We start from the raw sequence: 40,459 nt of genomic DNA on the forward strand, positions 1-40,459 counted from the left end.
CAATCTGAGCGGATACAATGCAATCATTGATCCAGAGCTTACAGAGAGAAGAATGCAGGAGCTGGGAGCACATTACAAGAAAGTAAAAGAAGAGAATCCGGAGTGTGTGATCTACTTTGAAAGTGCTCATTACCTCAGCCAGGAAGTAAAGAATATTGTATATAAAGAGATTTCTCATTATGTCGATATTATGGGAATGAATGAAGAAGAGTTGCTTGCACATACAAGAGAACTTGGAATCGAGATCGACAAGGATGATCTGAAGGATGTACTGCAGGGATTGGAACACCTGATAAAGAGATATAAAGTACAGGGAATTATCATGCATACCAAGGATTACTCCATGTATTATGGAAGCGAACTCTATGGTATCGACCTTGAAAAGGCACTTACCCTTGGAAATCTTCTTTCAGGAACCAGAGCCCGTGTAGGACATTATGGCAGTCTGGAAGAGTGCCGCGAGAGTCTGAAGCTTGGACTTAGTGAGACGGGATTGAGATTCTACAACGAACTGGAAGAGATGCATCTGGATAGAAAGGTATATCTTGTACCTTCCAGATATATGGAAAAACCAGTCTGCACGATTGGTTTGGGCGATACATTTGTTGCTGGAGTCCAATTTGCTTTTGCCAGGTAGAAGATGAAAAGGGAGGACAGATATTACAAAGCATAGAAGCTATATTGGGTGGTACGAAAAGATTTTTAAGAGAAGGAGAGAAAGGTATTGGGGAACAGCGAGTATATTCTTAATTGCGAAGGTATTTCAAAAGCCTTTGGTGGTACTCAGGCTTTGAAAGATGTCCAATTACATGTGAAACCGGGTGAAGTACATGCACTGCTGGGAGAAAACGGTGCAGGTAAATCCACACTGATGAAATGTGTGATCGGACTCATCAAACAGGATGCAGGAACGATGGAGTTTGAAGGAAAACCGTATCAGGCAAAAGGTCCGGTAGATGCTTTGAACAGTGGTATTTCCATGATCCATCAGGAGCTGAATCCGGAGCCGCATCTGACGGTAGCAGAAAGTATTTTCCTGAAACGTGAAAATACAAAAGGAATTTTTCTGGATAAGAAGGCACAAAACAAACGGTGTCAGGAGATTCTGGATCAGTTCAATGTTCCGTATACGGCTACTACTAAAATGAAAGAACTGACACTGGCACAGGTACAGATGGTTGAGATCATCAAAGCAGTATCCTGTGATTCCAGACTGATCATCATGGACGAGCCTACATCTTCTCTGGATTCCACAGAGACAGACAGACTGTTCAATGTAATCAGAGATCTGAAGAAGAAAGGCGTTGCAATCATCTACATCTCCCACCGTATGGAAGAGATTTTCGAGATCTGCGACAGCGTATCTGTATTCAGAAATGGTACCTATGTAAACACCAGAAGCCTTGATGGCGTTACTAGAGATGAACTGATCTCCATGATGGTAGGACGTGATGTTAAGAGCGTCTTCCCGAAAGTGGACTGTAAGATCGGTGATGTGGTGTTCAAGGTTGAGAATCTTTGCGGAAAGGGATTCCACGATATCAGCTTTGAAGTACATGCAGGTGAGATCCTTGGTATCTCCGGTCTGGTTGGATCCGGAAGAAGTGAGACCATGAGAGCAATCTTTGGTCTGGACCCGCTGGAATCTGGTAAGATGTACCTGGATGGAAAAGAAATCAAGAATAAGAACCCGAGAGATGCCATTAAAAAAGGTATCTGTATGGTAAATGAAGACAGAAAGAATTATGGTCTGTGTCTGCTGAGATCGATTCGAGAGAATATTTCTCTTCCGAACCTTCCAGAGAAACAGAAAGGTCTCCTGATCAATCAGAAGCGAGAGATCAAAGAATGTCAGGAGGCTGCTGACAAACTGACAGTCAAAGCAGCCAGCATCGAACACAATGGATTTTCACTGAGTGGTGGAAACCAGCAGAAAGTAGTTCTTGCTAAATGGATCATGGCGAATCCGAAGGTTCTGATCCTGGATGAGCCGACCAGAGGTGTAGACGTAGGTGCTAAATCTGATATTCATAGCCTGATGTGTGAATTTGCTGCAAAAGGAATGGCAGTCATCATGATTTCCTCTGAGCTTCCTGAAGTAATGGGTATGAGTGACAGAATCCTTGTATATCATGAAGGAACCATCAATGGTATTGTAGACAGAAGTGAAATTTTGGCTAATAACATTACGCAGAAAGAAATGCTTGAGATGGCATTTGCACAGAATAGATAGGAGGAGATAGAAGAATGTCTGAATCAACAAAGAAGAAATTTTATCAAACAGATGGATTCCGTATGTTCATGGGAAAATATGGAATCGGAGTTATCCTTATTTTTATGATCCTGGTGATCGGAGTTATGAAACCGAGATTCCTGTATCCCAGCAACATCCTGAACGTATTAACACAGATTTCCGTTAACTGTCTGATCGCTTATGGTATGTGTCTCTGTATCACCACCGGCGGTATCGACCTTTCAGTTGGACCGCAGCTGGCATTGGTATCTGTATTACTGGGACAGTTTATCGTAGTTCGCGGCATGAACATCGGACTTTCCGTAGTGCTTGCAGTACTTGCAGCTACTGTGTTTGGATTTGTAAATGGTTTTCTGGTTGCAAAATTTGACATGGCCGCATTCGTTGTAACGTTGGCGACACAGTTGGTTATCCGATCGATTGCACAGATCATCTCCGATGGACAGGGAATGTCTATGGCATCCCCGGCATTCAAGAATATCTACTCCGGTACACTGGCAGGTATTCCGTATCCGATCATCTACATGGTAGTTGCATCCATCATCATGTATATCGTAATGCACTGGACTAAATTTGGCCGTTATGTATTCGCAGTCGGCGGCAATGTAAATGCAGCGATCGCATCTGGAGTTAACGTATTCTGGACCAAGACTCTTTGCTACACCATCTCTGGTCTGCTGGCTGGTATTGCAGGTGTTATCTTCACAAGTAAGACCGGTTCTGCACAGTCCAATATCGGTGTTGCTTACGAGACTGACGCAGTTGCAGCCTGCGTACTTGGTGGTACTTCTTTCGCAGGTGGTATTGCAACCGCTCCTGGTGTACTCCTTGGTGCAGTTATCATCGGATGTATTTACAATGGTATGAACTTCCTGAACATCGGTTCCTACTATCAGTATATGACTAAAGGTATTATCATCATCCTGGCTGTACTGCTTGATATGGTAATCAACAAGAAGAACAGATAAGTAATACATAAAAATTTCATATTGGAATAAACTGGTTGATCCAGGTTATTTATAAAACAAATTTTTCTTATGGAGGGAAAGACATGAAAAAGAAAATTGTAGCAACACTCTTGGTATCTGCAATGGCAATGAGCCTGGTAGCATGCGGATCTAAAGACGCAGCAGCTGATACCACAACTGACGCAGCAACCGAAGATGCAGCAGCAACTGAGGATGCAGATGCAGCAGCAGATGCAGCAGTTGACACTGCAGTAGCTGGCGGAGATCTGAATGGGGATGGAAAGATCGTCGTTGGTTATATCTCTAAAAACACTGTAGATGTATTCCATGCAACCCTGAACGGAGCAGCTCAGGAAAGACTTGACGCTCTGGTAGCAGACGGAACCATCGACGAGTGGACCGGTATCCTTGATGGAAACACTGACGGAGCTAAACAGTGTGACCTTGCTCAGGACTGCATTAACTATCCGTGTGACTATGTAATCATCCTTCCGGCAGAGGCTACCGCATCTGACCCGGCTGTAACTGCTATGGCAGATGCTGGAATCGGTGTTGTAGTTGTTAACTCCGCTACTGACAGCACTGATACCGCAGCACTTGCATTTGCAGGATCTGATGATGTATATGCTGGTGAGCTGATGGGTAACTACGTAATGGAGAAAGCACCGGAAGGTGGCGTATTCGTTCATTGCCAGGGTATCATTGGTAACTCCGCACAGATCCAGCGTGGCGAAGGTATTGCTAATACCATCGAGAAAGATTCTAAATGGACCAAAGCAGCAGACGTTCCGTGTGACTGGGATGCTTCCAAAGCTGTAAATACTGTTGATGATTATCTTGCACAGTATGGCGATGACCTGAAAGCTGTTATCTGCGATAACGACGATATGTCTTCCGCAGCTCAGGCTGAGTGTAACGCAAAAGGCCGTTCCGATATCGTTTGTATCGGTGTTGATGGAAACCAGGGACCGCTGCAGATGATCAAAGATGGCGAGCTTGGCGCAACCGTACTTCAGGATGCACCTGGACAGGTTAACGCTGGTATCGATGCAATCGTAGCTGCTATCAAGGGCGAGACCGTTGAGAAAAACTACACTGTACCGTTCGTACTTGTTACCTCTGAGAACGTAGACGATTATCTTGCAAAATAATTCAATCGTAGATTGAATACAGATCGAGTACATAAAAAGCAGGTGTGTTCAGAATTCTGAACACACCTGCTTTTAAAGTTATATTAAAATAAATGAAGAATTTTTATCTGGCAGCTTCCCAGTCGGCCTGTTTGTCAAAGAATGTAACAGTGATCTTATTGTGGAAGGTTCCGCCGGTTTTCAAAGTGGTCATCATATGGTTCTCTTCCAGGTATTTACGACCTTCCAGATAATTATTAGCTGGTTCCAGACCAAGAACATAATCTTTCTCGCCCATCATCTTCCATTCACACATAACAGGAAGAAGACGCGGATCAAAGGAGATTGCCAGACCTTTCTGAACATCCGGGTTGTAGATCTTGGCGGTTGCCCGTTCACCTTCAAAGGTATGATAGAAGCAGCGTTCATCATAGTTGGCAACTGGCGGGATCATCTTGTTCCACTGATCAACTTCAGGCTCTGCTGCTTCATTTCGTGCAACTACTTTAGCGGAAGAAATATCTACCAGAGCGCTTTCGCTTAACAGTGGATATCCCATGTTCATGTGATAGAGCAGCAGGAACGGCTCATCCTTGCTTCCTTCATTCTTAAACGTATCTTCGATGGTCAGTTCGTTGCTGCCGTAAGCACAGTGATAAGTTCTGACCAGAGAGATCTTCTGATTGAAGATGCAAGCATCTGTCATCTTAGCAGTAACAGTAATATCGCCATTCTCTGAGATATCATAAGATACCTGATCAGCCGGAGTATGAGACATGGTTCCGTGAAGACCATATTCAGTTCCTTCATATTCGGAAGGAGATCCCATGGACTGTACACCACAGGTAGTCAGGAATCCACAGTTGAAGGATTTAAGAAAGTTCAGACCGGTCTTATCATAGTAGGTCGGTGCCGTGTATCCACACACGGAGAAATAAGACAGGTTAATTCCCTGGTAAGACAGCCGTGAGATATCGGCAGAACGGTCTGCACAGATCGTGAACTCCAGTCCGCTTCCATTGTTAACCTCAAACAGCCGCATGTTGTCTCCTTTTCCCCCAATGAGACGGTGTTCTTCCACACGGTAAAGCTGGCTTTCATGGCCAAAATAGTTACGATTCGGGTTTTTCATTTGAATACCTTCTTCCTTTATTTTTTATACGAAATATTATAATGGAAGTACCTTGAATGTGCAAGGAATATGAAAAATTATTTCGTGAAAAATAAAAATATTGGGAAAATGACTTGACATTCGTGAAAAAAAATTTTATCATATAGCCATAAAGAAAAGAACTTATAAATAGCAAAACTATATAAGTATTAGGAGGAAAAGAACTATGTTAATGAACATGAAAGAGTTATTGGCTGTAGCCAATGAGCACAACTTTGCTATCCCGGCATTCAATATTGGTACCGGTCAGATGCTGACAGGCATCATCGCAGAGTGCGAAGCTCAGAAGTCTCCGGTTATCCTGGCTATCCATCCGAGCGAGTTAAAATTCCAGGGTGATGCATTTATCCAGCAGGTAATCAAAGCAGCGAATGACACCAAGATCCCGTGTGTTATCCATCTGGATCATTCCGGACTGAAAGACATCGAGAGAGCTATCAGAGACGGATTTACTTCTGTTATGATCGATGCTTCTCACGAGAGCTTCGAGGACAACGTAGCTATCACCAAGAGAGTTGTTGAGCTGGCTCATCCGCTGGGAGTATCTGTAGAGGCAGAGCTTGGTACCATCGGAAGCACCGACAACGATACAGAAGTTGCAGGTGGTGCTACCAACATCATCTACACCAAACCGGAAGAGGCTGTTAAGTTCGTAGAGGAGACCAACTGCGACTGTCTTGCAATTGCAATCGGAACCGCTCATGGTCTGTATCCGAAGGGATTCAAACCGGAGCTGAAACTTGAACTTCTGAAAGAGATCAAGAAAGTTGTTAATGTTCCGCTGGTACTGCACGGTGGTTCTGGTAACCCGGATAAAGAGATCGGTGAGGCTGCTAAGCTTGGTATCAACAAGATCAACATTTCTTCCGATATCAAAGATGCTCTGTATCAGAAACTGAGAGTTGTTCTGGCTAATGACCCGAAGGTAAGAGAGCCGTTCGAGCTGTATCCGGAAGCTCTGGAAGCAATGAGAGAGGTTGCTCGTCATAAGATTAAACTGTTTGGTTCTGATGACAAAGTTAAATACTACACTCTGTAATTAACAGACTGACAGGAAAGGAGCGGTTCTTCCTATCCGGACAGAACCGCTCCTTTTTCAACATAGGGGGTAAATAAAAATGAAACGTTCTGTAATTAATGCAAACATTGAATGGGCAATGGACCTTTGCAAACGTATGAATTTCCAGATTCCGGATTTCTTCTACTGGACACCGGAAGAGTGGGAAGCAAAAAAAGATCTGACTGAGCGTATGACTTCTGTAGGTCTTGGATGGGACGTAACAGATTACGGCAGCGGAGATTTTGATAAGATCGGTGCTGTTCTTGGAACAATGAGAAACGGAGTTATGGGGGATATGACCCGTCCGTATTGTGAGAAACTCATCGCTATGAAAGATGGACAGATCCTTCCACGTCACTTCCATTATGAGAAAACTGAGGATATCATCAACAGATGTGGTGGAACCCTTTGTGTAGAGGTATGGAATTCCAAACCGGAATCTGAAGGATATGCAGTAGATTATGAGTCAGATGTAACTGTTTACTGCGACGGTATGAAAGTAACAGTACCAGCAGGCGGTGTTGTTAAAGTAACCAATGGTAACAGCATTACCTTAACACCTTATATTTATCATCGGTTCTATGCAGAAGGCGGAGAGCTGATCGTTGGTGAAGTATCCAAAGTAAATGATGATGCAAAAGATAATCATTTCTCTGAGGAGACTCATCATTCAATTGAAGAGGACGAGCCGGTTCGTCATCTGCTCTGCGGTGGTTATGTAATGGAATAATGTAGTAAAGATGATGCACCTCCAGACAGCAACCTGTATTTGGAGGTGCATTTTTTCACAGCAACGGTATTTAGGAGGATGGGTATTTGAAGAAGATTTTGAACAAGGATGTCTCCAATGTAGTAGATGAGATGCTCCTGGGGTATTTGACAGCATATAAGAGTTTTTACAAAAAAGTAGATGGTTTTAATGCTTTTTATTACAGAGGACACCGAGAAAAGAAGGTTGCACTGGTAGTCGGAGGGGGTTCCGGCCATGAGCCGATGTTCTCAGGATTCTGTGGTGCCGGACTTGCAGATGCAGTTGCATGTGGAAATGTATGTGCATCACCCAATCCGCAGTTGATCAAAGAAGCAGCAAAATCAGTAGATCAGGGAAAAGGCGTTCTGTTTGTATATGGATGTTATGCAGGTGATAATCTGAACTTTGATATGGCAGAGGAGCTTCTGCAGGCTGAGGGTATCAAGACGGCGCATGTGCGTGTGTGGGATGATCTGGCATCTGCACCGAAGGAGAGAATCCCGGACAGACGTGGAATCGCAGGAGATGTGTTCGTGATCAAAGTTGCAGGAGCTGCATGTGATGCTGGATTTGATCTGGACGAAGTGGTTCGTATTACAGAAAAGGCAAGAGATAATGTAAACAGTATCGGTATTGCCACACTTCCGTGTACATTGCCAGGCAATGAGAAACCGACCTTTGAGCTGGCAGATGATGAGATGGAATATGGCATGGGTATTCATGGTGAGCCGGGGATCGAACGTGCAAAGATGGCTCCGGCAGAAGAAATCGTGGATCGTATGTATGCTGAACTGAAAAAAGAGATGGATCTGAAGGAAGGGGACGAAGTTGCAGTTCTTGTAAATGGACTGGGTTCCACACCTCTTCTGGAACTGAACATTGTATATTATGATCTGTACAGACTTCTTCATAAGGATCAGATCAAAGTATATGACGCAGATATCAAATCCTATGTTACTTCTCAGGAAATGGGAGGATTCTCCATCTCCTTCATGAGAATGGATGATGAATTGAAGAAGTATTATGATGCTCCGTGTTATTCTCCATACTATGCAAAAGGCAGCGTGGGAACCGTCGTAAAAGCAGAAGGGGCTGACGAGGACGAGCTGATCGAAGAAGAGGAAGAGAACGTGGTAACGGAGATTACCAGAAGTAAGTCTGGTGTTCTGGAAGAACTGAACGGAGAAGATACTCGCAATATGCTGATCTATGTGGCAGATAAAGTAATGGGGAAAAAGGAATATCTGACGGAGATCGACAGTGCTATCGGTGATGGTGATCATGGAATCGGCATGTACGGCGGTATGAAGAAAGCGAAGAAACGGCTGCTTAAGATGGCTGGAGAGACAGATGTATATAAACTGTTTGAGGCAGCCGGAACCGAGATGCTGAACTCCATGGGTGGAGCAAGCGGCGTTATTTTCGGAAGTCTGTATCTGGCAGGAGCCAAAGACATGGAGCCGAAGGAAGCTATCAAAGCCAAAGAACTGGCTGCAATGGAACGGAAATCTTTGCATGCGATTCAGGAACGTGGAAAAGCGGAAGTTGGAGACAAGACCATGGTTGATGCACTTGTGCCTGCAGCAGATGCACTGGAAGCAAATGCAGATAATTCCTTGCTGGATGCATTGAAAGCAGCGGAAGTGGCTGCAAAGCAGGGAGTAGAAGACACGAAGAAGTATGTAGCAAAATTCGGACGTGCCAAATCCCTTCTTGAGCGTGCGATCGGACATCAGGATGCGGGAGCAACTTCTGTATGGCTGATCTTCCAGGGCATGAGAGAATATGTGGAAGATAAGATGGAATAAGCAGAAACGGAGTGAAAACAGATATCATGAAAAAACTTTATTTTGGAAGTAACCTGAAGATGTATAAAGGAATCCAGCAGACAGAGGATTACCTGAAAGAGCTGGTGAAGCTTACTTCAGACATCAGCAGAGACGAGATCGAGCTTTTCATCATCCCGTCTTACACATCATTGGAGCGCGTGGGTAAAACCATCGATCAGAAGTATGTAAAACTTGGTGCGCAGAACATGTGCTGGGAAGAGCAGGGACAGTTTACCGGAGAAATCTCTCCGTTGATGCTTGAGGAAGTTGGAATCAAGCTGGTCATGATCGGTCATTCTGAGAGAAGGCATGTGTTCAGAGAGACAGATGAGGATGAGAGTAAAAAGGTAAGATGTGGACTGGATCATGGATTTACCACTCTTCTGTGCATCGGTGAGACCGCAGAAGAGAAGAAATACGATCTGGGACCGGAAGTGCTGAGAACCCAGTTGAAGGTTGGACTTTCCGGAGTGAAAAAAGAAGATCTTGGACGTGTATGGGTTGCTTATGAACCGGTATGGTCTATCGGTGTCAATGGTACACCGGCTACTGCAGATTATGCAGAGAGAATGCATAAAGAGATTAAGAACTGCTTGGTTGAGCTGTTTGGTGAAGAGGGAAGAGAGATCCCGGCACTGTACGGTGGCAGCGTAAATCCAGGCAATGCAGAAGAGTTGATCGTTCAGCCGTCTATCGATGGTCTGTTCGTAGGACGTGCTGCATGGCAGGCTGATAAGTTCAATGACCTGATTCGTATGGCAAAGAAAAAGTACGAGTCTCAGTAAAACTGATCTAAGAGAAGACTGGAGGAAAATAAAATGAAAATCGCTATTGGATGTGACCCGAATGCACAGGCTGCAAAAGAGGAAGTAATCGCATATATCGCAAAAAAAGGATATGGAGAAGTAACTGATTTCGGAAGTGAAGATCCGATCTACGCTAACGTTGCAATCGCAGTAGGCGAGGCAGTAGCAGCTAAAAAATACGACAGAGGAATCCTGATCTGTGGAACTGGAATCGGTGTATCTATCGCAGCAAACAAAGTCCCGGGTGCTTATGCAGCGCTGGTATCCGATGTATATTCAGCTCAGAGGGCAAGACTCAGCAATGATGCAAATATCATGTGCATGGGTGCATTCACCACAGGAAACAAAGAGAGAGAACTGTTCGTAGATGCATTCCTTACCAATGAATTTGTGCCGGGATGCGCATCTCAGCCGAAGGTAGATGCTTTCCATAAATATGACGAAGAGCATAGCAAATAAGGACATATCATCAACGTAGTTCTATAGAGACAGGAATACTTTCGGGTATTCCTGTCTCTTATTTACAAAGACCAAAAATTCAGGTATTATTGAAATATCAATGAATAAATTTGCAAAGGAAAATGACCATGTTTAAGAAAAAAAGAGAGACAGATACACTGACACAGCAGCGAACGAGACAATATGTAAAAATGATGCTGGGAGCGTATTTGATCTACACGGCTTACAGTATGGGCAGGGATCTGCATCAGGGTATTCAGGCGGATAATCCTGCGCTGATCATTGCGATTGCGGCTGTATTTGCATTATTTGGTTTATTTTTATGCGTAGCGGGCTTTGCAAAAGCCATGAAGCTCAGCGCAGAAGAATTAAAAGAAAGAGAAAATCTGTCTGATAAGGGGGAAGAGGCGGAAGATGAGAGCGGCGGGAATTGATATCGGAACAACAACGATCAGTGGAGTTGTCCTTGATACAGAAGCAAAAAAGGTACTGAAAGCGAAGACGATTCAGAATGGCAGCTTTATCAAGGCTGAGCATGAGTGGGAGCAGATCCAGGATGTATCTGTGATCCGTACCAAGGCATGTGCGCTTCTGGACGAACTGCTGGAGGAATTTCCTGATGTAGAGGGTATCGGACTGACCGGACAGATGCATGGAATCGTGTATCTGGACAACGAGGGGGAGTGCGTCAGCCCATTATATACCTGGCAGGATGGAAGAGGTGCGCAGCCGGAATTTGACGGTAAGAGCATTGTTCAGGAAGTATACGAAAAAACAGGACTTACCGTGTCCACAGGCTTTGGATTGGTGACCCATCTGTATCACTGCAGAAAAGAGATCGTGCCAGAAGGAGCAGCGACCTTCTGTTCGATTGGAGATTACCTTGGCATGAAGCTGACCGGAAGAAAAACTCCGCTGGTGCATGCCAGCAATGCAGGAAGTTTTGGACTGAATCTGTTTGACAGTGAAAAAGGAGAGTTCCGCAAAGCAGTGCTGGAACAGCTGGGAATGGATACATCTATTCTCCCGGAAGTGACCGGTGATGTGGCAGTGCTTGGTAAGTATAAGGGAATCCCGGTAACTGCTGCACTGGGAGACAATCAGGCAAGCTTTCTTGGATCTGTGGGATTCAGAGAGAATACGATCCTTCTGAATATGGGAACTGGTGGACAGATCTCTGTGCTGTCTGATCAGCTGTTCTCAGGAGAAGGAATCGAGGCAAGACCATTTGTAAATGGAAAATATCTTCTGGTTGGTGCTTCTCTGTGCGGTGGAAGAGCGTATGCCACCCTTGAGAAATTTTTCCGTAGATTTATGAAGAGAGCTACTGGAAATGACGAGCCATTATATGGACTTCTGGAAGAGATGGCTCGTGAAGGAAAAGAGCAGAGTGATAAGATGGAAGTGTCCACACGGTTTAATGGAACCAGAATCAATCCGGATATCCGCGGTGGTATCACGAACTTAAGTGAAGAGAATTTTACTCCGGAAGGACTGACCTATGGGGTGCTTCATGGCATGATCAAAGAGCTGTATGATATGTATCAGATCATCTATAAGGCTACAGGCATTGAAGTCAACCATCTGGTTGCATCCGGTAATGGACTGAGAAAGAATCAAGTGCTTCAGGAGATCAGCAGTGAGATGTTCGGTGCAGAACTGTCATTGGCGATCTACCAGGAAGAGGCAGCCTGCGGTGCCGCCGTCAGCAGTGCCATGGGCGTTGTGTAGAACAATATTTGCACAATTTTCATCGAATATTCATAGTACATAAAAAAAGCTACTCATAAGTATACAACTCGTGAGTAGCTTTTATTATCTTAATCAACCACCGTAACAGCAGTGATTACCGGCTGGTCAGCTGCAGCAACGGTTCCATTATTGTCCTGCACCGGTACAGCCTCGCAGATGGCATCAACTACATCCATACCCTCGGTTACATGACCAAAGGCTGCATACTGGCCATCCAGGAAAGTACTGTCCTCATGGACGATGAAGAACTGGGAGGATCCGCTGTCCGGGTCATTGGCACGTGCCATGGAGATGACACCTCGCACATGAGAAATATCATTTTCTACACCGTTTGCAGAGAACTCGCCTTTAATAGTCTTCTCAGAACCGCCGGTTCCGTTTCCATTGGGATCGCCGCCCTGGATCATGAATCCGGAGATGATACGATGGAAAGTCAGACCATCGTAGAAGCCTTCATTTGCCAGATTGATAAAGTTGGTTACAGAAATCGGGGCAGTATCTGCATCCAGTTCCAGAGAAATCGTGCCATAATCTTGCACATCGATGGTCACATGATGAAGACCTGTGAGCAGCTCTTCGTTCTCAGAGGTGTCTGCTGTGTCAGCGGCTCCATCACTGGTCTCGTCAGCTGCAGAGGTCGCTTCAGTAGTCTCGGTAGTATCCGTAGTATCAGTTTTGCTTCCGCATCCGGCCAGCATTGTTGCAGCAAATGCCAGGGTCAGAAGCCATACAGTTATTTTTTTCATGATTTTCATTATTCCTTTCGCTATTCTACATATGTTTCATTCTAAGATTCGTCAGATCGAAAGTCAAATGTAGATTCTGTGAACATTACAAGATCTTTCCAAGAAAATAAGCAGCCTGTTTCTGCCACCAGCACCAGTCATGGCTTACATCATATCCCCAGTAATCTACAAATGCAGGGATGCCTTTTGCTTTCAGTACGCTGTCCAGCTTGCGGGTATCTACCAGCAGTTCATCCTCCCAGGCACCCTGGCCTACGCAGAAATACATGTGGCTTCTGCGGTACAGAGCCATATACGGGTGATCTTCCGGCATGTGCTGGAGACAATGGTATGGAGAGTTCAGGTACACCAGATCATCCATATAGCCGCCCAGAATGCTGGCAGCGTCATAGACACCGCTTAAACAGATGGTTGCATCAAACTGGTCAGGAAAACGGAAAAACAGATTAGCTGCATGAAATGCGCCCATGCTGCATCCCATGGTCATGGATAATTGTCCGGGAGTAGCCTGTTTCATAAAGGGAAGTACTTCGCAGAACAGATATTGCATCCATTTCTCATGCAGGAAGATCCGGTCTCTGGGATTTTTCCAGGTGCAGGACCAGGTCTCTGCATCAATAGTGTCCACGCAGAATAACTGAAGTCTTCCATTTTCGATAAAAGGTCTGCAGGCTTCTACCATGCCAAAGCTCTCAAAGTCATTATGTTTACCGTCCTGAGAAGGAATGACCAGACAGGGTTTTCCTTTGGTTCCATAACGTTTTACGGGCATCTCCCGCCCAAGCCGGTCACTGTACCAGCTTGTTTCCAGTATTTCTATCATGAATTTTCAGATCCTTTCTGCGAAATTTTAGAAGATCGTTTCGCACCTGCAGTTTTACGGACTCGAGTTGTCTTCTTTACCGGTATTTCCGGTAAAACTTCCGGCTCTTTGATCTCCAACGCATATTGACAGAAGGTGTCCATCTGCTCTTTGGATTCAAATCTTGCCAGATACATATAATTGCCCATGCCATGTGCAAGTACTTCCGGAAGTTCCTCGGAAACCTTCAGATATTTGTCCCAGTGTTCAAGAATCTCCTGGTGAGTATGTGCATAAGGATGCTCTTTCCAGCGGCCTACATAGACGCAGAAGGCAGGCGAAGTCTTGGTCTTATGGCGCAGTTTATCATAGATCATCATATCCGCATAGTACTGATAGCAGTTGATGTTATACGCAAAATTGATCATATCCGGGGTAGGTCCGCCGGAAGGACGCATATTGACTTCCAGACCTACAACCTGGCCTTTTTTGCCAAGGTACGGATGGTCTTCCAACAGACGGAAAAACTCCAGATGCACGAAGCGTCTGTGCACTTTAAAAGCCTTCAGGCAGGCACGTCCGCAGGTTTTCAGGTCTTCGGCCAGCTGATCTACAATATAGAATTTAATGGAGTTATGGTCGTTCACACAGTCCATAATGGAGATCGGTGTGATATTGCCGGTTTCAAAAAGGGGAGATCCCTTGCTGTTTACAATCGCATCATAAGAGCAGATCTCTCCGGGAACATATTCTTCCATAATATAAGGAATGGATGGAAGATGGCGGAAAAAGTCAAGAAGCTCCGCTTCGCAGGTGAGTTTCCAGGTGTCATTGGCACCGACACCGCAGTCTGGTTTTACGATCACAGGGTATCCAACTTCCCTGATGAAGTTCTGTGCCGATGTAAGGTCAGAGATCAGATGGTAACGTGCACAGGGAATGCCGGCTTTTTCGTAACCGGCTTTCATCTTTGATTTGTATTTGATCAGGTCCATATCTTTGGGCTGAAGACCGGTAGTAATATGAAAATCTTCCCGAAGTCTTGCATCCTGGGTCAGCCAGTATTCGTTGTTGCTCTCCAGGTAATCGATCTTTCCATGGTGGAAGGATAAAAATGCAACAGCACGGAACATCTCGTCATAGTTTTCCATATTTTCTACCCGGTAATATTCGGTCAACGCGCTCTTCAGGCGCGGAGACAGACAGTCATAAGGGGTGTCTCCGATGCCGAGGACATTGACACCGTTTGCCCTCAGGGCAACACAGAAATTTTCATAATTGCCGGGAAAGGCCGGGGAAATGAAGATAAAATTGGGCATATAATTCCTTTCACGACGCAAAAACAGTCGTTTTCTATATGATTCAAAAAAGACTGCCGCAAAATGCATCCTGCATTTGCGGCAGTCCCTTTATTATACCTGTCCGTTCTTGTACCGATCAAGGAAACGCTGGATTCTTTCGTAGGGATCAAGAAGATCACTGACAGATGCATCATGGTTCAGCGTATCAATCAGAAGAGCGATGTATTTGCTCATGTCGCAGCTGATGTAATATTCGCGGGACAGAAGCTCCGGGGTCTGATATACCAGGTTGGTAGTCAGTACGCGATAGAACAATCCTTCTTTATAAGCCTCATCGAATTTTTCCATACCATTGGTGAACAGACCAAAGGTGGAATACAGGAAGATTCGTTTCGCATGAAGGGCTTTCAGCTTTCTTGCTACATCAATCATGCTCTCACCGGAGGAGATCATGTCATCAATGACCAGAACATCTTTTCCTTCTACATTGCTGCCCAAAAACTCATGGGCAACGATCGGATTGCGTCCATTGACTACTTTCGTGTAATCACGGCGTTTGTAGAACATACCCATGTCTACACCCAGCACATTTGCCAGATAAACTGCACGGCTGGTACCACCCTCATCAGGGCTGATGACCATCAGATGCTCACTGTCTACCTGAATGTCATTTACGTTGGAGAGCAGTGCCTTGATAAACTGGTAAGCAGGCTGTACAGTCTCAAAACCAGACAGCGGGATTGCATTCTGTACACGCGGGTCATGCGCATCAAAGGTGATGATATTGTCCACACCCATAGATACCAGCTCCTGCAAAGCCAGTGCGCAGTCCAGTGACTCGCGGGCAGAACGTTTATGCTGACGGCTTTCATAGAGAAATGGCATGATAACAGTAATACGTCTTGCTTTTCCTCCACAGGCAGCGATAATACGTTTCAGATCCTGATAATGGTCATCAGGTGACATGTGATTGGTATGGCCTGCAAGGCTGTAAGTCAGACTGTGGTTACATACATCTACCATCAGATAAAGATCACGTCCGCGGACAGATTCCTGAACAATTCCTTTTGCTTCACCGGAACCAAAACGGGGAATCTTTGCTCCTACCAGGAAAGATTCCTGCTCATAGCCCTGGAATGCAATGTTATCCTTGTGCTCGTTGGCGCTTTCTTTCCGCCACTGCACCAGATAATCATTGACCTTATCACCCAGCTCTTTACAACTGGGAAGAGGAATGATGCCAAGGGATCCTACCGGGATCGTCTCAAGAACACGTTCACTGCGTTGCTGAATCATAATATGCCCTCCAAAATGTATAAAAATAATCGTATATTCAGAGCCTGCCTCATGAATAGCTCCGAATATGTAAATACCTATATAGATCTACTTCAATGGTTATAACATTTCCTATGATACAGAGTCAAGGAATTTCACAAAGTTCGGTTGATTTTCCGGCGAATCCGGATATCACTGCCGGTCAGTTTAAGCAAAGTGTACGAACTGGTGATCCTGGAAAAAATACGTTCACTGTACACATCACGGAATTCCCGGATGGACAGGTTCGTGGAGATGATCGTTGACTTTCTCAACAGTGCCCGTTCATTTAGAAGCTGGAACAGTCTGGACACAGTAAACGTATTGGAAACTTCCGTTCCGCAATCATCCAGGATCAGCAGATCGCTGTCCAGCAGAGCTTCATATTGCTGGTGCAGATTCCACTTATCTGCCGGTGCTCCGATGGACAGAAGCTCAAAGAGCTGAAAGGATGTAAAATAGATTACGGAATGTCCCGTATCCAGAAGCTCTTTGGCGATACAGTTGGATAAAAAGGTCTTTCCGGTTCCTACGGAACCATAGAACAGAATATTCTTAAATTCCTGATCAAATCCATTAACAAACTGATGACAGGTATGGATGATCTCCGGCATGATCTGCTTCTGCTCCTCATCATAGACATCATAAGACAGATGGGAAAAGTTCTCTTCTGCCAGAATCTGATCCAGATGGGAAGAAGAATAGAGCAGACGGATCTCCTGCTGTAAAAAGCAATGGCACTTTTTGCGGCCGATATAACCGGTGTCTTTGCACTCCGGACAGGTATAATGCATCTTAAGATAGTCAGCAGGATAACCGGCGGATAGAAGAAGTCCTTCCTTCTCAGCTTTGAGCAGTGTCAGCTCGTCCTTTAAGGACTTCATGGCCCCTGGTTCCTGGTCGATCATCCGCTCCGCCTGACGAAGACTGCAGGCAGAGATCTCTGAGTCGATCTCACGGATCCTGGGGATCTGTTCGTAGATCTGATCGATCCGGGTACATTGAAGCCGGTAATCCTGATATTGGCGGCGGTCATATTCCCGCATGATCGTATCGTACTGTTTATTGGTAAGCGGCATGTGATCCTCCTGTTATTTCTGGCTTTGAAGCAGCATCTCTTCCAGCTTGTCAAAATCATAGTCACGCTGCTGGAAATTGGTGAATCCGGTTGCCCTGGCAGCGGATGGCTTTTTCCGGGTGCTGTTCTTTTTCTGGTGTTCCTGATCCAGTCGTTCCACATCTGCCAGCGTATGTACTTTCTTTTCGGACCAGCTCTGTAAGATCTTGTCTGCATAGTCAAAATTCGGTTTGTGCAGACGATCCATGGTCCGGCGGCAGGCTTCCAGAACCAGATCCAGGGTGAAATCATAAGTTCCCAGCCATTTTTCGATATAGTCAAGCTCCGGCTGGACCGGATTACGGTCGTTGATGCCGAAGGCCTTCATAATAGCGAAAGTATTGCGCCGGTAAGTGGTAGTCCGTTCCTTTGCCTGAGAGACGGTGGTGATTCCTGCCTCTGCCCAGGCAAGACCTACCTTTTCGATATAATGAATGCTGCTGCTTCCCTTGCAGACACAATACTCTACCAGATACTCCACCAGATCCACAGAAAAATGGAGCTGGTCGTAGAAGTAGAGCAATGTCTCAATCTCGGATGGCGTCAGCGTCTTTTTCATATACTGTTCGCAGACAAATAAAAGCTGTCTGCAGTCAGACTGAGAAGTGAACTCGCGTAACTGATCCCGGCTGTATGCCTTACGTTCCGGTACGGCAGATGCAGAAGCAACAGAAGGAACGACAGGAGAAGAACCGGGGGTGGTGACAGAGGCATGTCTGTCGGGCTGACCAGTAGTTCGTAAGTGGGACGGCTCACAAAGATAGATGCCAAGAAGCACATTGGAGGCATTGCACTCCAGCTTCAACAGTCCCTGCTTTTCCCAGTATTTAAACGCGCGGAGAATGTCACTTTCCGTACAGTCCAGTACATCTGCCAGACCGATCACAGACAGCTCTCTGGTGCTGTCACCAAGCGAACGAAGCAGGTACAGATAGACCTTCACATATTCACCATTAGCTCCCGGCATATATTCATCCAGGAAAATATTGGAAATAGAAGTAGTACCGACAGAAGTGCCGGTTGTTAACGTAAAATGACTCATAAATCAGTATCCTCCACCTATTACGGAGTATAGCACAGCTTATCCAAAAAAGAAATAGCCCACACTTTCCTCTGTGGATACTTTTGAGGGAATGTGGATAATGTGGATAACTTGGTGGATAGTTACATTTATGGGAAACCTGTTTCGACAAAAAATGACCAGAAATACAAGGATTTTCAAGAATTTGTCGAATGGTGTCGAAATGTATTATGTAAATCTGTTTTCCATGAAAAAATCCACATGTTTATGCAGCATATTATGTTGATAAACATGTGGATAATGTGGATAACTTTATCTCTGAAGTAGATTTTCCCCGATTCTCAGCACATCTCCGGCACCCATAGTTATCAACAGATCACCGTGCATACAATTTTTTAATAAAAATTCTTCAATCTCTTCGAATGTGGAAAAGTAATCGCAGTCTTTTCCTATTTTATGCAGTTCTGCCTGCAGAGTTCTGGAGCTGATTCCCAGGTTGTCAGTTTCCCTGGCCGGGTAGATCTCTGCCAGTACTACATGGTCGGCAAGGGAAAGTGCTTCCGCAAACTCGTGCATGAATGCGCGGGTACGGGTATAGGTGTGAGGCTGGAACACACACCAGATCTCACGATGCGGATAATTGGCAGCAGCCTTCAGGGTTGCCCGGATCTCGGACGGATGATGGGCATAATCATCGATAATGGTGACACCGTTCACTTCTCCTTTGTACTGGAAACGACGGTCTGTTCCGTGGAACATAGCCAGACCTTCGGAAGCAGTCTTGAAATCAAAGCCAAGTTCCATGGTGGTCGCCAGGGCAGCCAATGCATTGGATACGTTGTGGATACCTGGTACATGAAGCTCTACCGGTCCTACAGGGGTTCCCTTGTGAACCAGTGTGAAGGATGCGCAGCCCTGTCTGTCATAGGTAATATCGGAAGCGGTGTAATCTGCCTCGCCGGACACTTTGTATGTGACCAGATCAGCATCCACACCATTGGTAATCTCGTCTATGTTCTTGATTTCTCCATTCATTACCAGCAGCCCGTGTGCCGGGAGCAGTTCTGCAAACCGATGGAAGGAGTGGCGGATATCAGCAAGATCCTTGAAGAAATCCAGGTGGTCTTCCTCGATGTTCAGGATCACGTCCACAGTCGGGAAAAAGGACAGGAAGCTGTTGGTGTACTCACATGCTTCGGTCAGAAACAGATCTGATCTGCCGACGCGGATATTTCCACCGATCTCCGGCAGGATACCACCCACGGAGATGGTAGGATCTGCCTGTGCTTCCAGAAGGATCATGGAGATCATGGAAGTGGTAGTAGTCTTTCCGTGAGTACCGGCAACAGCGATGGCCGTCTTGTAGTTACGCATGATCTCACCCAGCAGTTCAGCTCTGGTCAGCATGGGAATGCCAGCGGATCTGGCAGCGGCAAACTCGGCATTATCCGGATGGATGGCGGCAGTGTAGACGACCACATCGATGCCTGGTTTGATATTGTCTGCAGTCTGTCCGTAGAAGACAGTTGCTCCTTTCTCTTCCAGATGTCTGGTCAGTTCGGACCGCTGACTGTCGGAACCTGAGATGGTAAAGCCTTCCTGAAGCAGAACTTCAGCCAGACCGCTCATACTGATGCCTCCGATACCGATGAAATGTACATGTACCGGTGAGTCAAAATTTATCTGATACATAAGAAATCCTCATTTCTGTTTTTTCCTATTATTATATCGTCTTCAGAAGAAAAATCAACGCACTTCTGTCAGGAAAGACCGGGTAATATCATTTTGAACAAAAAAGCATGAAATCATATAGCAAAAATGACGAAAACAAGATGAAAATTTATCAAAAACAAGAAAAAACTGTCGAAAAATGTTAAAAAACGATGAATGTTTTTCTCTGTAAATGTTCACTATTTACAAAAGGTGTGCTATAATACAGACATCAAAGCATTATAATGTTTGCATCAAGAGGTGATAGCGTGATTAAAAAAGAAATGATAGCCATGTTGTTAGCCGGCGGTCAGGGAAGCAGATTGGGCGTGCTTACTGCAAAGGTTGCAAAACCTGCAGTTGCCTTTGGCGGCAAGTACCGGATCATTGACTTTCCACTGAGCAACTGCATCAATTCCGGGATCGATACGGTTGGTGTACTTACTCAGTACCAGCCTCTGCGGTTGAACACACACATCGGGATCGGAATGCCGTGGGATCTGGATCGTAACAACGGAGGAGTAACTATTCTCTCACCATATGAGAGAAGCGCCGGAAGTGACTGGTATTCCGGCACAGCCAATGCCATTTACCAGAACATTGACTATATTGATACATATAATCCAGAATATGTCCTGATTTTGTCAGGTGACCATATTTATAAGATGGATTATGAAGTGATGCTGGATTATCACAAAGAGAATAACGCAGCAGTGACGATTGCCTGCATGCCGGTTCCGTGGGAAGAGGCGAGCAGATTTGGTGTAGTCATCACAGATGAGAACGGACAGATCAATGAATTTGAAGAGAAGCCGGAGAAGCCGAGAAGTAATCTGGCATCCATGGGAATCTATATTTTTACGTGGAAAGTATTGAGAGAAGCACTGATCCGCATGAAGGACGTGCCGGGATGTGATTTCGGAAAGCATATCCTGCCAGACTGCCTGGAACGGGGCGAGCGGTTGTTTGCTTATGAGTACAACGGATACTGGAAAGATGTAGGAACTCTTGGATCTTACTGGGAAGCCAACATGGAGCTGATCGATATCATACCGGAATTTAACCTGTATGAAGAATTCTGGAAGATCTATACCAAGAGTGATGCGTTACCGCCCCTTTACGTATCGGAGGATGGATTTATTGAGCGCAGTATTGTCTGCGGCAATTCTACGATTGAAGGAACGGTGATAGGATCTGTGATCGGAGCAGGTGTTACCATTGGAAAGGGAGCAGTGGTACGTGACTCGATTATTATGAAAGACACTGTGATCGGACCTGGCTGTACGGTGGACAAGTCCATCATTGCAGAAGAAGTCGTGATCGGTGAGAACTGTAAGCTGGGTGTGGGAGAAAATATTCCGAACAAAGTAAATCCAAAAGTATACTCCTATGGTCTGGTAACGATTGGAGAGAAGACAGAGATTCCGGCAAATGTTCAGATCGGTCTTAACACTGCGATTTCCGGTAAGACGGAAGAAGCGGACTATCCGGACGGAATACTTGCAAGCGGCGAGACTTTGATTAAGGCGGGTGATAGAACATGAGAGCAATAGGAATCATTTTAGCGGGCGGCAACAATCACAGAATGAAAGAACTGTCCAGCAAGCGTGCCATTGCGGCTATGCCGGTGGCAGGAAGCTACCGAAGCATTGATTTTTCATTGAGCAACATGTCCAACTCTCATGTACAGAAGGTTGCAGTGCTGACGCAGTACAATTCACGGTCCTTAAATGAACACCTCAGTTCATCCAAATGGTGGGATTTCGGAAGAAAGCAGGGCGGCTTATATATTTTCACACCGACTGTGACAGCGGAGAACAGCTACTGGTACAGAGGAACGGCAGATGCCATCTGGCAGAACATTGACTGGTTAAAGCAAAGCCATGAACCATATGTGGTGATCGCATCCGGCGATGGCGTCTACAAGATGGACTACAATAAAGTGCTGGAATATCATATTGACAAAAAAGCAGATATTACGGTTGTGTGCAAGGAGATGCCACAGGATACAGACATGAGCCGCTTTGGTGTGATCAAAGCGGACGAGACCGGCAGAGTCATGGATTTTGAAGAAAAGCCGATGGCGACAGATGCCCATCTGGTTTCCTGTGGAATCTATATTATCCGACGCAGACAGCTGATCGAACTGATTGAGAAATGTGCGGAAGAGGATCGGTACGATTTTGTAAGAGACATTCTGGTTCGTTATAAGAATGTGAAACGAATCTACGCATATAAGATGGATACTTACTGGAACAGTATCGCATCTGTGGATGCATATTACCAGACCAACATGGATTTCCTGAAAGCAGATGTGCGAAAGCATTTTCTGCACGATTACCCGGATATTTATTCCAAGGTTCAGGATCTTCCGCCTGCAAAATATAATGCAGGAGCCAATGTAAAGAATAGTCTGGTTGCCAGCGGCTGTATCATCAATGGCACGGTGGAGAATTCTGTATTGTTTAAGAAAGTATTCGTTGGAAATAACTGTGTGATCAGAAATTCCATTATTCTCAATGATGTATATCTGGGTGACAACACCTGTATCGAAAACTGCATCGTGGAGAGCAGAGATACCATTCGGGCCAATTCCCGCTACGTAGGGGAAGACGGTGTAAAAGTGGTGATAGAAAAAAATGAAAGATATATTATGTAATGATTCAGAGCCATGCACATGCCCGAGAATATGGGACTCATGCTTGCATGAAGGCACATATTTCGGAGCATGTATATGGCGAGCAGCCATACATGAGCAAAAGGAAAGCCTCGTAGAGGCGATTTTGCGAATGTGGCTCTGAATCATCAGGATATACAAAAACATAAAAATACAATATACAGGGGTGTCTTATGAAAATTACAGATGTACGGATAAGAAAAGTTGCCAGAGAAGGCAAGATGAAGGCGGTGGTGTCTATCACCATAGATGAAGAGTTCGTCGTTCATGATATTAAAGTGATTGAAGGAGAGAAAGGACTGTTTATCGCGATGCCAAGCCGTAAAGCGTCTGATGGAGAGTATCGAGATATTGCACACCCGATCAATTCTTCCACACGTGACTGCATTCAGTCTCTGATTCTTGAAAAATATCAGAGTACCATTGAAGCGGCAGCAGTAGAATAAAAAGTTACATAATTAAAATTTATAAGGACAAGAAAAAAGAAGAGGAGCGGTGCACCAATTGGTTAGTGTGCAACTCCTTTTCTTTTTTAGATTGAAACAAAAACTTTTAGATTACTCCAATTTTCTCGGTGGAGCACAACTTTCGCGTTTGGCCAGATAGAAAGGAAGTCAGATCTGGCTGCTGGCGCAGAGAAGGGCATATGCCCGGAATTTACTGCGTAAAGAAAAATAAAACTATACAGCATGTGTCAGATTTTTCTGAACCTGACTGATGAGCTGTGAATTCTCTAAATAAATTTTGTAATTGTTTATATAATATTTTGCAATCAGTTTCATAATAACACTCCGTGTATAAATGAGAGTCCTGTATTCATGATTCCTGCCAGAATCATGACCAGAATTGGATTTATTTTATATTTTTGCAGAAGGACTGCAGAAATGATGAAAATAAAAACCAGACTCCAATGGGTACTCCTAAGAGTAATGGCAGTTTTGCTTCCCCAGAAAGCGATTGTCAGAATGGAGACACCTGCGGCGGCTATCATGGCAACTACAGCCGGACGCAGAGTAGCAAGGACACTCTGGAAAACGGATAAGTTTCTGTATTTAAGATAAAAGGATGCAATCAGGGTTACAATAAGGCAGGAGGGTAAAATGCACCCCAGAGTTGCGACCAGAGCACCTGGAATCCCAGCTATGCGGATCCCTACAAAGGTAGCAGAGTTGACAGCAATAGGTCCAGGTGTCATCTGGGAAATGGTGATTAGATCGGTAAATTCTGTCATAGAAAGCCAATGGTGTCCATTTACAACTTGTCCCTGGATAAGTGGCATGGCTGCATAACCACCACCAAAACTGAAGAGTCCAATCTGTAAAAAACTTAGAAAAAGTTCCAGATAAATCATGATGCAGAGGTCCTCCTTCTTTGATACGATATTTTTAATATGCCAAGAGCTCCACATATTAGGATAATATAGATAACATTGACCTGAAAGATACAAGATGCTGTAAAAGCAGCAAACATAATGACATTGGAAAGGCAATTGTGCTCATGTAATATACCTCCGGCCATTTCATAAACGACAATGGCGATCACTGCACCTACACCGGACTGCATTCCCTCAAGCATCTGGCTTACCAGTAAATTATCCCGAAAAGCGGTGTAAAAGAGCGAAATAACGGAGATAATGAGAAAAGGTGGTAGAATCGTTCCGACAATAGAAACAGCAGCACCAATCAGGCCTGCCAGCTTATATCCTACCACAATGGCACCGTTGACAGCGATAGCACCGGGAGCGGACTGGGCAATCGCTACTAGATCCAGCATCTCATCTTCATCAATCCAGTGGTATTCATCCACAAATTTCTTTTTCATCAAGGTAACAATTACATATCCACCGCCGAAAGTAAAAGCACTGAGATATAGGGTTGATATAAATATTTTTAATAACACATGTTTTTTATCCTGCATAGGAAATTCCTCCTCTTTAATAACACTTGTTTTGAAGAATTGTCTACTATCCGTTCCCAAAACAGTATAAAAAATCTTTAACTATATGTAAAATAGTATTATCCTATAATTATCATAATAATTTCATTATAAAGGAAAAGAAAATGCCACTGAGACATATGAAAATTTATGTGGCTGTATTTCACCATAGTAACAGTATGGAGAGAAAATAAATTGTAAAAATGGACTGTCTGAATGACAATCGTACCAAAGAAGGATATCCTTGCAAATGGAAGCCACTGTGAAGTATAATCGAACTGCACTGTTTAATGACAAGAATGAACGAGATAGGAGATATACGATGTATGTGATCGCAGGTCTGGGAAATCCGGGCAGTAAATATGAAAAAACAAGACACAATGTGGGATTTCAGGTTATTGATCGTCTGGCTTCCAAATATCATATAGATATGAATACAAAAAAACACAAGGCCATCTGCGGAACCGGTGTGATCGAGGGTGTGAAGGTGCTGCTGGTGAAACCTCAGACCTTCATGAACTTAAGTGGAGAGAGTATCAGGGAAGCGGTTGATTTTTATAAAGTTGATCCGGAAACAGAATTTCTGGTGATTTATGATGATATTTCGCTGGCACCGGGACACTTAAGAATTCGCAAGAAGGGAAGTGCCGGTGGACATAATGGAATCAAGAATATTATCCTCCATCTGGGAACCCAGGTATTTCCGAGGGTCCGTGTAGGCGTGGGAGAGAAGCCCGAAGGATATGATCTGGCAGATTATGTGCTGGGACATTTTCAGGGGGATGAAAAGAAACTGATGGAAGAGGCTTACGACCGGGCAGCGGCCGCAGTAGCCGAGATCTTGACGGACGGGCCGGATAAGGCAATGAATGATTTTAATTAGGAGAAGTTATGGACACCTTTTATGAACCGTTGCTGGAGCTGGAAGCATTTGGTCAGATACGGGAGCAGTTGAAAAAAGAAGAAGGACTTCAGCTGATCACGGGCTGTGTGGATTCTCAGAAGACTCATCTGATGTACAGTCTGGGAAGAGACTGGCCTGTGAAATTGATCCTTACTTATAATGAACTGAAGGCGAAGGAAATCTATGAAGAATATGAGGCACTCGGGGAGGATGTGTATTACTATCCTGCCAGGGATTTCCTGTTCTTTCAGGCAGATATTCAGGGAAATGAACTGCTGCGCCAGCGGGTATCTGCAGTAAGCAGCCTTTTGTCTGGAGAAAAGTCGGTGATCATTACCACTTTGGATGGCTGTATGGACCCTCTGCTGCCGTTGAAAAAATGGCGGGAATTGATGGTGACTATCGGGGTTGGAAGTATTCTGGAGATGGATGCCTGTGGAAAAAGACTTGTTCAGATGGGCTATGAGCGGACTGGGCAGGTGGAGCTGCCGGGACAGTTTGCAATCCGTGGAGGCATCCTTGATATTTATCCGCTGACAGAGGAGTATCCGGTCCGGATCGAACTGTGGGATGATGAGGTGGATTCCATCCGAAGCTTTGATGCCCAGAGTCAGCGTTCCATGGAAAATCTGGAGGAGATCACGTTATATCCAGCGGCCGAGCTTTCGCCAGATCAGCAGGGATACAAAGGGGAAAGTCTGCTGGATTATATCAAAGAATTCCGATCCCTGGTATTTCTGGATGAAAGTAACCGTCTGCTGGAGCGCGGGGAGACGGTAGAAAAAGAATACAGACAAAGTTTTGAAAACCGGATGGAAAAGGGACAGATCGCAAAAGATCAGCCGGAGGAGATTATTGCCTGTGAAGTGATCTGGCACAAGTTAAATCAGATGCGGGGAGCGGTGCTTAGCACACTGGAGGCTACGGACCGCCGACTGGAGATTCATAACCGGTATCGGTTAGATACCAGATCCATTCAGTCTTACAACAATCATTTTGAACTTCTGGTCAAAGACCTGAAGAGATGGAAAAAAGAAAAATACAGAGTGGTTCTCATGTGTGCGTCCAGAACCCGTGGGCGCCGTCTGGCGGAAGATCTGCTGGCAGAAGATCTAAGTGCATTTTACAGCGAGGATGAGACCCGGATAACACAGCCTGGTGAGATTATGGTTACCCATGGAAATGTGTACCGTGGCTACGAATATCCCATGATCCGTTTTGCAGTGATCTCGGAAACGGATGTATTTGGAAAAGAAAAGAAGAAAAAGCACCGGAAACAGCGCTCTTATGAAGGTACCAGGATCGGAAGCTTCAGTGATCTGAACGTGGGCGACTATGTGGTGCATGAAAATCATGGACTTGGTATCTACCGTGGTATTGAGAAAATTACGGTGGATAAGACGGTCAAAGATTATATGAAGATCGAGTACAGCAAAGGATCCTGCCTCTATATTCTGGCGACCCAGCTGGACGCGATCCAGAAATACAGCAGTGCCGACGGGGAGAAGGTACCGAAGCTGAATTCTCTGGGCGGACAGGACTGGAAGAAGACCAAGACCAGAGTGCGGAGCGCTGTACAGCTGGTGGCAAAGGACCTGGTGGAATTATATGCGGCCCGTCAGTCGGAGAAAGGCTATGTATACGGACCAGATACAGTCTGGCAGAAGGAATTTGAGGAATTGTTCCCTTATGAGGAGACAGAAGATCAGCAGAAAGCAATCATGGATACCAAACATGATATGGAGAGCGGTAAGATCATGGATCGTCTGATCTGCGGAGACGTTGGATATGGCAAGACAGAGGTGGCACTTCGTGCAGCATTTAAGGCAGTACAGGAGAGCCGGCAGGTAGTATATCTGGTGCCGACTACGATCCTTGCCCAGCAGCATTACAATACCTTTGTTCAGCGAATGAAGGAATTTCCGGTGCGGATCGATCTGTTGTGCCGGTTCCGCACGCCTGCCCAGCAGAAGAAGACAGTGGAAGATCTTCGGAAAGGGCTGGTGGACATTGTAATCGGAACTCACAGAGTGCTGTCCAAGGATGTGGAATACAAGGATCTGGGGCTTCTGATCATTGATGAGGAGCAGCGCTTTGGTGTGGCGGACAAGGAGAAGATCAAGAAGCTGAAGACCAACATTGATGTGTTATCCTTAAGTGCGACGCCTATTCCAAGAACGCTTCATATGAGTCTGACAGGGATCCGCGACATGAGCGTGCTGGAAGAACCGCCTATTGACCGTATGCCGATCCAGACCTATGTGTGTGAATATGATGAAGAGATGATCCGCGCTGCCATCAGCAGGGAACTGGCAAGAGAGGGACAGGTCTACTATGTCTATAACAGGGTAGAGACTATCGCAGAGGTGGCACATCGGATCCAGGAACTGGTACCGGAGGCAAATGTGGCATTTGCCCATGGACAGATGAAAGAACATGAGCTGGAAAAGATCATGTATGCCTTTATTGAAGGGGAGATTGATGTGCTGGTCTCCACTACGATCATCGAGACGGGTATGGATATTTCCAATGTAAATACGATCATTATTCATGATGCGGACCGGATGGGACTGTCCCAGCTCTATCAGCTGCGCGGTCGTGTAGGCAGGTCGAACCGGACAGCTTATGCATTTCTTCTATATAAAAAAGACAAGATGCTCAAAGAGGTGGCAGAGAAGCGTCTTCATGCGATCCGGGAATACTCGGATCTGGGAAGCGGATTTAAGATTGCTATGAGGGATATGGAGATCCGTGGGGTAGGAACGCTGCTGGGACAGCGGCAGCATGGACATATGCAGGCGGTAGGCTATAACCTGTATTGCAAGATGTTGAGTGAGGCAGTTGCCCGCATGAAGGGTGGGCAGAAACCGGATTTGGATGATTTTGAGACGGTTGCAGATATTCAGATCGATGCGTTTATTCCAGACAGCTATATTAAAAATGAGGCACTGAAGCTGGATATTTATCGGAGAATCGCAGCGGTGGAGAATGAGGAAGAGCGAAGTGATATGCTGGAAGAGCTGATCGACCGGTTTGGGGAGCCGCCGAAATCAGTTATGAACCTGCTGGAGATCACCAAGGTGAAGAGTATGGCCCGCAGACTGTATATCAAGGAAGTGAAGGGAAGACCGGATCAGATTACATTTACGATGTACGAGAAGGCACAGATCAATGCAGCGAAGATCCCGGATCTGCTGGCGCGGATGGATGGAGCACTCACTTTCCGGAAGACGGAGCCCGTACAGTTTGCTTACACTTCCAGGAGCAGTCGTCAGGATTTCTCAGGAAAGCTTCTGGAGACCACAGAGCGGATTCTGGAAGAGATGGAAGTATTATTGGAGGATGCACCATGAGATACGAAAAGATGAGAAAAATGATACGGCAGATGGCAGCAGGAGTATTGACGGCCTTTCTGCTGACCGGTCTGGCCGGTTGCGGAGCTGCTGGACCGGTCGGCGAGGAAGAGACGGATGTACAGGAGACAGGATCCTCTGCAGATGCCGGAGAACAGGGGGTCTCAGAAGCGGACTGGGACAAGATTGCTTTCGAGATCAACGGTGAGCCTGTTTCCCTGCGGGAATGGAATTTTTATCTGCGGATGAATCAGATGCAATGGGAAAAGCAATATCTGGAGGACTACGGGGATGATATGTGGTCTGTGGAGACAGATGACAGCGGGGCTACCATGGCAGATGGATTAAAAAAGGAAGTCATGGAAGTGATCTGTAAGACTCACATCCTGAATCAGCATGCACAAGAATACAATGCAGAACTGACAGCGGAAGAAAAAGCAGCAGTGTCTGAACGGGCAGAGAGTTTCATGAGTGCCTATCATGCAGCACTTCTGGATTTTGCAGGAGCGGATGAAGAGTTTGTCACAGAACAATTGTCTGCCACGGAGCTGTCCACAAAAGTAGAAGAACTGGCAGGCAAAGAATATGAGCCGGATATTGCTGAAGAAGACTATCAGAGAGAGGGAATCTGTTATGTGCTGATTTCTACTACCGGACTTCGGGATGCGGATGGAAATCTCACACCATTTTCTGATGAAGAAGTTCAGGAGCGCACACAGATGGCGAAGGAACTCAGTCAGAAAGCAAAGGAAACAGGGGATCTGAAGAGCGTGGCAGAAGAGGCCGGCCTAAGACCGATTGAATCCAGTATGGGACGCAGCAATGAGGGAGACGGACAGGAACCACTGATGCTGGATGCAGCCAGGGCACTGGCAGTTGGGGAAGTGTCCGATCCTATTGAGACAGAGGAAGGCTGGTTTCTGGTACAGCATACCAATGATTATGATGAGAGCGGAACCGTATACTGGAAGGAATATCTGACAGAGCAGGCGCAGCAGAGTTATGCACAGGAAATCTATGAGCAGTGGAGAGCAGATGCACAGATCGTGCAGAATGAAGAAATCATGGATTCTGTAATTGTGAAAGATGTATTAAAAGAGTTGCTTTGAATATAAAAAGAGCATATAATCAGAAGAAATATACGGATTTGCAGGAGGATTTTGTTATTATGATGAAAAAAAAAGCGACCACTTTGCTGGCCGTTCTGTTAATGGGAGCAATTGCCCTGACTGGATGCAGTGCCCCACATACGGTAAATGGAAGTGCAGAAGCTGTCAGTGTGAATGGAACTTCTGTTCCACTGGGAGAACTGAATTTTTATCTGCGTTATCAGCAGGCCAATATGCAGAATGCATATGGAGGAATGTTTGGTGAGACCTTTATGAATACAGATATTACCGGAAGCGGATCTGTATATGGTGTTACTATGAGAGATTCTTCTCTTGAGACCCTGGAAGAATATTATCTGGTTGAGGCAAATGCAGAGGAACTGGGCATATCCTTGACCGATGAGGATGAGAGCAAGATCGCAGATACTGTACAGGCATTCCTGGCAGCCAATGACAGCAAGACGCTGGATGCCATGACAGCTGATGAGGCAACTGTTACGCATGTACTGGAACTTATCACTCTTCAGCAGAGAGTACATGAGTATTTTGGGACAACCATTGATACCGAAGTAGATCCGGAAGAGGCAAATCAGAAGAAGATCTCCTATGTACTGAACAGTACAGAAGATACCACGGATGATGCAGGTAATACCGTTGTTCTGTCCGAAGCAGAGAAGGAGCAGAAGAAAGCAGATATGGAAGCTCTTCTGGCAGAAGCAAAAGAGAGCGGAGATCTAAGCGCAGCAGCAGAAAACTACAGTCTGAGTGTAGTTCCTGCTACCTATGGAAAAGATGACGAGACACTGAATGAAGATGTCTATGCTGCAGCAGAGCAGTTGTCTGACGGTGAGTATTCAGATGTAATCGAGTCTGATAATGGCTATTATGTTGTATATATGGAGAGTACTTCCGATGCAGATGCAACGCAGACCAAGATCGACAGTATTTTAAGTGATCGTACCAATGAAGCCTATTCCGCATGGCTGGATCCGCTGAAAGAGGGCGCAGAGATCACAGTAAATGATAAAAATGTAGAAAAACTGACATTTGACCGGATCTATACGGTGAAAGCAGCCGATGAGGCAACTGCAGACGAGACAGTTACAGATGAGGCAACTACAGACAAGACAGCGGTTGAAGACGGCACTGCTGACGATGCAGCGACAGAAGAGGAAGCAGCAGAAGATACTGCGGCAGAGGAATAAGGGTGAAAAAGAAGACACTTTGTCTTTGTTTGATCGGTCTTCTGGCAGCGGCCGGTCTGTTGACTGGCTGCACGAGAACCAGTGAAGAACTGATTTTATCAAAAGAGAATTCCGCGACAGAGGAGGAGATTAAAACTTCTCTGCCGGAGAACAAAGATCTGGATGAAGTGCCCTTGGATGAAGAAGAAACAGAACGGGAAGCGGCACCTGTACCAGAGGATGGAAAGGCTGTTTCCCGTTCTGCATATTCAGTCACCTTGACGGATACTGTGAAATATGTAGAATCTTCCAGAAAAGAGATCACCAGAACAGAGAAACGTCTGTCTGTAGTCGATGAGAATGATCCATCCACTTACCAGATCGTCCGTAAGGAAGAAGCGGTGGAAGTACAGAATGAGATTCCATGTGAGTATCAGGACGAAAAGGGTTTTCCGAGATATGTGTGGAATGACGGTCACTGGTATGAGTATGAATACAGCAGCAGTGACATTACATTGGATGAGGATAATGAAGAACTGGCATTGATGCTTCTGGAGATGATGGGTGACAGTGAGGGTGAGGTATATTCCGTGAACTGTGAAGTGCTGACAGGAACCAATGCCGGATATGCATTTCATGTTGTATACAGAAATGAGCTGACCCTGGAGGGAGAACCATCAGATACTACGGGTCTGATAGTCAGCAGAAAACGTACAGAGACTACCACACAGAAGCAGATGGTGGAGACGAAAGTCCCGGTGGAAGTTGAGAAAACAGTGCCAACCGGAGCATATACCTATTATGGCTGGCAGGAGCAGGAAGGTTCTGTATACTATTATGATGAGCATGGCGAGAAAGTGTCAGGAGCACAGGTGATTCAGGGTATCCGCTATGTATTTGATGAAGATGGGAAGCTGATCAGTCAGGCCGGAGTAGATGTCTCTTCAAAGAGCGGAACGATCGACTGGAAGAAAGTAAAAGAGTCTGGGATATCTTTTGCGTTGATCCGCTGTGGTTACAGAGGTGCATCTACGGGCGAGCTGTTTGAAGATGCGGCCTGTACAGCCAATGTAGCAGGTGCCAGGGCTGCTGGCTTATCAGTAGGTCTGTATTTCTATTCCCAGGCAGTAACAGAGGAAGAAGCCACAGAAGAAGCAGAATTCATAGTACAGGCTGCCAGGACCTGTCATGTGACAGCTCCGCTTGTCATTACAGGTGGATATACTGCGGATCTGGCCGGGCGCGCAGAAGGAGTGAGCCCGGAAGAACGGACGACATTTACAAAAGCATTTTGCCGGAAAGTACATGAAGACGGAATGATGCCGATGATCGGCGGAGAAGCAGGATGGCTTTCCAGCAGTCTTGATATGACTGCATTGCCCCAGGAACAGATCTGGGTTGCACAGGAGAACAGCAGTGTTACCTGGTCTGGAACCTATCAGATATGGCAATATACTGCGCAGGGATCAATCGATGGGATTCCCGGCATCGCAGGATTAAATATTATAACAGGAGACGGGAGGATTTTCCAATGAGTGTTACAGCACAGAATCTGACATTACTTACAGATTTGTATGAACTGACAATGATGCAGGGATATTTCAAAAATCCGGTGCAGGAGACCGTGATCTTTGATGCATTTTATCGTGTGAATCCCTGCGGAAATGGATTTGCGATCGCAGCAGGACTGGATCAGGTGATCGACTATATCAAAAATCTGCATTTTTCAGATGAAGATGTAGCGTATCTTGACAGCCTGGGAATCTTTGAAAAGGATTTCCTGGAATACTTGAGAGGGTTCCATTTTACCGGTGATATTTATGCGATTCCGGAAGGAACTGTGGTATTTCCGAGAGAACCGCTGGTGAAAGTTATCGCACCGATCATGGAGGCACAGCTGGTAGAGACCGCAATTCTTACCATGATCAACCATCAGAGTCTGATCGCCACCAAGGCGGCAAGAGTAGTCAATGCGGCCAGAGGAGATGGCATCATGGAGTTTGGACTGCGCCGTGCTCAGGGACCGGATGCGGGTACCTACGGAGCACGAGCAGCTATGATCGGTGGCTGTATCGGTACGTCCAATGTGCTGACCGGACAGCTGTTTGATGTGCCAGTGCTTGGAACCCATGCACATAGCTGGATCATGAGTTTCCCGGACGAATATACTGCATTCAAGACATATGCAAAAATGTATCCGGATGCATGCACGCTGCTGGTAGATACTTATGATACATTAAAATCCGGTGTGCCAAATGCGATCCGTGTGTTTAAAGAAATGCGTAAGGACAAGGTCCTGAACGGACGTTACGGAATCCGTCTGGACAGTGGAGACCTGGCATATCTTTCCAAAGAGGCAAGAAAGATGCTGGATGCAGCAGGATTTTACGATGCAGTGATCTCGGCTTCCAGCGATCTGGATGAGTATCTGATCGACAGTCTGAAGACCCAGGGTGCAAAGATCACTTCCTGGGGTGTTGGAACAAACCTGATCACTTCCAAGGACTGCCCGGCATTCGGTGGTGTATACAAGCTGGCAGCAGTAAAACAGGGGGATGGAGAATTTGTACCAAAGATCAAACTGTCTGAGAATACGGAGAAGATCACAAACCCGGGCAACAAGACAGTTTACCGTATTTATGAAAAATCAAATGGAAAACTGAAAGCAGATCTGATTGCACTGGTGGATGATAAATTTGATGAATCCAAGGACCTGGTGATCTTTGATCCACAGGAGACCTGGAAAAAAACCCATCTGAAGGGTGGCACTTACACCATGAAGGAATTGATGGTGCAAGTATTCGACAAAGGAAAGTGTGTCTACACATCTCCGTCGGTTATGGATATCCGTGAGCATTGTATCAATGAGCAGGCTACCCTGTGGGACGAGACCAGACGTCTGGTGAATCCGCATGAGGTCTATGTGGATCTTTCAGACCGCCTGTATAAGATGAAGACGGATCTTCTGAATAAAATGCATCCGGAAGAATAAGACATGAGAGAACAGTGATGTATATTTTTCCTGCATTTCCACATACTAGCCATATGTTGCAGAAATGAGATATATGAAACGGAACATGCAGGAGGAAATATGTTATGAAGGCGACAGGAATTGTACGACGGATCGATGATCTGGGAAGGGTCGTGATCCCTAAGGAAATCCGCCGCACGCTTCGTATCCGGGTGGGAGATCCGCTGGAGATCTTTACAGATCGGGAAGGTGAGATCATCTTGAAAAAGTATTCTCCCATTGGAGAGCTGGGAGCTTATGCGGCGGATTATGCAGAAAGTCTTGCGCAGACAACGGGCTATATTGTGTGTGTGGCGGATAAAGACACTATGATCGCAGCTGCGGGAACCGGGAAGAAGGAATGCATCGGAAAAGCAATCAGCCAGGAACTGGAGCAGATGATCCAGGACAGGGAGTGTCTCCAGGCAACGGCAGGGGAAAAGCGATTTGTTCCTGTTCTGCAGGATGGACCGGAAGGGATTGCTTCTGAAACAATCTGTCCCATCATCAGTGAAGGAGATGCGGTGGGATCTGTGATCTTCCTTTCCCGGGATGAAAAACAGAAAATGGGAGAGACAGAGCTTAAGCTGGCATCCAGTGCAGCAGGATTCCTTGGAAAACAGATGGAACAGTAAAGGTGATGGATCCCTGAAAACCTTGAGATTACAAGGTTTTTCAGGGTCCTGAAAACTTTTTGAAAAAAATTTGAAAAAATTTGAAAAAAGTGCTTGCATTTTCTGGAATCATGCCGTATAATAACATTCGTTGGTTGACAAAACACAACAACACAGACACATAGGGCTATCGCCAAACGGTAAGGCAACGGACTCTGACTCCGTCAGTTCAAGGTTCGAATCCTTGTAGCCCTGCTACCTGAGAGCTTTCCTGAAAAGGAAAGCTCTTTTTTTTATTTAAAGTTGGGTGGAATCTGGCTGTTGGTTGTGCTATCATAAATACAATAGTTGAGATTGTGGAAAAGCGGGTGGAGGATACAAATGAAGCGAGAAGAGAGGAATGAGATGATAGATCATCGAGGAAATGAGATTGAGCAATGTCTGAAGACGATAGAATTTCTAAGTGAAAGTACGGAGGACTACTTGTTCTTATGGGACTTTCAGACGGGGAATCTACACTTTTCAAATCCGGTCTACGAGAAATACAATCTGCCGAAACGAGAAGAATATGTTTATCAGATTCAGGATTTGGAGAGATGTGTGTATGCCAGAGATGCTGATGCCGTGAAGAGAACGTTGCGGCAGGTAGAGTGCGGTGATATGGTCTCTTGTAATATTGAGTGTCGGCTTTTAAATAATCATGGAGAAAAAGTATGGATCAGTTTTCGGGGGAAGAGCCAGTGCAGTGACACGGGAAAACCGGAACTTATGTTTGGGCGGATTTCGGATTCTGTTATGAGTCGGAAAGTAGATACGCTGACCGGGCTTTTAAATATGACCTGTCTGTTTGACGATTTGGAGAAAGAACTTCAAAGTGAGAAAAAAGGTTTCTTGATGCTTCTTGGGATCGATGATTTTAAAAATATCAATATCAAACAAGGAAGAGGGTACGGAAATTACATTTTGAAGATCGTGACAGAGATCATGGAAGAAGTGGTCGATTTGTCATTGAGTATTTATCGGGTGGACGGCGACCGGTACGCGATCAATATGGAGGGGCGTACAAAAGGTATGGTGCAGACGACGTATCTGCTGATCCAGGAAAAAGTATTGCCGTATTGTACGATGTCTGCCGGAGCGGTTCCTTATGGGGAAGAGATTCTAGACGGTAGCGGTGTATTATATCAGTATGCAGAAAATGCGCTTGACCGGGCAAAGAAGAGAGGAAAGAACAATCTTGTGTTTTTTTCAGCCGATGATTATGAGAAGAATTTGAAGCGGATTGACTTGCAGGAAGAATTAAGAGAAAGTGTGCGGAATGGGTTTGCTGGATTTCATCTTTGCTATCAGTTGCAGGTGTCGGGGACAGATTACCATGTGCACGGAGCGGAAGCGCTTCTCCGATATGAATCGCCGAGCCGGGGAAGAATCAGCCCGGAAGAATTTATCCCGCTTTTGGAGCAGACGGAACTGATCGACCCGGTCGGAGACTGGGTTTTGGCGACTGCCCTGCATCAGTGCAAATGTTGGCGGAAATGGGTTCCGGATTTTCATATCAGTGTCAATATTTCTTACATCCAGTTAAGGAATGAGATGATTACACAAAAAGTGTTGGACGCGTTGAAGAAAGCGGAACTTTCGGGGGAAAGTCTTACCTTGGAAGTGACGGAGAGTATGCAGCTTCAGGAATATCAATATTTCAATCAGATTTTTTACTCGTGGAGAAGATGTGGAATCCAGATTTCAATTGATGACTTCGGAACCGGATATTCCAGTTTGGGATATTTGAAAAGCATGGAAATCAACGAAGTAAAGATCGATCGTTGCTTTGTCAGCAGATTACAGCACAGTGTGTATAATTGCCGGTTGATCAGCAATATGATCGAACTGTCTCATAGTGAGCAGCTTCGTGTTTGCTGTGAGGGCGTGGAAACCGAAGAGGAACTGGCGGTTCTGCGGACGCTGCACCCGGATCTGTTGCAGGGATATTTGTTTTCAAAACCATACGAAGCAGAAACATTTGCCAGATATTACATCAGGGGAGACAGTGAAGAACACAGTCAATGGGAAGCATACAGAAAAAGACTGTATCAACTTTCCGGCGGAGAAAAAACGCAGGAGATGCCGGAACGGGCATGTGAACAGGGCAATATTATAGAAGAAATGGACGAGATTGTGTTTGTCTGCGATCAGGATAGTTATGAGCTGTACTATATGAATATGGCGGGGCAGCTTCTGACAGGCGTTCACGATTATAAAGGGAGAAAGTGCTATAAAGTATTTCAGGGGAGAAACGATCCCTGTGAGTCTTGCAAAAATCACAAATTAAATGCAGAGCGTTTTCTTGTGTGGGAAAAAGAGAATACGTTTTTGAACCGTCATTTTCTGCTGAAAGATAAATTGATCCCATGGAATGGAAAAATGGCACGTATGGAGATCGCGATCGATGTGACGGAAAAAGAACATGTCAGCAAAAGTATTCAGGAAAAACTGGACTTTGAGCAGAATATTGTGGAATGTACAAGAATGCTTGTGGAAGAGCCGGATACGGAACTTGCGATCCGGAAAGTTTTGCGGTCGATCGGCGCGTTTTATCAGGCAGATCGTTCGTATATATTTGAACGGGCGGCGACAGGCGATTTTTGGATCAATACTCATGAGTGGTGTGAGAAAGGCGTGACGTCAAAGCAGGACGAACTTCAAAATGTTCCGGGCAGCACGATACAGCGATGGGGCGAAGCGTTTCAAAAAGGGGAATCGGTTGTGATCCGTAATTTGGAACATATAAAAAAGAGCGCACTGGAAGAATGGGAAATCCTGCATACACAGGGGATCCGGCGGCTGATTGTTGCGCCGATCCGAAAAGCGCAGCGTGTGATCGGATTCCTTGGGGTAGATAATCCGAAACGCCATCATGGCGATGCGGCGCAGCTTCATACGATGTCCTGTTTCCTGACAGAACGTCTGCACGACACTGCGGCAGGAAAACTGGTGCCGGAGATCGCATGTGAAGAAGTGCTGGGAACGATGAACCTTGGACTTTGGAAAATCATCCTGAACCGAAAGAACCGGACGGCAAAGATGTATGGGGACCGGACGATGAAACGGATCATGGGCGTGAACGAAGAACAGATTCCGGAGGAAATGTACCAATACTGGAACAGCAGGATTGGTGAGCAGTATCGTTCTTATGTGGCGAAGTCTGTGGAGCGGATCGTGACATCCGGAGGACCGGCGCAACTGGAATATACATGGGTGCATCCGGAATTAGGGGAGTGTGTGGTACAATGTCTTGGTGTCCGAATGGGAGAAATCGGAGATAAGGTCTGCCTGACCGGATATCATCGTCTTGTCAGTGAGATGGAATTGCTGCAGTTTTCGACGGAATCAAAAGCAGAGGAAAAGAGGGCGCTTCAGGAGAATAAGTGGAATTTCTGGGAAAAATATACATGGAAAAGTGTATTTTACTATGCAGTGCTTTCGGAAACGGTTGCGTTCGCAGAGGTAGAACTGGATAGCGGTGAACTTCGGACTGCCGGAGGACTGTGGAAGAGCTATATGGGGGAATGCAGGGAGAACAAGGAAAAATTTGCAGCGCTGCTGGAGCGGAAAGCCGAGGAAGAGGTGCATCCGGAAGATATGGAAAGCGTCCAGAGATTTGTACAGGAAGAAATGTGTAGTTCCAGACATGCCAATGGAATTTTAACGAAAAAGTTGTGTTTCCGCAGATGTGCGGACGATGCGTATCAATGGATGAAACTGACGATGCATATTTTCCGCGAACGATATACGGACCGGGTATATGCGCTGTTGTATCTGAAAAATATCGATTCGGAGAAAAGAAAAGAGCTGGTGCTTCAGAAAGCGGCAAATCTGGATCCGTTGACAGGGGTTTATAACCGAGTTACATTTGAAAGAGAAGTAGAACGGTATATACTTCGGGATAATACGGTGGACGGAGGAGCGCTTATGATTTTGGATCTGGATGACTTTAAGGGGATCAATGACCGCTATGGACATGCAAAAGGAGACGAGGCGTTAAAAACGTTGACCGGAGTTTTGAAAATGACATTCCGTCACGGAGATCTGATCGGACGGCTTGGCGGGGACGAATTTCTTGTGTTCATCAAAAATGTAGAGGTGCGTGAAATACTCAACCGCAGGATGAACGAGTTATTTGCCATGATCCACAGTGCGTCGGAGATTCCGCTTCGGTGCAGCGTGGGGATTACATTTGTCTCTAAAAGCAGATTTTCTTATGAAAGGAGTCTGGAGGAAGCCGATCAGGCTTTATATGAAAGTAAAAGATTGGGAAAAGACCGGTATTGTTATTATCGGGACATTAAGAAAGGAGAATGAGAAAGGTGGCAGGTTTAAGTGAAACAAACGGATTTGGAAAGAAGCGGATTATGATCGTGGATCACAATGAAGAAGAGCAGAAAACAGTGAAAAAGATGCTTGGGGAAGAATATGAAGTTTTGGTTGCGGAAACAGGTTTACAGGATTTTTCTGGCTAACATGGATGACATGAATTTAGTTGAAATTACAGTCACTTCGTAATCGGATCGACCGGGTCTTTGACGAGGTATTTTAAATAGGAAAATGAGCGGGTACCAAAATGGTATCTGCTTTTTCTTTTGGAATTAGACAAAATGAACAAAAGAAAGAAGCTGACAAAGCGGCAGAAGTAGAAAAAGCAGAATTTTTCTGTGAAATCAATACAAAAAAAAGCGAAAAAATATTGGAGTTGGGCTGGAAGCGAAAAAATATTGGAGTTGGGCTGGACAAAAATATTGTAAAAATATGTAGAATCGTGTAAATAAAGATTGGATTTTAGCGGAGAGGGAGATTGTGATGGATTATATACTGCAGAATATGCAGTACAGATATATGGAAAATGTCATACAACAGATCAATCGCGGCGCAGTGCAGAATGTGACGAAGCCGTCCCTGTCCGGGACTGGATTTGCACACATTTTTCAACAGACGCAGATGGCGGAAAGCGGGATCAGCGCAGGAGATTTGGATGCAATTTTTGAAGAGGCTTCCCGGACGTACGGCGTTCCGGCAGATTTGCTGAAAGCGGTCGGAAAGAAGGAATCGAATTATGACCCTTATGCACAGTCGGGAGCGGGGGCGCAGGGCGTCATGCAGCTTATGCCGGCGACGGCGCAAAGTCTCGGCGTGACGGATCCGTTTGATGCGCGCAGCAATATCATGGGCGGCGCAAAGTATCTGTCAGATCTGCTTGCCAGATATGATGGAAATGTGAATCTGGCGCTTGCGGCATATAATGCGGGAAGCGGTAATGTGGAAAAGTACGGTGGAGTTCCGCCGTTCCAGGAGACACAGAACTATATCAGCAGAGTGAAAGAATATATGGGTGATGCAGGGAATCTGTTGACCGGCGGATCCGGCAGCGTACGGAATGTGAGTGGGAAGACAGGAGTGAATCTCTGTCCGCTCTGCGGAGAGGGAAAGC

35 protein-coding genes and 1 tRNA gene (1 of these 36 running past the window's edge) are annotated in these 40,459 nt (G+C 45.6%); 26 read left to right on the plus strand and 10 right to left on the minus strand.

Features of this window, described 5'->3' with window-relative positions; translation table 11 throughout:
- From WMO62_RS08645 to WMO62_RS08660, 4 genes are all read left to right on the plus strand, one after another.
- On the plus strand, nucleotides 1–637 hold the 3' end of the coding sequence (locus WMO62_RS08645; protein ID WP_349144437.1) for an ADP-dependent glucokinase/phosphofructokinase. It extends 680 nt beyond the left edge of the window; 637 of the gene's 1,317 nt are visible here — the last part of the coding sequence; its start codon lies off the left edge, out of view; the stop codon is at nucleotides 635–637.
- Between the two features lie 87 nt (nucleotides 638–724).
- Nucleotides 725–2,233, plus strand: a complete 1,509-nt coding sequence (locus WMO62_RS08650; protein WP_349144438.1) for a sugar ABC transporter ATP-binding protein — start codon at nucleotides 725–727, stop codon at nucleotides 2,231–2,233.
- A 14-nt stretch (nucleotides 2,234–2,247) separates the two neighbouring features.
- Entirely contained in the window at nucleotides 2,248–3,222 is a 975-nt protein-coding gene (locus WMO62_RS08655) for an ABC transporter permease (RefSeq protein WP_349144439.1), read from the plus strand.
- A gap of 83 nt (nucleotides 3,223–3,305) precedes the next feature.
- Entirely contained in the window at nucleotides 3,306–4,373 is a 1,068-nt protein-coding gene (locus WMO62_RS08660; protein ID WP_349144440.1) for a substrate-binding domain-containing protein, read from the plus strand.
- A gap of 103 nt (nucleotides 4,374–4,476) precedes the next feature.
- Here the strand turns inward: WMO62_RS08660 and WMO62_RS08665 are convergent, their stop codons facing one another.
- A complete protein-coding gene (locus WMO62_RS08665; RefSeq protein WP_349144441.1) occupies nucleotides 4,477–5,484 on the minus strand; it encodes an aldose 1-epimerase family protein in 1,008 nt (335 codons plus the stop codon).
- A 205-nt stretch (nucleotides 5,485–5,689) separates the two neighbouring features.
- Between WMO62_RS08665 and WMO62_RS08670 the strand changes: the two genes are divergently transcribed.
- From WMO62_RS08670 to WMO62_RS08700, 7 genes are all read left to right on the plus strand, one after another.
- Nucleotides 5,690–6,562, plus strand: a complete 873-nt coding sequence (locus WMO62_RS08670; protein WP_349144442.1) for a ketose-bisphosphate aldolase — start codon at nucleotides 5,690–5,692, stop codon at nucleotides 6,560–6,562.
- 79 nt (nucleotides 6,563–6,641) lie between these two features.
- Nucleotides 6,642–7,313 (plus strand): D-lyxose/D-mannose family sugar isomerase, encoded by a 672-nt coding sequence (locus WMO62_RS08675; protein WP_349144443.1) that lies wholly within the window; start codon nucleotides 6,642–6,644, stop codon nucleotides 7,311–7,313.
- 86 nt (nucleotides 7,314–7,399) lie between these two features.
- Complete coding sequence (dhaL, locus tag WMO62_RS08680; RefSeq protein ID WP_349144444.1) at nucleotides 7,400–9,142, plus strand: dihydroxyacetone kinase subunit DhaL; 1,743 nt, start codon at nucleotides 7,400–7,402, stop codon at nucleotides 9,140–9,142.
- Nucleotides 9,143–9,168: 26 nt separating this feature from the next.
- Nucleotides 9,169–9,948 carry a triose-phosphate isomerase gene (locus WMO62_RS08685; protein WP_118510822.1) on the plus strand — a complete coding sequence of 260 codons (780 nt, stop codon included), beginning with the start codon at nucleotides 9,169–9,171 and terminating at the stop codon, nucleotides 9,946–9,948.
- Between the two features lie 33 nt (nucleotides 9,949–9,981).
- Nucleotides 9,982–10,428: an RpiB/LacA/LacB family sugar-phosphate isomerase gene (locus WMO62_RS08690; RefSeq protein WP_118438569.1), complete on the plus strand. Its 447-nt coding sequence runs from the start codon at nucleotides 9,982–9,984 to the stop codon at nucleotides 10,426–10,428.
- A gap of 128 nt (nucleotides 10,429–10,556) precedes the next feature.
- Entirely contained in the window at nucleotides 10,557–10,862 is a 306-nt protein-coding gene (locus WMO62_RS08695) for a hypothetical protein (protein WP_349144445.1), read from the plus strand.
- Nucleotides 10,843–12,159, plus strand: coding sequence for a sedoheptulokinase (locus WMO62_RS08700; RefSeq protein ID WP_349144446.1), 1,317 nt, complete (start codon nucleotides 10,843–10,845; stop codon nucleotides 12,157–12,159). Before WMO62_RS08695 ends, WMO62_RS08700 begins: the two co-directional genes overlap by 20 nt.
- Before the next feature lie 89 nt (nucleotides 12,160–12,248).
- On the opposite strand, the gene WMO62_RS08705 is transcribed toward WMO62_RS08700, so the two are convergent.
- From WMO62_RS08705 to murC, 7 genes are all read right to left on the minus strand, one after another.
- Nucleotides 12,249–12,926 carry a peptidylprolyl isomerase gene (locus tag WMO62_RS08705; protein WP_349144447.1) on the minus strand — a complete coding sequence of 226 codons (678 nt, stop codon included), beginning with the start codon at nucleotides 12,924–12,926 and terminating at the stop codon, nucleotides 12,249–12,251.
- Nucleotides 12,927–13,011: 85 nt separating this feature from the next.
- Nucleotides 13,012–13,749 carry an esterase family protein gene (locus tag WMO62_RS08710; protein WP_349144448.1) on the minus strand — a complete coding sequence of 246 codons (738 nt, stop codon included), beginning with the start codon at nucleotides 13,747–13,749 and terminating at the stop codon, nucleotides 13,012–13,014.
- Entirely contained in the window at nucleotides 13,746–15,047 is a 1,302-nt protein-coding gene (locus tag WMO62_RS08715; protein ID WP_349144449.1) for an ATP-grasp domain-containing protein, read from the minus strand. The genes WMO62_RS08710 and WMO62_RS08715 overlap by 4 nt, the downstream gene beginning before the upstream one ends.
- A gap of 93 nt (nucleotides 15,048–15,140) precedes the next feature.
- Nucleotides 15,141–16,322, minus strand: coding sequence for a ribose-phosphate pyrophosphokinase (locus WMO62_RS08720; RefSeq protein WP_349144463.1), 1,182 nt, complete (start codon nucleotides 16,320–16,322; stop codon nucleotides 15,141–15,143).
- Between the two features lie 137 nt (nucleotides 16,323–16,459).
- Nucleotides 16,460–17,422, minus strand: a complete 963-nt coding sequence (locus WMO62_RS08725) for an ATP-binding protein (RefSeq protein ID WP_349144450.1) — start codon at nucleotides 17,420–17,422, stop codon at nucleotides 16,460–16,462.
- 12 nt (nucleotides 17,423–17,434) lie between these two features.
- Nucleotides 17,435–18,502, minus strand: a complete 1,068-nt coding sequence (locus WMO62_RS08730) for a DnaD domain protein (RefSeq protein ID WP_349144451.1) — start codon at nucleotides 18,500–18,502, stop codon at nucleotides 17,435–17,437.
- 291 nt (nucleotides 18,503–18,793) lie between these two features.
- Nucleotides 18,794–20,173 (minus strand): UDP-N-acetylmuramate--L-alanine ligase, encoded by a 1,380-nt coding sequence (gene murC / locus WMO62_RS08735; RefSeq protein ID WP_349144452.1) that lies wholly within the window; start codon nucleotides 20,171–20,173, stop codon nucleotides 18,794–18,796.
- 287 nt (nucleotides 20,174–20,460) lie between these two features.
- On the opposite strand from murC, the gene WMO62_RS08740 reads away from it, so the two are divergent.
- The 3 genes from WMO62_RS08740 (at nucleotide 20,461) to spoVG (ending at nucleotide 23,314) form a co-directional block, all read left to right on the plus strand.
- Nucleotides 20,461–21,735, plus strand: a complete 1,275-nt coding sequence (locus WMO62_RS08740) for a glucose-1-phosphate adenylyltransferase (RefSeq protein ID WP_349144453.1) — start codon at nucleotides 20,461–20,463, stop codon at nucleotides 21,733–21,735.
- Nucleotides 21,732–22,850 (plus strand): glucose-1-phosphate adenylyltransferase subunit GlgD, encoded by a 1,119-nt coding sequence (gene glgD / locus WMO62_RS08745; RefSeq protein ID WP_118627340.1) that lies wholly within the window; start codon nucleotides 21,732–21,734, stop codon nucleotides 22,848–22,850. The genes WMO62_RS08740 and glgD overlap by 4 nt, the downstream gene beginning before the upstream one ends.
- A gap of 191 nt (nucleotides 22,851–23,041) precedes the next feature.
- Nucleotides 23,042–23,314: a septation regulator SpoVG gene (gene spoVG, locus WMO62_RS08750; protein WP_118438561.1), complete on the plus strand. Its 273-nt coding sequence runs from the start codon at nucleotides 23,042–23,044 to the stop codon at nucleotides 23,312–23,314.
- Nucleotides 23,315–23,646: 332 nt separating this feature from the next.
- Here the strand turns inward: spoVG and WMO62_RS08755 are convergent, their stop codons facing one another.
- Nucleotides 23,647–24,219: a chromate transporter gene (locus tag WMO62_RS08755; protein ID WP_118438560.1), complete on the minus strand. Its 573-nt coding sequence runs from the start codon at nucleotides 24,217–24,219 to the stop codon at nucleotides 23,647–23,649.
- Nucleotides 24,216–24,785: a chromate transporter gene (locus WMO62_RS08760; protein WP_118510812.1), complete on the minus strand. Its 570-nt coding sequence runs from the start codon at nucleotides 24,783–24,785 to the stop codon at nucleotides 24,216–24,218. The genes WMO62_RS08755 and WMO62_RS08760 overlap by 4 nt, the downstream gene beginning before the upstream one ends.
- A gap of 340 nt (nucleotides 24,786–25,125) precedes the next feature.
- Here WMO62_RS08760 and pth point away from each other — a divergent pair, with 340 nt between their 5' ends.
- The 12 genes from pth to WMO62_RS08820 all read left to right on the plus strand — a co-directional run.
- Nucleotides 25,126–25,686: an aminoacyl-tRNA hydrolase gene (pth, locus tag WMO62_RS08765; RefSeq protein ID WP_147601634.1), complete on the plus strand. Its 561-nt coding sequence runs from the start codon at nucleotides 25,126–25,128 to the stop codon at nucleotides 25,684–25,686.
- A gap of 8 nt (nucleotides 25,687–25,694) precedes the next feature.
- Entirely contained in the window at nucleotides 25,695–29,060 is a 3,366-nt protein-coding gene (mfd, locus tag WMO62_RS08770) for a transcription-repair coupling factor (RefSeq protein ID WP_349144454.1), read from the plus strand.
- Nucleotides 29,057–30,169 (plus strand): peptidylprolyl isomerase, encoded by a 1,113-nt coding sequence (locus tag WMO62_RS08775; RefSeq protein ID WP_349144455.1) that lies wholly within the window; start codon nucleotides 29,057–29,059, stop codon nucleotides 30,167–30,169. Before mfd ends, WMO62_RS08775 begins: the two co-directional genes overlap by 4 nt.
- 59 nt (nucleotides 30,170–30,228) lie before the next feature.
- Nucleotides 30,229–31,374 carry a peptidyl-prolyl cis-trans isomerase gene (locus WMO62_RS08780; protein WP_349144456.1) on the plus strand — a complete coding sequence of 382 codons (1,146 nt, stop codon included), beginning with the start codon at nucleotides 30,229–30,231 and terminating at the stop codon, nucleotides 31,372–31,374.
- Nucleotides 31,375–31,376: 2 nt separating this feature from the next.
- Nucleotides 31,377–32,888: a GH25 family lysozyme gene (locus WMO62_RS08785; RefSeq protein ID WP_349144457.1), complete on the plus strand. Its 1,512-nt coding sequence runs from the start codon at nucleotides 31,377–31,379 to the stop codon at nucleotides 32,886–32,888.
- Entirely contained in the window at nucleotides 32,885–34,345 is a 1,461-nt protein-coding gene (locus tag WMO62_RS08790; RefSeq protein ID WP_117499345.1) for a nicotinate phosphoribosyltransferase, read from the plus strand. The genes WMO62_RS08785 and WMO62_RS08790 overlap by 4 nt, the downstream gene beginning before the upstream one ends.
- Before the next feature lie 104 nt (nucleotides 34,346–34,449).
- Complete coding sequence (gene spoVT, locus WMO62_RS08795; protein ID WP_117499347.1) at nucleotides 34,450–34,998, plus strand: stage V sporulation protein T; 549 nt, start codon at nucleotides 34,450–34,452, stop codon at nucleotides 34,996–34,998.
- A gap of 162 nt (nucleotides 34,999–35,160) precedes the next feature.
- A tRNA-Gln gene (locus WMO62_RS08800) sits at nucleotides 35,161–35,232 on the plus strand.
- Between the two features lie 126 nt (nucleotides 35,233–35,358).
- Nucleotides 35,359–39,336: an EAL domain-containing protein gene (locus WMO62_RS08805; RefSeq protein WP_349144458.1), complete on the plus strand. Its 3,978-nt coding sequence runs from the start codon at nucleotides 35,359–35,361 to the stop codon at nucleotides 39,334–39,336.
- Nucleotides 39,337–39,341: 5 nt separating this feature from the next.
- A complete protein-coding gene (locus WMO62_RS08810; RefSeq protein WP_349144459.1) occupies nucleotides 39,342–39,494 on the plus strand; it encodes a hypothetical protein in 153 nt (50 codons plus the stop codon).
- A gap of 101 nt (nucleotides 39,495–39,595) precedes the next feature.
- Nucleotides 39,596–39,796, plus strand: a complete 201-nt coding sequence (locus tag WMO62_RS08815; protein ID WP_349144460.1) for a hypothetical protein — start codon at nucleotides 39,596–39,598, stop codon at nucleotides 39,794–39,796.
- Between the two features lie 35 nt (nucleotides 39,797–39,831).
- Nucleotides 39,832–40,459: lytic transglycosylase domain-containing protein (locus tag WMO62_RS08820; protein WP_349144461.1), on the plus strand; the 628-nt coding region annotated here is incomplete at its 3' end.

This window comes from Hominiventricola aquisgranensis (assembly GCF_040096225.1).
Classification (GTDB): domain Bacteria; phylum Bacillota; class Clostridia; order Lachnospirales; family Lachnospiraceae; genus Hominiventricola; species Hominiventricola aquisgranensis.

Excerpts from the sequence above, each read along its gene's own strand:
- WMO62_RS08655 (WP_349144439.1), top strand. The coding sequence starts at position 2,248 with ATGTCTGAATCAACAAAGAAGAAATTTTATCAAACAGATGGATTCCGT.
- WMO62_RS08660 (WP_349144440.1), top strand. The coding sequence starts at position 3,306 with ATGAAAAAGAAAATTGTAGCAACACTCTTGGTATCTGCAATGGCAATG.
- WMO62_RS08665 (WP_349144441.1), bottom strand. The coding sequence starts at position 5,484 with ATGAAAAACCCGAATCGTAACTATTTTGGCCATGAAAGCCAGCTTTAC.
- WMO62_RS08670 (WP_349144442.1), top strand. The coding sequence starts at position 5,690 with ATGTTAATGAACATGAAAGAGTTATTGGCTGTAGCCAATGAGCACAAC.
- WMO62_RS08675 (WP_349144443.1), top strand. The coding sequence starts at position 6,642 with ATGAAACGTTCTGTAATTAATGCAAACATTGAATGGGCAATGGACCTT.
- WMO62_RS08685 (WP_118510822.1), top strand. The coding sequence starts at position 9,169 with ATGAAAAAACTTTATTTTGGAAGTAACCTGAAGATGTATAAAGGAATC.
- WMO62_RS08690 (WP_118438569.1), top strand. The coding sequence starts at position 9,982 with ATGAAAATCGCTATTGGATGTGACCCGAATGCACAGGCTGCAAAAGAG.
- WMO62_RS08695 (WP_349144445.1), top strand. The coding sequence starts at position 10,557 with ATGTTTAAGAAAAAAAGAGAGACAGATACACTGACACAGCAGCGAACG.
- WMO62_RS08700 (WP_349144446.1), top strand. The coding sequence starts at position 10,843 with ATGAGAGCGGCGGGAATTGATATCGGAACAACAACGATCAGTGGAGTT.
- WMO62_RS08705 (WP_349144447.1), bottom strand. The coding sequence starts at position 12,926 with ATGAAAAAAATAACTGTATGGCTTCTGACCCTGGCATTTGCTGCAACA.
- WMO62_RS08710 (WP_349144448.1), bottom strand. The coding sequence starts at position 13,749 with ATGATAGAAATACTGGAAACAAGCTGGTACAGTGACCGGCTTGGGCGG.
- WMO62_RS08715 (WP_349144449.1), bottom strand. The coding sequence starts at position 15,047 with ATGCCCAATTTTATCTTCATTTCCCCGGCCTTTCCCGGCAATTATGAA.
- WMO62_RS08725 (WP_349144450.1), bottom strand. The coding sequence starts at position 17,422 with ATGCCGCTTACCAATAAACAGTACGATACGATCATGCGGGAATATGAC.
- WMO62_RS08730 (WP_349144451.1), bottom strand. The coding sequence starts at position 18,502 with ATGAGTCATTTTACGTTAACAACCGGCACTTCTGTCGGTACTACTTCT.
- murC (WP_349144452.1), bottom strand. The coding sequence starts at position 20,173 with ATGTATCAGATAAATTTTGACTCACCGGTACATGTACATTTCATCGGT.
- glgD (WP_118627340.1), top strand. The coding sequence starts at position 21,732 with ATGAGAGCAATAGGAATCATTTTAGCGGGCGGCAACAATCACAGAATG.
- spoVG (WP_118438561.1), top strand. The coding sequence starts at position 23,042 with ATGAAAATTACAGATGTACGGATAAGAAAAGTTGCCAGAGAAGGCAAG.
- WMO62_RS08755 (WP_118438560.1), bottom strand. The coding sequence starts at position 24,219 with ATGATTTATCTGGAACTTTTTCTAAGTTTTTTACAGATTGGACTCTTC.
- WMO62_RS08760 (WP_118510812.1), bottom strand. The coding sequence starts at position 24,785 with ATGCAGGATAAAAAACATGTGTTATTAAAAATATTTATATCAACCCTA.
- pth (WP_147601634.1), top strand. The coding sequence starts at position 25,126 with ATGTATGTGATCGCAGGTCTGGGAAATCCGGGCAGTAAATATGAAAAA.
- mfd (WP_349144454.1), top strand. The coding sequence starts at position 25,695 with ATGGACACCTTTTATGAACCGTTGCTGGAGCTGGAAGCATTTGGTCAG.
- WMO62_RS08775 (WP_349144455.1), top strand. The coding sequence starts at position 29,057 with ATGAGATACGAAAAGATGAGAAAAATGATACGGCAGATGGCAGCAGGA.
- WMO62_RS08780 (WP_349144456.1), top strand. The coding sequence starts at position 30,229 with ATGATGAAAAAAAAAGCGACCACTTTGCTGGCCGTTCTGTTAATGGGA.
- WMO62_RS08790 (WP_117499345.1), top strand. The coding sequence starts at position 32,885 with ATGAGTGTTACAGCACAGAATCTGACATTACTTACAGATTTGTATGAA.
- spoVT (WP_117499347.1), top strand. The coding sequence starts at position 34,450 with ATGAAGGCGACAGGAATTGTACGACGGATCGATGATCTGGGAAGGGTC.
- WMO62_RS08805 (WP_349144458.1), top strand. The coding sequence starts at position 35,359 with ATGAAGCGAGAAGAGAGGAATGAGATGATAGATCATCGAGGAAATGAG.
- WMO62_RS08815 (WP_349144460.1), top strand. The coding sequence starts at position 39,596 with ATGGTATCTGCTTTTTCTTTTGGAATTAGACAAAATGAACAAAAGAAA.